Source organism: Micromonospora sp. NPDC093244, assembly GCF_040683695.1.
Lineage (GTDB): Bacteria > Actinomycetota > Actinomycetes > Mycobacteriales > Micromonosporaceae > Micromonospora.
This window is the reverse complement of the sequence record NZ_JBFBEO010000002.1, coordinates 791,519-848,571: the sequence shown is the minus strand read 5'-3', so window position 1 is coordinate 848,571 and position 57,053 is coordinate 791,519. Positions and strand designations below refer to the sequence as shown.

At 72.3% G+C, this 57,053-nt stretch carries 49 protein-coding genes (1 of these 49 cut by a window edge); 24 read left to right on the top strand and 25 right to left on the bottom strand.

What is annotated here, in order from left to right; genetic code table 11:
• Positions 1–100: 100 nt before the first annotated feature.
• The 4 genes from AB0N27_RS14000 (at position 101) to AB0N27_RS13985 (ending at position 5,623) form a co-directional block, all read left to right on the top strand.
• Positions 101–1,168, top strand: a complete 1,068-nt coding sequence (locus tag AB0N27_RS14000; RefSeq protein ID WP_364370700.1) for a BMP family ABC transporter substrate-binding protein — start codon at positions 101–103, stop codon at positions 1,166–1,168.
• 190 nt (positions 1,169–1,358) lie between these two features.
• Positions 1,359–2,966 (top strand): ABC transporter ATP-binding protein, encoded by a 1,608-nt coding sequence (locus AB0N27_RS13995; RefSeq protein WP_364370697.1) that lies wholly within the window; start codon positions 1,359–1,361, stop codon positions 2,964–2,966.
• The gene (locus AB0N27_RS13990) at positions 2,963–4,339 is read left to right on the top strand and encodes an ABC transporter permease (protein WP_364368280.1); all 1,377 of its coding nucleotides are present in this window, start codon (positions 2,963–2,965) and stop codon (positions 4,337–4,339) included. Before AB0N27_RS13995 ends, AB0N27_RS13990 begins: the two co-directional genes overlap by 4 nt.
• Before the next feature lie 3 nt (positions 4,340–4,342).
• Complete coding sequence (locus tag AB0N27_RS13985) at positions 4,343–5,623, top strand: ABC transporter permease (protein WP_364368277.1); 1,281 nt, start codon at positions 4,343–4,345, stop codon at positions 5,621–5,623.
• A gap of 100 nt (positions 5,624–5,723) precedes the next feature.
• Here the strand turns inward: AB0N27_RS13985 and gap are convergent, their stop codons facing one another.
• Both gap and AB0N27_RS13975 read right to left on the bottom strand, forming a co-directional pair.
• Positions 5,724–6,734 (bottom strand): type I glyceraldehyde-3-phosphate dehydrogenase, encoded by a 1,011-nt coding sequence (gene gap, locus AB0N27_RS13980; protein ID WP_364368274.1) that lies wholly within the window; start codon positions 6,732–6,734, stop codon positions 5,724–5,726.
• A 4-nt stretch (positions 6,735–6,738) separates the two neighbouring features.
• Complete coding sequence (locus AB0N27_RS13975; protein ID WP_364368271.1) at positions 6,739–7,332, bottom strand: TetR family transcriptional regulator; 594 nt, start codon at positions 7,330–7,332, stop codon at positions 6,739–6,741.
• Between the two features lie 89 nt (positions 7,333–7,421).
• On the opposite strand from AB0N27_RS13975, the gene AB0N27_RS13970 reads away from it, so the two are divergent.
• From AB0N27_RS13970 to AB0N27_RS13960, 3 genes are all read left to right on the top strand, one after another.
• A complete protein-coding gene (locus AB0N27_RS13970) occupies positions 7,422–8,132 on the top strand; it encodes a cytidine deaminase (protein WP_364368267.1) in 711 nt (236 codons plus the stop codon).
• 136 nt (positions 8,133–8,268) lie between these two features.
• Positions 8,269–9,549, top strand: coding sequence for a thymidine phosphorylase (locus tag AB0N27_RS13965; RefSeq protein WP_364370694.1), 1,281 nt, complete (start codon positions 8,269–8,271; stop codon positions 9,547–9,549).
• A gap of 111 nt (positions 9,550–9,660) precedes the next feature.
• Positions 9,661–10,341 (top strand): DUF4272 domain-containing protein, encoded by a 681-nt coding sequence (locus tag AB0N27_RS13960; RefSeq protein WP_357989575.1) that lies wholly within the window; start codon positions 9,661–9,663, stop codon positions 10,339–10,341.
• Positions 10,342–10,343: 2 nt separating this feature from the next.
• On the opposite strand, the gene AB0N27_RS13955 is transcribed toward AB0N27_RS13960, so the two are convergent.
• Both AB0N27_RS13955 and AB0N27_RS13950 read right to left on the bottom strand, forming a co-directional pair.
• Positions 10,344–11,198, bottom strand: a complete 855-nt coding sequence (locus tag AB0N27_RS13955; RefSeq protein WP_364368263.1) for a putative RNA methyltransferase — start codon at positions 11,196–11,198, stop codon at positions 10,344–10,346.
• A 1-nt stretch (position 11,199) separates the two neighbouring features.
• Positions 11,200–11,691: a MarR family transcriptional regulator gene (locus tag AB0N27_RS13950; protein WP_364368260.1), complete on the bottom strand. Its 492-nt coding sequence runs from the start codon at positions 11,689–11,691 to the stop codon at positions 11,200–11,202.
• 59 nt (positions 11,692–11,750) lie between these two features.
• Between AB0N27_RS13950 and AB0N27_RS13945 the strand changes: the two genes are divergently transcribed.
• Positions 11,751–12,167, top strand: coding sequence for a PPOX class F420-dependent oxidoreductase (locus AB0N27_RS13945; RefSeq protein WP_364368257.1), 417 nt, complete (start codon positions 11,751–11,753; stop codon positions 12,165–12,167).
• A 45-nt stretch (positions 12,168–12,212) separates the two neighbouring features.
• Positions 12,213–13,286 carry an adenosine deaminase gene (locus AB0N27_RS13940; protein WP_364368254.1) on the top strand — a complete coding sequence of 358 codons (1,074 nt, stop codon included), beginning with the start codon at positions 12,213–12,215 and terminating at the stop codon, positions 13,284–13,286.
• 4 nt (positions 13,287–13,290) lie between these two features.
• On the opposite strand, the gene AB0N27_RS13935 is transcribed toward AB0N27_RS13940, so the two are convergent.
• Entirely contained in the window at positions 13,291–13,626 is a 336-nt protein-coding gene (locus AB0N27_RS13935; protein ID WP_364368251.1) for a hypothetical protein, read from the bottom strand.
• Positions 13,627–14,086: 460 nt separating this feature from the next.
• Here AB0N27_RS13935 and AB0N27_RS13930 point away from each other — a divergent pair, with 460 nt between their 5' ends.
• The 4 genes from AB0N27_RS13930 (at position 14,087) to AB0N27_RS13915 (ending at position 19,230) form a co-directional block, all read left to right on the top strand.
• Positions 14,087–17,761 (top strand): nitrate- and nitrite sensing domain-containing protein, encoded by a 3,675-nt coding sequence (locus AB0N27_RS13930; protein WP_364368248.1) that lies wholly within the window; start codon positions 14,087–14,089, stop codon positions 17,759–17,761.
• Entirely contained in the window at positions 17,758–18,162 is a 405-nt protein-coding gene (locus AB0N27_RS13925; protein WP_007455462.1) for a roadblock/LC7 domain-containing protein, read from the top strand. The genes AB0N27_RS13930 and AB0N27_RS13925 overlap by 4 nt, the downstream gene beginning before the upstream one ends.
• A gap of 98 nt (positions 18,163–18,260) precedes the next feature.
• Positions 18,261–18,635: a DUF742 domain-containing protein gene (locus AB0N27_RS13920; protein ID WP_354817333.1), complete on the top strand. Its 375-nt coding sequence runs from the start codon at positions 18,261–18,263 to the stop codon at positions 18,633–18,635.
• A 1-nt stretch (position 18,636) separates the two neighbouring features.
• Positions 18,637–19,230 carry an ATP/GTP-binding protein gene (locus tag AB0N27_RS13915; RefSeq protein ID WP_007455465.1) on the top strand — a complete coding sequence of 198 codons (594 nt, stop codon included), beginning with the start codon at positions 18,637–18,639 and terminating at the stop codon, positions 19,228–19,230.
• 187 nt (positions 19,231–19,417) lie between these two features.
• Here AB0N27_RS13915 and AB0N27_RS13910 read toward each other — a convergent pair whose 3' ends face one another.
• Together AB0N27_RS13910 and AB0N27_RS13905 are read right to left on the bottom strand one after the other, a co-directional pair.
• On the bottom strand, positions 19,418–21,826 hold the full coding sequence (locus AB0N27_RS13910) for a transposase (protein ID WP_364370691.1): 2,409 nt from the start codon (positions 21,824–21,826) through the stop codon (positions 19,418–19,420).
• A 39-nt stretch (positions 21,827–21,865) separates the two neighbouring features.
• On the bottom strand, positions 21,866–22,825 hold the full coding sequence (locus tag AB0N27_RS13905) for a DNA primase (protein ID WP_364368245.1): 960 nt from the start codon (positions 22,823–22,825) through the stop codon (positions 21,866–21,868).
• A gap of 157 nt (positions 22,826–22,982) precedes the next feature.
• Between AB0N27_RS13905 and AB0N27_RS13900 the strand changes: the two genes are divergently transcribed.
• Positions 22,983–23,324 (top strand): helix-turn-helix transcriptional regulator, encoded by a 342-nt coding sequence (locus AB0N27_RS13900; RefSeq protein WP_364368243.1) that lies wholly within the window; start codon positions 22,983–22,985, stop codon positions 23,322–23,324.
• Between the two features lie 23 nt (positions 23,325–23,347).
• Here the strand turns inward: AB0N27_RS13900 and AB0N27_RS13895 are convergent, their stop codons facing one another.
• The 10 genes from AB0N27_RS13895 to deoC all read right to left on the bottom strand — a co-directional run bounded on the left by AB0N27_RS13895 (position 23,348) and on the right by deoC (position 35,028).
• Positions 23,348–24,022: a permease prefix domain 1-containing protein gene (locus AB0N27_RS13895; RefSeq protein ID WP_364368240.1), complete on the bottom strand. Its 675-nt coding sequence runs from the start codon at positions 24,020–24,022 to the stop codon at positions 23,348–23,350.
• A gap of 67 nt (positions 24,023–24,089) precedes the next feature.
• Positions 24,090–25,868: a thiol reductant ABC exporter subunit CydC gene (gene cydC, locus AB0N27_RS13890; RefSeq protein ID WP_364370688.1), complete on the bottom strand. Its 1,779-nt coding sequence runs from the start codon at positions 25,866–25,868 to the stop codon at positions 24,090–24,092.
• A 38-nt stretch (positions 25,869–25,906) separates the two neighbouring features.
• Entirely contained in the window at positions 25,907–27,583 is a 1,677-nt protein-coding gene (cydD, locus tag AB0N27_RS13885; protein ID WP_364368237.1) for a thiol reductant ABC exporter subunit CydD, read from the bottom strand.
• A complete protein-coding gene (locus AB0N27_RS13880; RefSeq protein ID WP_364368234.1) occupies positions 27,580–28,587 on the bottom strand; it encodes a cytochrome d ubiquinol oxidase subunit II in 1,008 nt (335 codons plus the stop codon). The genes cydD and AB0N27_RS13880 overlap by 4 nt, the downstream gene beginning before the upstream one ends.
• 11 nt (positions 28,588–28,598) lie before the next feature.
• Entirely contained in the window at positions 28,599–29,849 is a 1,251-nt protein-coding gene (locus AB0N27_RS13875; RefSeq protein ID WP_364368231.1) for a cytochrome ubiquinol oxidase subunit I, read from the bottom strand.
• Between the two features lie 163 nt (positions 29,850–30,012).
• Entirely contained in the window at positions 30,013–30,918 is a 906-nt protein-coding gene (locus AB0N27_RS13870) for a M56 family metallopeptidase (protein WP_364368228.1), read from the bottom strand.
• Positions 30,919–30,926: 8 nt separating this feature from the next.
• The gene (locus AB0N27_RS13865; RefSeq protein WP_364368226.1) at positions 30,927–31,385 is read right to left on the bottom strand and encodes a BlaI/MecI/CopY family transcriptional regulator; all 459 of its coding nucleotides are present in this window, start codon (positions 31,383–31,385) and stop codon (positions 30,927–30,929) included.
• Between the two features lie 429 nt (positions 31,386–31,814).
• The gene (locus AB0N27_RS13860; RefSeq protein WP_364368223.1) at positions 31,815–32,639 is read right to left on the bottom strand and encodes an aldehyde dehydrogenase family protein; all 825 of its coding nucleotides are present in this window, start codon (positions 32,637–32,639) and stop codon (positions 31,815–31,817) included.
• Positions 32,632–34,062: an aldehyde dehydrogenase family protein gene (locus AB0N27_RS13855; RefSeq protein ID WP_364368220.1), complete on the bottom strand. Its 1,431-nt coding sequence runs from the start codon at positions 34,060–34,062 to the stop codon at positions 32,632–32,634. The genes AB0N27_RS13860 and AB0N27_RS13855 overlap by 8 nt, the downstream gene beginning before the upstream one ends.
• A gap of 6 nt (positions 34,063–34,068) precedes the next feature.
• On the bottom strand, positions 34,069–35,028 hold the full coding sequence (deoC, locus tag AB0N27_RS13850) for a deoxyribose-phosphate aldolase (protein ID WP_364368217.1): 960 nt from the start codon (positions 35,026–35,028) through the stop codon (positions 34,069–34,071).
• Positions 35,029–35,155: 127 nt separating this feature from the next.
• On the opposite strand from deoC, the gene upp reads away from it, so the two are divergent.
• Complete coding sequence (upp, locus tag AB0N27_RS13845) at positions 35,156–35,788, top strand: uracil phosphoribosyltransferase (RefSeq protein ID WP_139585043.1); 633 nt, start codon at positions 35,156–35,158, stop codon at positions 35,786–35,788.
• Positions 35,789–35,862: 74 nt separating this feature from the next.
• A complete protein-coding gene (locus tag AB0N27_RS13840; RefSeq protein ID WP_364368213.1) occupies positions 35,863–36,540 on the top strand; it encodes a GPP34 family phosphoprotein in 678 nt (225 codons plus the stop codon).
• A 36-nt stretch (positions 36,541–36,576) separates the two neighbouring features.
• On the opposite strand, the gene AB0N27_RS13835 is transcribed toward AB0N27_RS13840, so the two are convergent.
• Both AB0N27_RS13835 and AB0N27_RS13830 read right to left on the bottom strand, forming a co-directional pair.
• The gene (locus tag AB0N27_RS13835) at positions 36,577–38,244 is read right to left on the bottom strand and encodes a phospho-sugar mutase (RefSeq protein WP_364368210.1); all 1,668 of its coding nucleotides are present in this window, start codon (positions 38,242–38,244) and stop codon (positions 36,577–36,579) included.
• A 48-nt stretch (positions 38,245–38,292) separates the two neighbouring features.
• Positions 38,293–40,347, bottom strand: coding sequence for a serine/threonine-protein kinase (locus AB0N27_RS13830; protein ID WP_364368207.1), 2,055 nt, complete (start codon positions 40,345–40,347; stop codon positions 38,293–38,295).
• Positions 40,348–40,552: 205 nt separating this feature from the next.
• On the opposite strand from AB0N27_RS13830, the gene AB0N27_RS13825 reads away from it, so the two are divergent.
• Positions 40,553–42,136, top strand: a complete 1,584-nt coding sequence (locus AB0N27_RS13825) for a methylmalonyl-CoA mutase family protein (RefSeq protein WP_364368204.1) — start codon at positions 40,553–40,555, stop codon at positions 42,134–42,136.
• Positions 42,137–42,666: 530 nt separating this feature from the next.
• On the top strand, positions 42,667–43,926 hold the full coding sequence (locus tag AB0N27_RS13820) for an amidohydrolase (protein ID WP_364368201.1): 1,260 nt from the start codon (positions 42,667–42,669) through the stop codon (positions 43,924–43,926).
• Here the strand turns inward: AB0N27_RS13820 and AB0N27_RS13815 are convergent.
• Entirely contained in the window at positions 43,883–44,845 is a 963-nt protein-coding gene (locus AB0N27_RS13815; RefSeq protein WP_364370685.1) for a DUF4349 domain-containing protein, read from the bottom strand. The two genes, AB0N27_RS13820 and AB0N27_RS13815, sit on opposite strands and share 44 nt — an antisense overlap.
• A 93-nt stretch (positions 44,846–44,938) precedes the next feature.
• Here AB0N27_RS13815 and AB0N27_RS13810 point away from each other — a divergent pair, with 93 nt between their 5' ends.
• From AB0N27_RS13810 to AB0N27_RS13795, 4 genes are all read left to right on the top strand, one after another.
• Positions 44,939–45,568: an MBL fold metallo-hydrolase gene (locus tag AB0N27_RS13810; protein WP_364368198.1), complete on the top strand. Its 630-nt coding sequence runs from the start codon at positions 44,939–44,941 to the stop codon at positions 45,566–45,568.
• A gap of 3 nt (positions 45,569–45,571) precedes the next feature.
• Entirely contained in the window at positions 45,572–46,516 is a 945-nt protein-coding gene (locus AB0N27_RS13805) for a hypothetical protein (protein WP_364368196.1), read from the top strand.
• A gap of 74 nt (positions 46,517–46,590) precedes the next feature.
• Complete coding sequence (locus AB0N27_RS13800) at positions 46,591–47,325, top strand: hypothetical protein (protein WP_364368193.1); 735 nt, start codon at positions 46,591–46,593, stop codon at positions 47,323–47,325.
• A gap of 65 nt (positions 47,326–47,390) precedes the next feature.
• The gene (locus AB0N27_RS13795) at positions 47,391–48,350 is read left to right on the top strand and encodes a GNAT family N-acetyltransferase (protein WP_364368190.1); all 960 of its coding nucleotides are present in this window, start codon (positions 47,391–47,393) and stop codon (positions 48,348–48,350) included.
• A 72-nt stretch (positions 48,351–48,422) separates the two neighbouring features.
• Here the strand turns inward: AB0N27_RS13795 and AB0N27_RS13790 are convergent, their stop codons facing one another.
• Positions 48,423–48,878, bottom strand: coding sequence for a gamma-glutamylcyclotransferase (locus AB0N27_RS13790; RefSeq protein ID WP_364368187.1), 456 nt, complete (start codon positions 48,876–48,878; stop codon positions 48,423–48,425).
• A 106-nt stretch (positions 48,879–48,984) separates the two neighbouring features.
• Between AB0N27_RS13790 and AB0N27_RS13785 the strand changes: the two genes are divergently transcribed.
• Positions 48,985–50,388 (top strand): NAD(P)H-quinone dehydrogenase, encoded by a 1,404-nt coding sequence (locus AB0N27_RS13785; RefSeq protein WP_364368184.1) that lies wholly within the window; start codon positions 48,985–48,987, stop codon positions 50,386–50,388.
• Here the strand turns inward: AB0N27_RS13785 and AB0N27_RS13780 are convergent.
• The gene (locus tag AB0N27_RS13780; RefSeq protein ID WP_364368181.1) at positions 50,345–51,055 is read right to left on the bottom strand and encodes a DUF998 domain-containing protein; all 711 of its coding nucleotides are present in this window, start codon (positions 51,053–51,055) and stop codon (positions 50,345–50,347) included. The two genes, AB0N27_RS13785 and AB0N27_RS13780, sit on opposite strands and share 44 nt — an antisense overlap.
• 179 nt (positions 51,056–51,234) lie before the next feature.
• The gene (locus tag AB0N27_RS13775) at positions 51,235–51,858 is read right to left on the bottom strand and encodes a DedA family protein (protein ID WP_364368178.1); all 624 of its coding nucleotides are present in this window, start codon (positions 51,856–51,858) and stop codon (positions 51,235–51,237) included.
• A 516-nt stretch (positions 51,859–52,374) separates the two neighbouring features.
• On the opposite strand from AB0N27_RS13775, the gene thrS reads away from it, so the two are divergent.
• A complete protein-coding gene (gene thrS / locus AB0N27_RS13770; protein ID WP_364368175.1) occupies positions 52,375–53,592 on the top strand; it encodes a threonine--tRNA ligase in 1,218 nt (405 codons plus the stop codon).
• 4 nt (positions 53,593–53,596) lie between these two features.
• Here thrS and AB0N27_RS13765 read toward each other — a convergent pair whose 3' ends face one another.
• The gene (locus AB0N27_RS13765) at positions 53,597–55,642 is read right to left on the bottom strand and encodes an ABC transporter ATP-binding protein (RefSeq protein WP_364368172.1); all 2,046 of its coding nucleotides are present in this window, start codon (positions 55,640–55,642) and stop codon (positions 53,597–53,599) included.
• Positions 55,639–57,053, bottom strand: partial view of an ABC transporter ATP-binding protein gene (locus AB0N27_RS13760; RefSeq protein WP_364368169.1) — the 3' portion only. Its footprint extends 319 nt past the window's final position; 1,415 of the gene's 1,734 nt are visible here — the last part of the coding sequence; its start codon lies beyond the right edge, outside the window; its stop codon occupies positions 55,639–55,641. The genes AB0N27_RS13765 and AB0N27_RS13760 overlap by 4 nt, the downstream gene beginning before the upstream one ends.

Sequence of the window (57,053 nt, the reverse complement as noted above, 5' to 3'; positions counted from 1 at the left end):
TGGGACAGCCGGCGGCACACCCGCAGGTCGGCTGATGGGCTGCCACCGCACTAGGCGCGGTGTGCAATGGGAAGGAGACGTCTTGCGCTCGGTGCGTGGGATGCGGATCGCCTCGATCTTCGCGGCGGGTGGGCTTCTGCTCACGGCCGCCGCTTGTGGCGAGGCCCCCGATGATGACAACAACGCCGGCAGTGGCGCCAAGAAGTTCAGCGCCTGCATGGTGACCGACGTCGGCGGCATCGACGACAAGTCGTTCAACACCTCGGCCTGGAAGGGTCTGCAGGAGGCCAAGGCCGCCAACGACAACATCGACATCAAGTACGTCGCGTCGAAGGCCGAGGCCGACTACGAGCCGAACCTGACGCAGTACGTCAACCAGAAGTGCGACTTCATCCTGGCCGTCGGTGGCCTGATGGGCGACGCCACCTCGAAGATCGCCAAGGCGCACCCGAACCAGCAGTTCGGCATCGTCGACGCGAACCCGGGTGACGCGAACGTCTACCCGATGCAGTTCGACACCGCCCAGGCCGCGTTCCAGGCCGGCTACCTCGCCGCCGGGATGAGCAAGACCGGCAAGGTGGGCACCTACGGCGGCCTGCCGATCCCGCCCGTGACCATCTTCATGGACGGCTTCGTCGACGGCGTGGCGCACTACAACAAGACCAAGGGCAAGAACGTCCAGGCGCTGGGTTGGAACAAGGAGACCCAGAAGGGCTCCTTCACCAACGACTTCGCCAAGCAGGACGAGGGCAAGAAGGTCTCCGACGCGCTGGTCGCCCAGGGCGCGGACATCGTCATGCCGGTCGCCGGCGGCTCCGGCCTCGGCACCACCGCCGCGGCCAAGGCCTCGGGCGGCAAGTACAGCACCATCTGGGTGGACGTCGACGGCTGCGAGAGCACCCCGGACTGCTCGGCGATCGTCACCACGGTCGTCAAGAACATCCCGGAGGCCGTCAAGGAGGCCGTGGTGAAGGCCGCCGGTGGCGAGAAGCTGGAGGCCAAGCCGGGCTTCGTGGGCACCCTTGCCAACACCGGCGTCTCGATCGCCCCGTACCACGACTTCGACAGCAAGGTTCCGGCCGAGCTGAAGGCCGAGGTCGACAAGATCAAGGCGGACATCGCCGCCGGCACCATCACCGTCACCTCGAAGGCTCAGCCGACCAAGTGACGCCCGGCCGATCCGTCCGGTGAGATCATCGGACGGTCGGCGGGAAACAGGCAGGACCGACCGGCCGCTCTGGCCCTGCGGGGTGACCCGTGGGGTCGGGGCGGCCGATCGCGCACAACGGTGGCCGGGCCGGTCGGGCCGGGTTGACGGCAGCTACGCTGCACCATCGCTCGCACTCCAGGAGGTTGCGCTGAGACTCGAACTGCGCGGCATCACCAAACGGTTCGGTGATCTGGTCGCCAACGACCACATCGATCTGACGGTGGAGCCTGGAGAGATCCATGCCCTGCTCGGCGAGAACGGCGCGGGCAAGTCGACACTGATGAACGTGCTCTACGGGCTCTACCAGCCCGACGAGGGCGAGATCCTCATCGACGGCGCGCCGCTGAAGCTGAAGGGCCCCTCCGACGCGATCGCGGCCGGGATCGGCATGGTGCACCAGCACTTCATGCTGGTGCCCGTGTTCACCGTGGCCGAGAACATCATGCTCGGCGCCGAGCAGGTCAAGGGCGGCATCGCCGGCTTCCTGGACCGGCGACGCGCCAGGCGCGAGGTCACCGAGGTGTCCGAGCGCTACAACCTGCGGGTCGACCCGGACGCGGTGATCGAGGACCTGCCGGTCGGCATCCAGCAGCGCGTGGAGATCGTCAAGGCGCTGACGCGGGACGTCGACCTGCTCATCCTGGACGAGCCGACAGCGGTGCTCACCCCACAGGAGACCGAGGAACTGCTGACCGTCATGCGGTCGCTCAAGGCGGCGGGCAAGTCGATCGTCTTCATCACCCACAAGCTCGGCGAGGTCAAGGCCATCGCCGACCGGATCACGGTGATCCGGCGCGGGAAGACAGTCGGCACCGCCTCGCCGGAGGCCAGCCGGGACGAGCTGGCCGCGCTGATGGTCGGCCGCAACGTCCGGCTCACCGTGGACAAGTCCCCGGCCACGCCTGGTGAGCCGGTGCTGGAGGTCGAGGGGCTCGTCGTCGACGACGACAGGCAGATCCGCGCCGTCGACGGGGTTGACCTGACCGTCCGCGCCGGCGAGGTGCTCGGCGTGGCGGGCGTACAGGGCAACGGTCAGACCGAGCTGATCGAGGCGATCATGGGCCTGCGCCCGGTGCTGGCCGGCACGGTCAGCCTGGCCGGCGACCGCATCGACGGCTGGAAGACGAAGAAGGTGCTCCGCGCGGGCGTCGGCTACGTGCCCGAGGACCGCAGCGTCGACGGCCTGGTCAAGGAGTTCAGCGTCGCGGAGAACCTCGTGCTGGACATCTACGACCGCCCGCCGTTCGGCAGCGGGCTCGCGCTCAAGCCTGACGCGATCGCCTCGTCGGCCAAGGAGCGGATCGAGCAGTTCGACGTCCGTACCTCATCGGCGGAGGCGCCGGTGGGCACCCTCTCCGGCGGCAACCAGCAGAAGGTGATCGTGGCCCGGGAGTTGTCCCGGCCGCTGAAGCTCTTCATCGCCGCCCAGCCGACCCGCGGCGTCGACGTCGGATCCATCGAGTTCATCCACAGCCGGATCATCCACGAGCGGGACGTCGGAACCGCCGTCATGGTGGTCTCCAGCGAGCTGGACGAGGTGATCGGGTTGGCCGACCGGATCGCGGTGATGTACCGCGGCCGGATCATCGGCATCGTCGGCCCGGACACCCCGCGTGAGGAGATCGGCCTGTTGATGGCCGGCATCAGCCCGGACGCCGCCCACGAGCGCGGCACGGACGCCGAGCCGACCGACGGCGCGGCCACCGACGGGAGCCCGGCGAGCGACGCGGGCTCCGCGAACGAGGACGAGGCATGAGCGACCCCACCCCGCAGTCCGGCTCGCCGGACAAGGAACCGGCGAGCGAGGCGCAGGCCGCGCAGAACGCGCTCGGCAACACCGAACAGGCCGAGTCGGCGACCGAGCCGACCCGCCCGGCGTCGTCGAAGCCCGACCCGGAGGCGGAACCGAAGCCGTCCCTGGGCCGGTTGTTCCTGGACAACCTCTGGGCCGCCAACACGTTCACTGTGACCCTGCTGTCGTTGGTGCTGGCGATCGTGGTCGGCGCGGTGCTGATGATCGTTTCCGATCCGGACGTGCTGCACACGTACACCTACATCACCGCCCGCCCGAGCGACGCGCTCAACGCGAGCTGGACGCTTGTCAGCGAGGCGTACGCGAACCTGTTCAAGGGTTCGGTCTTCGATCCGGAGGCGTTCTCCGGCTGGTTGAACGGCAGCAACGGCTGGCAGGCCGTGCTGGCGCCGATCTCCGAGACGCTCACCTACACCGCGCCGCTGGTCTTCACCGGTCTGGCTGTCGCGCTGGCCTTCCGTGGCGGCCTGTTCAACATCGGCGCGCAGGGCCAGGCGACGATCGGCGTGATCCTGGCGGCGCTCGCCGGTTTCCTGCTGCCCCTGCCGCCCGGCCTGCACCTGCTGGTGGCAGTGCTCGCCGGTGCCCTCGGTGGTGCGCTCTGGGGGTTCATCCCGGGCATCCTCAAGGCGCGCGCCGGCGCCCACGAGGTGATCAACACGATCATGCTCAACTACGTCGCCACGTACTTCCTGACCTGGCTGATCGTCCAGAAGGGCGTGCAGGACCCGAACCGTACCGACGCGATCAGCAAGGCGGTGGACAGCTCCGCCCAACTGCCCCGGCTGCTCGGCGACAACCTGCGGGTGCACGCCGGCATCCTGCTCGCCGTCGTGGCCACGTGGGCGGTCGCCTGGCTGCTCAACCGCTCGACGCTCGGCTTCGAACTGCGCGCGGTGGGCGCCAACCCGGACGCCGCCCGCACCGCGGGCATCAGCGTCACCAAGACGTACGTCCTGATCATGGTGTTCTCCGGGATCCTGGCCGGCCTGGGCGGCTCGAACATGGTGCTCGGTTCCACCGCGAGCGCCCTGACGCCGCTCGTCGTCGCGCAGATCGGCTTCGACGGCATCCTCGTGGCGCTGCTCGGCCGGGTGAAGCCGTGGGGTGTGCTGCTGGCCGCGCTGCTGTTCGGCGCGCTCCAGGCCGGTGGCAACCGGATGCAGTCGTACTCGGGGATCTCCCTGGAGTTGGTGACAGTGCTCCAGGCGCTGATCGTCATCTTCATCGCCGCGCCGGCCCTGGTGAAGGCGATCTTCCAGCTCCGGGCCGCACGGGCCGCCCGGTTGCAGACGAGCCTGGCGAAGGGCTGGTAACTCATGTCCACCATGGCTGTCCCCGACGTCGCGGTCGCCCCGGTCGACGAGGGCTTCTGGACCCGTAGCCGCAAGGTCGGCCTCACGTTGCTGGCGCTCGGTCTGCTGGCGGCGGTGCTCTTCGGAGCCCTCGCCACCGACCAGCAGGCCCGGTTCACGCTCAGCGACGACGCCGCAGGTGCCGCGCTGGAGATCAACGGCACCATCGGGGCGATCCTGTTCGGGATCATCGCGATCGCCGCCGGCGCGGCGCTGCTCGCCGGAGTGCCGAAGCGGTGGTTCCTGCCCGTGCTCGCCGTCGGGCTGGTCGGCTTCGTACTCTCGTTCCTCTGCTGGCAGGTCTCCGCGGCTCCGGCCGGGCAGAACTTCATGCCGCTTGTCAACATCATCCGGGGCACCTTCATCCTGGCCCTGCCGTTGATCTTCGGTGCGCTCGCCGGGGTGCTCTGCGAGCGCTCCGGTGTGGTCAACGTGGCGATCGAGGGCCAGCTGCTGATGGGCGCGTTCAGTGGCGCGCTGTTCGGCAGCCTCTCCGGAAACGTGTGGGTGGGCCTGGTCGCCGCCGCGATCGGCGGCGCGTTCATCTCGCTGCTCCTTGCCGTCTTCGCCATCCGCTACCTGGTCGACCAGGTCGTCATGGGCATCGTGCTGAACCTGCTGGCGGTCGGCGTCACAGGCTTCCTCTACGAGCGGCTGATGCAGACCGACGCGGACAAGTACAACAGCGCGCCCCGCTTCAGCAACTGGGAGATCCCGCTGCTCAAGGACATCCCGGTGCTCGGGCCGGCGCTGTTCCGCGGCAACATCTTCCTCTACCTCGGCCTGCTGCTGGTCCTGGTGATCCACATCGGGCTGTTCCGCACCCGGTGGGGGCTGCGTACCCGCTCCGTCGGCGAACACCCGACCGCCGCCGACACCCTCGGCGTCAAGGTGCTGCGGGTGCGCTACCGCAACGTGCTGCTGGCGGGCGTGGTCGCCGGCATCGGCGGCGCGTCGTACACGCTGGCGCTCTACTCGTTCACCAAGAACATGATCGGCGGCAAGGGGTTCATCGCGCTGGCCGCGCTGATCTTCGGTCGGTGGAACCCGACCGGGGCGCTGCTCGCCGCGCTCTTCTTCGGCTTCGCCGACCAGCTCGCCACCTACCTGGGCGCCATCAACAGCTCGATCCCCAGCCAGTTCCTGGCCATGCTGCCCTACCTGGCGACGATCCTGGCGGTCGCCGGGCTGGTCGGCCGGGTGCGGGCACCGGCCGCCGACGGCAAGCCGTACATCAAGGGCTGACGCCCGTGCCCGGCGGGGACACCCCCGCCGGGCACGATGACAGCGCTCGTCCGCCGAGCGCTGCCGACACTTCCCGGGTACGCCGTGGTCGACCTCGGCGTCAGGCCGCCGTGGTCGCTCCGATTCGCTCGGAGAACTCGACGAGGCGGTTGGAGAACCCCCACTCGTTGTCGTACCAGCCGAACACCTTGACCTGGTTGCCGACGGCCTCGGTCAGCGGCGCGTCGAAGATCGACGAGTAGGGGTTGCCGACGATGTCCGCCGAGACCAGCGGCGCCTCGGAGTACTGCAGGTAGTGCCGCAGCCGCTGGGAGGCGGCGGCCTCGCGGAACGCCGCGTTGACGTCCTCGACGTCGGCGCTGCGGCGGAGGACCACGGTGAGGTCGGTGATCGAGCCCGTCGCGACCGGGACGCGTAGTGCGGCACCGGTGAGACGCCCGTCGAGCTCCGGAATGACCTTACCGATCGCCTTCGCCGCGCCCGACGACGTCGGGATGGTCGAGACGGCTGCCGCGCGGGCGCGGCGCAGGTCGGAGTGTGGCGCGTCGTGGAGCCGCTGGTCGCCCGTGTAGGCGTGGATCGTCGTCATCAGTCCCGACTCGATGCCGAACGAGTCGTTGAGCACCTTCGCCAGTGGCGCCAGCGAGTTCGTGGTGCAGGAGCCGTTGGAGAAGACGTCGTGGCTGTCCGGGTCGAGGCTGTCGTCGTTCACTCCGAGAACGAACGTGGGGACGTCCCCCTTGGCCGGCGCCGAGATGACGACCTTCCTCGCGCCGCCCTTGAGGTGGGCCGCCGCCGCGCCGCCGTCCGTGAAGTGGCCAGTGGACTCGATCACGACGTCGGCGCCGACGTCACCCCAGGGGATGGTGGCCGGGTCGGACTGCGCGAAGACCCTCATGCGCGTGCCCCCAACGGCGATCGCGTCGCCGTCGAAGGCGACTCCGTCCAGATGGCCGGAGACCGAGTCCCACTCGAGCAGGGTGGCCAGCGTGCGGGCATCGGTGAGGTCGTTGACCGCGACCACCTCGATGTCCGCGTTGTTCGCCAGGGCCGCGCGCAGGTAGGTGCGCCCGATCCGCCCGAACCCGTTGATGCCGATGCGTACCGTCATGGCTTCAGTTCCTCCTGTTGTCTTCCTGGGCGAGCCCGGCTGGTGCCGCCGCCCGGAGGAGGCCGAGAGCGCCGGCTCGGGCGTCGTCGAACGGGCCCGGGTCCTGCTGGGCGATCGCGAGCACGTAGCCGCCCTGCAGGACGGCCATCAGGGTGTTGGCGAGCTGCTCGGGGTCGAGGTGGTCCCGTAGTTGGCCGGCGGCGACGGCCTCGCGAAGCACAGTGACCCACCTGCCGCGGACCTGGGCGAACGCGCGCGCCACCGGGGCAAGCAGCACCGGATCCTCGCGCACCTGCGGGTCCTGGGTCATCCGGCCGACCTTGCAGCCCTTGAGGGCGTCGCGGGGCCGCATCAGGTACGCCTCGATCCGGGCCATCGGGTCGCCGGGACCGTCGAGTTCGGAGGCGGCCGGCAGCAGGTCGGCGACGTTGCGCTCCAGGGCGGCGAGCGCGAGGTCCCGTTTGGTCGGGAAGTGGTGGTACATGCTGCCCTGACCCACGCCGGACCGTTCGCGAACGTCACGCGGGCTGGTGTCGGCGTAGCCGCGCTCCCACATGAGCTCGCTCATCGTGTCGACCAGTAGTTGTCGCGAGTCCATCACCTCACTGTACATACCAGTAGGTACAGAGCGCCCGTCGACCCGGCCCTGCCCGCTCCTGACCTGGGCTGCTTGGGCAGAATGACGGCATGACCGACATTGACTGGGCGCGGTTGCGCGCTGCTGCCACCGAGGCGATGCGGCACGCGTACGCGCCGTACTCGACGTTCCCGGTCGGCGCCGCCGCGTTGGTCGACGACGGCCGTGTGGTGGTCGGCTGCAACGTCGAGAACGCCGCGTACGGGGTGACGCTGTGCGCGGAGTGCGGTGTCGTCTCCAGCCTGCACGCCACCGGCGGCGGCCGGCTCGTCGCGCTCTCCTGCGTCGACGCCACAGGTGAGCCGCTGATGCCGTGCGGCAGGTGCCGGCAACTGCTGTGGGAGCACGGCGGGCCGGAGTGCCTGATCGAGGCCAGGCCCCGCCCACTGCGGATGGACGAGCTGCTGCCACACGCCTTCGGTGTCGAGGACCTGGAGTCGGTGACGGGCGAGACGCCGGTGCCTGTGGTTCCCGAGCGGCTGGCCGCCTGGCGCGGACGGGGCACCGTCTTCGTGCACCCGGACATGTCCGCGGGCCAGCAGGTCTGGACGGCGTACTGGGAGCGGTCGGCCGGAGACGACGCCGGCGCCGAGACAGGTGTGCTGGAGGAGGCGCCGAGCTGGGACGACACGGCCGAGGCGATCGCCTGGGGCCTGGCCCGCTCGCCCCGGGTGGTCGTGGTCGACGAGACCGGCACGATCTTCTGGGCCGGTGAGGGGGAGCCGCCTTTGGAGATCCCGGTTCGGTGGTCTGGTGGCTGAGCTTGGGGGATTGGGCCGACCGTGCCCGGCTCCGGGAGGTCAGGCTTGATCCCTCCGCCGGGCACGGTCGCCCCAATCCCCTCGGTGCTTGCGGTCGGTCCGTGGGTCGGGATTTCCAAAGACTAGGAAAGATCTTCTGATGAGTTTTGCTGCTGTTGACGTCATTCGGGTCAAGCGGGACGGGGGCGTGCTGTCGGACGCCCAGATCGACTGGGTGGTCGACGCGTACACCCGGGGGGTTGTCGCCGACGAGCAGATGTCCGCGCTGGCCATGGCGATCCTGTTGAACGGCATGACCGGGCCGGAAATCGCCAGGTGGACCGCCGCGATGATCGCCAGCGGTGAGCGGCTGGACCTGTCGGCGGTACGCCGGCCCACTGTCGACAAGCACTCCACGGGCGGCGTCGGCGACAAGATCACTCTGCCGCTCACCCCGTTGGTGGCCGCGTGCGGCGCTGCCGTTCCCCAGCTCAGCGGGCGCGGCCTCGGGCACACCGGCGGCACGCTCGACAAGCTGGAGTCCATCCCGGGCTGGCGGGCCACGGTGAGCAACGAGGAGTTCATCGCCCAGCTCGACGAGGTCGGCGCGGTGATCTGCGCGGCCGGCGCCGGGCTCGCCCCCGCCGACCGCAAGCTGTACGCGCTTCGCGACGTGACAGGCACCGTGGAGGCGATCCCGCTGATCGCCAGCTCGATCATGAGCAAGAAGATCGCCGAGGGCACCGGCGCGCTGGTCCTTGACGTCAAGGTCGGCTCCGGTGCCTTCATGAAGTCCGTCGACCAGGCACGTGAACTGGCCCGGACGATGGTGGAGTTGGGCGGCGCGCACGGCGTACGGACCGTCGCCCTGCTCACCGACATGTCCACCCCGCTGGGCCTGGCGATCGGCAACGCCGTCGAGGTGACCGAGTCGGTGGAGGTGCTGGCCGGCGGTGGCCCGGCGGACGTGGTGGAGCTGACGCTGGCCCTGGCCCGGGAGATGCTCACCGCCGCAGGCCTCCCGGACGCCGACCCGGAGGCGGCGCTACGCGACGGCCGGGCGATGGACTCGTGGCGGGCGATGATCCGGGCGCAGGACGGCGACCCGGACGCCCCGATGCCCACCGCCGCCGAGGTCGAGGTGGTCCGCGCCGAGCAGGACGGGTACGTCGCGTCCGTCGACGCGTACGCCATGGGGGTTGCGGCGTGGCGGCTCGGCGCGGGCCGGGCCCGCAAGGAGGATCCGGTGAGCGTGCCGGCCGGTGTGGTGCTGCACAGGCGCCCGGGTGACGCCGTACGGGCCGGTGACCCGCTGTACGAGTTGCGCGCGGACGACGCCACGCGGATCCCGGCGGCGCTGACCGAGGCGGCGCGCGCGGTGCGGATCGCGTCGACCGCGCCTACCGTGACGCCACTTGTCATCGAGCGGATCGGCTGACCGGAGGCGGGTCGGGGTGGGCGTGGTGCCGGTCACCTGGGAGCGCTATTGTCGCAGGCCAAGGGGGGATAACCGGCTCTGCGCCGGCGTGATCAGACAGGAAGTTGCCCCGTGACCGTACCTGCCCCCGACCCGCGTGAGGTGCGTGAGGCGAGCCTGGACGAGCTGTCCCGGCTCGGCCTGCCGCTGCCGCCGGCCCAGTTTCCACTCGTGTGGGAGCCGGGCGATGCGATCGAGTTGCGTCCGACGCCGGAGATCGAGGCGCGGATCGCCGTCCTGCACCTGATCTTGGCCCGCTGTTTCGGGATGCCACCGCAGGCGGCGATGAGCTGGCTGCTCGGTTCGCATCTGGTCGACATGGTCACGCCGCCGGAGTGGCAGTTCGTCATGGGCGGCAAGGGTGACCACCGCTCGTTCGTGCTGCACCACGACGCGCTCTTCGCGCTGGCCTGGGTGCTCGGGTTGAGCAAGCAGCTGGACCCGACCCTGGCCGTGGACGAGCGGCTGGTGGAGCGGTTGCCGCACATCGCCGAGGGGGAGACCTTTCCGCGTTGGCAGGCACGCATCCTCACCGCGCCGCAGCATCCGGCGGACGCGGCTGCGCTGCTGGACCTGCACTACTGTCTGGACTGGGCCTACCTGGAGACCGAGCGCGCTGGCCGGCGGGCGCCGGGGCTGGTCGACGCGAACGCGATAGGCCAGCGGCGGTGGGCGTTGGAGTGGGCGGTGATCCTGCGCGGGCCGTACCACGACGAACCGCCCGGCTGGGAAGAGGTCGACCTCTCCACCTGAGGTCAGCGGGGCCGGTGGGCGTCGAGCCGGACGGCCACTGTGACCCGGACCGGCTCGGGCAGCGCGGCCATCCGGGCGGCGAGGGCGTGCGGGTCGGTGTGCCAGGCACTCGGACCCATCCCCACCAGGGTGGCCACCTCGGTGCGGGTGAGCGTCAGCTCGGCGCGGTGCACTGTCGAGCTGGCCGGGGTGAAGTGACCGCCCAGGTTGGCGGCCACCCGGTCGGCCTTGTCCGGGTCGACGCGGAGCAGGTCGAGGGCGTCCACGAGTTCGCCGAGGTGGTCGGCGGCGGGGGTGATCACCAGCAGCGTGCCGGCCGGGTCGAGCACCCGGTGGAACTCCGGCCCGTTGCGGGGGGCGAAGACGTTCAGCAGCACGGCCGTCGAGCCGTCGGCCAGGGGCAGCCGCTGCCAGGTGTCGGCGAGGGCCGCGGCGGCCCGTGGATGCGCCCGGGCGGCGCGGCGCAGCGCCGGCTTGGAGACGTCCAGGGCCAGACCCACGGCGTCGGGCAGCGCCGCCAGCACCGCGCCGAGGTACCTGCCGGTGCCGGCGCCGGCATCCACCACCAGGGGGTACGCCCCGAGGCCCGGCACGGCCTGTGCCGCGGCGTCGGCGAGGGCGCCGGAGATCAGGTCGTAGTGCCCGGCGGCGAGGAAGTCCGATCGGGCGGCCACCATCTCGGCGGTGTCCCCGACGTGCGGGGCGCGACCGGCGAGCAGGTTGACGTACCCCTGTCGGGCGATGTCGAAGCTGTGCCGGCGCGGGCAGCGCAGCGCGCGGGCGGTGCCGGCGGTCGCCTCGGCCAGCGGCTCCCCACAGACCGGGCAGCGCAGCCGGTCGAGGATGTGCGGGTCCACGTCAGGCCTCCGTGCCGCGTCGGGGGCGTGGCGCGCGGTTCTGCGCGAGGTGGTCGACGACCCGATGGGTGAACGCGCCGAGCGCCTCGACCTCGGCCGGGGTGAGCAGGTCGAGGAAGTGCTGACGGACTGCGGTGACGTGGCCGGCGGCGGCGGCCTCGATGGCGTCCCGACCGGCCGGGGTGAGTACGACGATCGCGCCGCGCGCGTCGTCCGGGCACTCCTCCCGGGTCACCAGACCGCGCTGCTGCATCCGGGTCAGGTGGTGCGAGAGCCGGCTGCGCGACCACAGCATCCGGTCCGCCAGTTCGCTGAGGCGCAGCCGGCCCTGCGGCGTCTCGGACAGGTCGGAGAGCACGTCGTAGTCCGGCTCGGACAGGCCGGCGTCCTGGGTCAGCTCCCGGGCCAGCTCCAGGTCGAGCAGGCGGCGCATCCGGCGGTAGCCACGCCAGGCGCGGTCCTCCCGTTCGTCGAGCCACCTGGTCCCCTCCATGCCGCTCAGCCTAGCGTCTTGGTTGACATGTCATCCAATCGCCTCCTACGGTCGATGACATGTCAACGAATCCGCTGTGGGACCTCTTCGGCGCCCGGGGGCGCGGAGTGCTCGTCACCCTGCGCCGCGACGGCCGACCCCAACTGTCCAACCTCGACTACCTGGCCGAACCGGGACTGATCCGCTGCTCCACCACCGACGACCGGGCGAAGGTCCGCAACCTGCGCCGCGACCCGCGGGCCAGCTTCCACGTCACCACCGCCGACGGCGGCGCGTACGCGGTCGCCGAGGGGACCGTGACGTTCACCGAGCCGGCCACGGCCACCGGCGACGCCGCGGTCGACGAACTGGTCGAGGTCTACCGGGGGATCCGCGGTGAACACCCGGACTGGGCGGACTACCGCGCCGCAATGGTCGCCGACGGGCGGGTCGTCCTGCGGCTCGCCGTCGACCGGGTCTACGGCAGGCCCGGATGAGCGGGCTGGCGTGGCCGGCCCCGGCGGGCTGACTAGGGTCGGAGCATGGTCGCAACTATCCGGTACGAGGACATCGTCAAGGTCCCGAAGGCGCTGCTGCACGACCACCTCGACGGCGGACTGCGGCCCGCGACGATCGTCGAGCTGGCGGCGGAGGTCGGCCACGAGCTGCCCACCACCGACCCGGACGCGCTCGGACGCTGGTTCGTCGAGGCGGCCGACTCCGGCTCGCTGGAGCGCTACCTCGAGACGTTCGCGCACACGGTGGCGGTCATGCAGACCGCCCCGGCGCTGCGCCGGGTGGCCCGCGAGTGCGCGCTCGACCTGGCCGCCGACGGGGTGGTCTACGCAGAGGTGCGCTTCGCCCCCGAACAACACCTGGAGAAGGACCTGAGCCTCGACGAGGTGGTCGAGGCCGTCCTCGCCGGGTTCGCCGAGGGCACCGCCCAGGCCGTCGAGGCGGGTCTGACCATCCGGGTGGGCACCCTGCTCACCGCGATGCGGCACGCCGCCCGCTCCCAGGAGATCGCCGAGCTGGCGGTACGGCACCGCGACGCAGGGGTGGTCGGCTTCGACATCGCCGGTGCCGAGGCGGGCTTCCCGCCCACCCGGCACCTGGACGCCTTCGAATACCTGCAACGGGAGAACTTCCACTTCACCATCCACGCGGGCGAGGCGTTCGGCCTGCCGTCGATCTGGCAGGCGATCCAGTGGTGCGGCGCGGACCGGCTCGGCCACGGCGTACGCATCGTCGACGACATCGCGCCCGACGGCACGCTGGGCCGGCTGGCCGCGTACGTGCGGGACAAGCGCATTCCGCTGGAGCTGTGCCCGTCGTCGAACGTGCAGACCGGCGCGGTGGACTCGATCGCCGACCACCCGATCGGCCTGCTGCGGGACCTGCGGTTCCGGGCCACCGTCAACACCGACAACCGGCTGATGAGCGGCACCTCGATGTCACGCGAGATGTCGCTGCTGGTGGAGACCTTCGGCTACGGCTGGCGGGAGTTGCAGTGGTTCACCATCAACGCGATGAAGAGCGCCTTCATCCCGTTCGACGAACGGCTGCGGATCATCGACGAGGTGATCAAGCCGGCGTACGCCAAGCTGCTGGCCTGACTCCTCAGCCGTGCGGGTGGCCGGCGAGCAGGCCGGCCACCCGGCGCAGCACCTCCCGCGCGCGGGCCGCCTCGGCGCCGAGCCCGGTCTGCCGGCGCAGCACGGCGGGCTCGGCCCGCAGCAACGCCACCCCGCGCCGCACCAGCACCCGGGGAGCCTTGCGCTGTTCGGCGAGATCGCGGGCCAGCCGGCGGACGAATGTCGCTCCGCGCGGACGGCGCAGCGCGTACGCACCGGCGAGCAGCCCACGGCGGCGGCACTCCTCGACGATCTCGGCGGCGAAGATCCCCTCCGCTACGAAAATTGGCGATCCGGCGACATCAAATGGCCGGGTGGCCACCCTTCGATCTGCGCCGATCGCATAAACCGGCACATCGGCCCGTCCGTGGCGTGCCAGTTGGGCAATGGTTTCGACGGCGGTCAGGGAGTCCCAGGAGTCGGGCGATTCCCAATCGACCTGGCCGTTTCGGTGCGGCAACGTAGGGTCATCGCCGTCTTTGTAGAAGTCGTCCAGGCAGAGCACCGGCAAGCCGGTTTGCTGCGCTATGTACGACTTTCCGGAGCCAGAAGGGCCGGCGAGCAGGACAACGCGGTGCGGATGTTTCATTACCTTCAGTTACTCCGGCCAGACGGACTGCTATCAAATCGTATCAACATCTCATCACACCTTCGGCGGGTGACAACCTGGGCTTTCTTCTTGCCGGGCGTCGTGATGGAATCTCGGGGGTCCGACCCGCCGGGTCGGTCGCTGAGCGTTGCCCGGGGCAACGCGTTCAAGCTGTAATCGCGAGGGCGGTGACGTGAGCAAACGGCCAAAGACGGCGGGCTCCTTCCTGTCGCGGCTGCGCCGGCCGGCCAGCCGGCTCCGGGACATGCCGATCTGGTCAAAGCTCGGTCTCATCATGATCGTGCCGACCATCGCCACGGTCGTCGTGGGCACCAGTGGTCTCGTCGACCACCTGGAAACCCTCGGCAACGCCAACCGAGCGGGCGACCTGGCCAACCTGTCGAGCTACTCGGGCGACCTGGTCGACACACTGCAGGACGAGCGGACAGCCGCCGTGCTGCTGCTCCAGGCAGCCGGGACCCAGCCGAAGGCCCAGTACCAGGAGGCCTACAACCGGGTGAACTCCCGGGTGGACCAGAGGACCGGCCCCTACCGGCAGCAGCGCGCCGAGGTCGAGGACCTGCCGAGCAGCCTGGAGAGCCAGCTCGACGGGATCGACCAGTCGCTGAAGGACCTGCCGGGCGTCCGCAGCCAGGTGTTCAGCGGCAAGCTCAAGCTCACCGAGACGATCCAGGCGTACGAGGGCCTGATCAGCGACCTGCTCGCCATCCGTGACTCGGCCACGCAGCTCGCCGGTGACAACGACCTGAGCGACCGGATGCGCGCCGCCGCGGCGGTCGCCCGGGAGAAGGAGTTCCTCTCCGCACGCCGGGTCGTCGTCCACCGCGCGCTCGGCCAGCAGCGGATGACCCCTGTGCTGCGCACCGACTACATCGCCAGCGGCACCGGTCAGCAGCAGGCACTGCAGAGCTTCAAGGCCGTCGCCAGCCCGGACGAGGCGAAGTTCCACGACCAGACGGTCGCCGGCGGTGACCGCCGGGAGGCACAGAACTACACCGGCTGGATCGACGGCAACGTCACGGGCGACATGCGCGGCGCGCCGTTCGGCCCGGACCAGTGGGAATCCGCCATGACGGCGAACGCGAAGCTGATCCGCTCCGTCGAGACGAAGCTCGACAAGGACGTGGTCGCCGAGGCCGACAGCCTGCGCTCCGACGTCCAGCGTCAGGTCTTCCTGGAGACCGGCCTGCTGCTCAGCATGCTGCTGCTGGCCATCCTCTTCGCCTACCTGGTCGCCCGCTCGATGGCCCGTTCGCTGCGTGAGCTGCGCCAGGGCGCCCTGTCCGTCGCCCAGTACGGCCTGCCGCAGGCGGTGGCCCGGCTGCGCGACCCGCAGGTCGTCGGGCAACTCTCCCCGGTGCAGCTGGCCAACCAGATCGCCGAGCCGCTGCCCGTCCGCAGCAAGGACGAGTTCGGCCAGGTGACCGAGGCGTTCAACGCCGTCCACCTGGAGGCGGTCCGCACCGCCGCCGAGCAGGCGGCGCTGCGCGCCTCCGTCGCGACCATGTTCGTCAACCTGGCCCGCCGTTCCCAGATCCTGGTCGACCGCCTCATCGGGCACCTCGACCGGCTGGAGCGCGGCGAGGAGGACCCGGACCGCCTGGCCGAGCTGTTCCAGCTCGACCACCTGGCCACCCGGATGCGCCGCAACGACGAAAACCTGCTGGTGCTCGCCGGCGCCGACTCCACCCGCGTGCAGCGCGAGCCGGCAGCCCTCATCGACGTGCTGCGCGCCGCGCAGTCCGAGGTCGAGCACTACACCCGGATCGAGTTCGGGGTCATCGACCGTGACATCGAGGTCGCCGCGCACGCGGTGAACGACCTCGTGCACCTCGTCGCCGAGCTGTTCGACAACGCCACCGCGTTCTCGCCGCCGGACTCGCAGGTGATGGTCGAGGCCCGCCGGGTCGGCGACCGCGCCTCGCTCTACGTCGAGGACCGCGGCATCGGGATCAGCCGCGAGCAGCTGCAGGACCTCAACGAGCGACTGGCGACTCCACCGCAGGTGGACGTGGCAGTCTCCCGGATGATGGGCCTGGTCGTGGTCGCCCGACTGGCGTCCCGGCACGGCGTCCGGGTCGAGCTGCGTCCCGGCTCCGACCGGGGCACTGTCGCCGACGTCACCCTGCCCACCTCGGTGCTGGTGCCCCGCGCGCTCTCCGGCCGGGTGCAGCAGCCCTCGGCCCTGCCCGCGGTCGGCGGCGGTGCCCAGCAGGGTGGGCCCGCGCCCGCCTACGGCGCCCAGCAGGGTGGGCCCGCGCCCGCCTACGGCGCCCAGCAGGGTGGGCCCGTGCCCACCTTCGGTGCGCTGCCCGCGCTGGGCAACGGACCCCGCCCCAGCGAGTCGTCCGGCAACCAGGTCACCCTCGGCGGTCGGCCGTTCGACCCGGCGCCGCGCAACGGCACCGGCACGCCCGCCAACTCCGGTGGGTACCGCTCGATGCCCGCCTGGTCCGACCTGACCGGCGCGGCCGGTACGAACGGTGTCAACGGCGGCGACGGGTTCACGCCCCGGCCGGCCAACGGCCAGCCGATCGACCCGCTGCCGCAGCGCCGGGCCGGCGACGACTCCTCGACCACCGGCCAGCAGCAGTCCATCCCGCGCCAGCTGCCCAGCAGCCCGGAGGCACACCCGTACTCAACGCCGCCGGTCTCCGCGCAGCCGTACTCCGGCGCGCCGGTCTCCGCCTCGCCGGCATCCGGTCAGCCGTACTCCGGTCAGCCCTACTCGGGTGCGCCGTACGGTGGCCCGCCGGTGTCCGCCGCCCCAGCCTCCGGTCAGCCGTACGCCGGTCCGCCGGTGTCGGCGTCCCCGGTGTCGGCCTCGCCGGCGTCCGGTCAGCCGTACTCGGCGCCGCCGGCCTCCTCCGGCCAGTCGTTCAGCGGTTTCGTGCCCCGCTCCGCCCCGCCCGCCCAGGCGCCCAGCGCTCCGGCACCTCCGGCCTGGCCGCCGGTGCCGGGTGGCGAGCGCGAGGCGGCGACCCCGCCGGTGCCCGAGCGGCTCGCCGCCGCCCTGGACATGACGACGGAGTTGCCGCGGGTGCCCCGCCCCGGCGACCAGCCGGCCGCCGCGGCCCAGCCGCCGGCCCCCGCTCAGACCCCCGCCCCGGCCCCCGCTCCGGCTCCGGCCGCACAGAGCCGGCCGGCGCCGCAGCAGCCGCAGGCCCAGAACCGGCAGCGGTACGCGGACGAGACGATGGAGCTGCCGATCTTCCGGGAGCTCGAGTCGGCCTGGTTCCGCACCCGCCGTCCGGGTCCGGAGGAGGCGGCGGCAGCCGCCAAGCCGGCGACGAACGGCGGCGGCGCCGCGACGCAACAGTTCGCCACGGTCGAGGCGAACGGACCGGCAGTCCACAAGACACCACCCGGGACGACAGGTAACACGCCGATGGCAGACACTCCGACGGCCGGAGGAGCGCCGCGGGACAACGGGTCGACAGCGAACGGGGGCGCACGCCCCAGCCTCGCCGAGAGCCTGCCGAACCGCCGGCCCCAACAGCAGCAGCAGACCAACGGCTGGCAGACCGCCGCCGACGACGGTTGGCGTGCCGCCTCGGCAGCGGCAAGCGCGGCGCCGGTGGCCGAGACCACGACTACCGGTCTGCCGAAGCGCAAGCCGATGGCGCAGCTCGTGCCGGGCGCGGTGGAGAAGCCCACCACCTCGGTCCAGCGGCGCTCCCCGGAGGCGGTCCGTGGCCTGCTCTCCGCCTACCACCGGGGCGTGCAGCGAGGGCGTAGCACCTCGGACAACCCGACCAGCCCGGAGGCGACTCCGGGAGGGCAGCAATCCTCGCAGTCTGGCTCAGGCCCAGCGGCCGGGAGCGGGCAGAAGGAGCAAGAAGGATGACAACTACGCAGGATCTTGGTTGGCTGCTTGCCAACTTCGCCGACCGGGTACCCGGTGTCGCACACGCGGTCGCCGTCTCGGCGGACGGCCTGCTCCTCGCGTCGTCACGGGACCTGCCACGGGACCGGGCCGACCAGCTGGCCGCCATCGCGTCCGGCCTGGTCAGCCTCACCCAGGGAGCAGCCCGCTGCTTCGAGGGAGGCGCTGTGCTGCAGACCGTCGTGGAGATGGACAATGGCTTCCTGTTCCTGATGTCCATCTCGGACGGCTCGTCCTTCGCCGTGCTGGCCGCTCGCAGCTCCGACGTGGGCCAGGTCGGCTACGAGATGGCGCTGCTGGTCGACCGGGTGGGCGACGCGCTGACCCCGCAGCCGCGTGCGGCCGCGGGGATGCTGGGCTGACGCTCGGCCGATCGTGAGGTCGGCGCAACTGCAAGGACGACAACGACGAGTTCCACCGGTGGGAGCCGGTGCCGGGTGCGAAGGAGGTGAGCGGCGACATGGCCGATCGTGACGAACCGACCGGAGCGTTGGTCCGTCCATACGCCGTGACCCGTGGTCGCACCCGCCCCCGGCTGGACATCGCGCTGGAGGCGCTCGTCGAGACGACGGTGCGCGGTCGCGCCGCTGCCAATGGCAACGGTGGTGGTCGCGAACACCAGTACATCGCCGCGCTGTGTGACGGACGCGTGCAATCGCTCGCCGAGATCGCGGCGCGGATGCAGCTCCCGCTCGGTGTGGCCCGGGTGCTCATCGCCGACATGGCGACGGACGGCCTGGTCGCGGTCCACGAGCCGACCATCCTGGACGACTCCGACGACGCGGTGGGCACTGAACTGCTGGAGAGGGTGCTGAGTGGACTTCGCAGGCTCTGACATGTCGCACCGCCCGCCGAACCCGAGCGGCCGCGTGACGTCGGCGAAGATCGTTATCGCCGGTGGATTCGGCGTCGGTAAGACGACGCTGGTCGGCTCGGTCTCGGAGATCACGCCGCTGACCACCGAGGCCATCATGACCTCGGCCGGTGTGGGCGTCGACGACACCCGGCAGGTGCCGGGCAAGACGACGACCACGGTGGCCATGGACTTCGGCCGGATCTCGATCGACCGTGACCTGATCCTGTACCTGTTCGGTACGCCGGGTCAGACCCGGTTCTGGTTCATGTGGGACGAACTGGTCCGGGGTGCCATCGGCGCTGTCGTGCTGGTGGACACCCGCCGGCTGGCGGACTGCTTCGCGGCGATCGACTTCTTCGAGCACCGGCGGCTGCCGTACCTGGTGGCCATCAACTGCTTCGACGGGATGCAGTACCACGACCCGCAGGACGTCCGGGACGCCTTGGCGATCTCCAGCGACGTGCCGGTGGTGGCCTGCGACGCCCGTAACCGGGAGTCGACGAAGCACGTGCTGATCTCGCTTGTCGAGTACGTGCTCACCATGCGCCGTACGCGCGCCGTCGCCCCGGCCTGACCGGGACGGTTTCACGCCCGGTGGTGGCTCCGGCCGCCACCGGGCGCCACAGCCTGCCCAGCGCCGGCCGTCACGTCGACGGCTGGCGCAGACGTGTGCGTGGTCCTGCTCGCGGCTCACCCGCTACACGAAATCGCGCCCCCAGTCGGCTGACTGAGGGCGCGATCGGCGCTTGAGGACTGTGGGGTCAGGACTGGTAGCCGGCGGAGCGGTACTCGTACTCCCGATCGTCGTCGCGGTCACCGTGGTCGCGGCTGAAGTCCCAGCCGCCGGCGGCCTCGCGACCCGGCCGGCCGCCCACCGCGAACCCGCCGATTTCCTGCCCGCGGCGCCAGCCACGGAAGTAGCCTGTGGTGTTCTCCGCGAGGCTCGCCGCGTCACGCACTATCCGCAGTGGACGCTCCTCGCGCAGCGGGGAACCGGGGACCAGGTTGGCCTGTGGCACCCGCTTCGGCAGCCCCGCCGTCGTCTCGGCGCCCACCGCCGGTCGGGCCGCCTGCTCGGCTGCCTGCCATCCGGTGTCGGCGGTGGTCGACCAGTCCAGGTCGGTTTCCTCGGTCTGGCCGACGAACCAGGCCGACTTCGCCTGCGCGAAAATCAACAGGTCGCCGTCGCCCTCGTCGGCCACCGGTGGCGGCCGGTGCTCGACAGGCGGCGACGGCCGGTGCTCGACCACCCGCTCGGCGCGCGGCGCGGGACGGCCGCCGCGAGCTGCCTGCTCCCGGTCGACAAGCCGCAGCGGCGGCGTGTCCAGGTGCGCGTCGGCGGGCTGGTTGAGCCCTTCGCGCAGCGCCCGGTCGGCCAGCGGCGGCGGCTCCACCAGTCGCAGCATGGGCGGCTCCTGGGGCAGGTCGTCAGCGAGCCAGGGCGGGGTGACCCGGCCGTCGGCCCGACCCGGGTCGGTCGGGGCGTCGACGCCCCGACCCCCGCCGTACGGGTAGGCGACCGGGTTGTTCGCCGAGCTGTCGCTCGGGTCCTCCGGGTTGTTGACCAGCGGCCAGTTGGCCCGGGACCCCGGCGGCGGAGACTCCTGGCCGGGCCGGGGCGCCGGCACGGGAATGCTGAGGTCGGTGACGCTGAACCCGCCGGTCGGCGGCTCGTCCACCGGGCGCTGCTGGTGGCTCGGCCGGGGTTCGCCGTTGGTCTTCGGGCGGGGCGGGATGACTGTGCGTTGCCGCTCGGCCCGCGCGTGGTTGATCGCGGCGGTGGTCAGCGTCGGGCGGAACGGTTCGCCCGCCTCGGCCGGCGGCACCGCGCCGCGCTGCGTCGGGGCGATCGGGGTGATCCCGGGTGGCGGGGGCGGCGGCGAGGAGACCGGCCGGTTGGTCGGACCGTCGATCCGACTCGGCTCGCCGCGCACCGGCAGTGGGGACACCGGCGGGCCGGCGACGGCGGCCGGAGCCACCGGCGCGGGTGCGACAGGGGGAGGGGTGACGGGAGCCGGGGCGACAGGCGGTGGCCCGAGCGGGCGGGGCGTGGCCAGTGGCGCGCTGCCCGGGGCGGGCTCGGGACGGCTCCGCCGGCCCACGCTGGGGGCCTGCTCGGCGGCGGCCGGCGTCGGCCGGACCGCCCGCAGGCCAGCGCTGGTGTTGTTCAGGCCGGCGCCGGTGCTGCCCAGGCCGGACAGCTCGCCGACCGATTCGCCACGGCGGGCGGCGGCGCGTCGACCGGGGGCCGGCGCGGGCGCGCTCACGCGGGCGCCGAGAGCGCTCACCAGCGCCTCGCAGCCGGCGTCGCAGGCCCGGACCGAGGCGACCGCCTGGCGGACCGTCTCGGCCACCGCAGAGGTGAGCGCCCGGTTCACCGCCGCCCGGCGGGGCGTCTCGGAGATGGCGACCCGCAGTGCGGTCACCGCGTCGTTGATCTCGTCGGCGTCGGCCACCCCGTCCGCGGCGAGGTGCGCGGCGATGGCGTCCGCCGCGACGGACACCTCACGACCGCGGGCCACTGTGCCGCCGAGCATGCCCGGCTCGGGAAGCGCGTCAAGCACCGCCAGGGAGACCGGCTCGGCCGGATCCGGGTACGCGCGCAGCGCCGCCGGGTACAGCTCGCGCAGGACCTCGCGCAGCGCCACGGCGGCGGAGTGCCGACCGCTGGCAAGCGCGGCGTGCGCGGCGAGCACCTGCTTGTAGCCGGCCAGGTCCCGGGGTGCGGGCAGCGTGACAGCGGAGAGCGCGCCCGCCTGCAACGCCCGGGCCAGGCCCACGGCGCGTCGTTCGGCAGGCGGTGACTGCATCTCCTCGAGCGAGTCGTCGTCGGCGAACCGCTCGGCGAAGTCGTCCACCGAGTCGTCGTCGGCGATCGCCAGGGGTCGACCCGCCGCGCTCAACAGCGAGGTGACCGTGTGGTCGTCGCTGTCGGCGGCGATGGCCGCACCGCTCGGCCCGCCCGACCGCTCCACGAGCAGCGCGACGAGCTGGGCGTAGCCAGCGGCGTCGTCGCTGATCTCGCAGACATGCAGCAGACGGCCTGCGTCATCGACCACAGCGGACGTCAGCGTCGAACCGGCCGAGGCCGGCCGGTCAGCCGAATCCGCCGAGGCCAGACCGCAGTACACGCGCACGAGCGCCACGGCGTCGTCCTCCTCCCGGGACAGGTCTTTCCTCTGCCAGCAACTGATGCTCCCCGGAACGGGTCAGTCGCGCCAGTCCACCACCGCAGAGATCTTGCCGACAATGGTCCGCCAGCCCAAACTTGCGGTCTGTGCCCCGATCTTCTTCAGCCGCCGACGGCCCATGAAGCCGCCGATCCCGCCGCTGACCGTCGCCCGCAGCGCCTCGTCCAGGTTGTCGAGGCTGGAGCCGGCGGAGAGCATGTCGAGTACCGCAGGCAGCCGCAACGCGTACGACAGGTCACGCGCGATCTCGCCGGCCTCGATCAGCAGGGTCGAATCCCAGGCGTCGTGACCGCCGCGCAGGTTCTCCACGACGAGGTCCAGCTCGTACGTGTCCTCGTCGAGCGGCGCGATATCTGCCGGCTCCACCCGTTCGGACAATTCATTCCAGCTGTCCAGTTGAGACAGATCGTTCGGCGCGCCGGACCGGATGAAGCTGACAAGCGACTCGGGCGTCTTGAACAGCAGCAGCTTGCCCCGGTGGCTGAGGAAGACTGGCACCTCCTCGTCGTCCGCCTCGTCCGTGGCGTCCTCGTCCTCGGCCTCGTCGGTCTCGCTGTCGCCTGTCGCGTCGGCGTCCCGGCGGCGCCGCGACGGCTCGTCCTCGTCGCTCTCGGCGAACTCCTCGGCGAACTCCTCGTCGAGGATGACTACCGTCTCGTCGTCCTCCTCGATCACCTGACGGCGGGCGAGGAACGGGTCGTCCTGGTCGCGCTCGGTGACGTCGGTGGGGGTCAGCTCCCCCGCCGGCCGGTACGCGCGCAGCGTGAAGCCGGTGCCGGCGGGCAGGGCGATCTCCACCGGGTCGATCCGCACCTCGTCCCAGAGCGACCGGTCGGCCGACGTCGACGCGCGGCCGGTGTCCTCGGTGTCATCTGGCTCGGCCACGCCGGTGGTGTCGTCGAGCTCGGGCTCGTCGGCGTCGGGCCGTTGGGGCGACTGGCGGGCCACGCTGACCTCCGTGTGCTTCGGGTTGCCCACCCGCCGGTGTCTCGGACCGGCGAGTGACTCTGGGCACATACCCTAGTCGGCTGCTCGGGAAGACCGGAGCCCGCACCCCGATGGCGTCTCCCCGTACCGCCCGGGCCTGCGGATCGCCGGTGGCGCACCGGCCGCCTAACAAGTAGCGTAGCTACACATGAAGGCCCAGGCGCTGCACGGCCACCTCGACGCCCTGCTGCTCGCCGTCCTCGAACAGGGCGCGCTGCACGGGTACGCCATCATCGAGGCCCTGCGGGCGCGCAGTGACGGCAGCCTCGACCTGCCCACCGGCACCATCTATCCGGCGCTGCGGCGGCTGGAGCGGGCCGGGCACGTGGCGAGCACGTGGAGCACCGTCAACGGGCGGGAGCGGCGGACGTACCAGCTCACCGACACCGGCCGGCGGGCGCTGGCCGGGGAGCGCGCCGGCTGGCGCGAGTTCCAGTCGACGGTCGGCCGCTTCCTCGACCCCGGCACCGCGTCCGGCGCCCCGGTCTGAGTCCCGGTGCGGCCGCGCACGTCTCAGCGCGCGGTGGCCAGCACCCAGCCGCGTGCCGCGCGCGCCAGCGAGAAGTAGGCGGCCCCGGCCAGCACCACGCCGATGATCATCGGAGGCCAGCTCAACGCCGCGTCCCAGAGGCCGAGCGACCAGGCGAAGAGCGCCCCGCCGGCGAGCGCCCCGAGAACCAGCACACCGGTCAGGCCGGCACCCACCGCGCGCTGCGCGGCGGCCAGGCCCGGTCGTGCCGTACGGGCGCTCGCCGCGACCACCAGCAGGCCGGCCACGGAGAGCAGCAGCGCGCCCACCCAGATCCAGTTGACCGTGGCGGAGAGCAGCAGGTAGACGGCCGGCGGGCGGGGACCGTCGCTCCAGCTCGCCCCGCGCCAGGTCAGGTCGCCGGCGGCCACCCCCACCCCGGCGATCGCCAACATCCGCAGGGCGAACCCGCGCAGGGCGGCCGTCGCCAGCTCGGCCTGCCAGGACGGCAGCAGCTGCGCCAGCGAGCCGAACTCGGCCACCGCCAGGCGCTGCGCCTCGATGGGCGGCACCCCGCTGTCCCGGTACGCCTCGACGGCGTCCAGCAATCCGTGCCGGGCCTCGGTGAGCAGGTCGGACCTCAGGCGCGCCGGGCCCTGCAACCTGGCGGCCAGTTTGCGCAGGTGCTCGTCGACCAACACGTCCTCACAGCGCGGCATGGCACCACCCTGCCACGACTTCGAGGCGCCGACGTCCGGGGGAACCCTGGTCCGTCCCCGAGCCGGCTCAGGGGGCGAGCGCCAGGTACCCGCGTTCGGCAGCCTCCTGGAGCAGCCACTGGTCCCGGTACCAGCCGGGGGTGGCGACCAGGTCGACGTGCCGGCCGCGCTGGATCACCCGGCCGCCGTCGAGGACGACGATCTCGTCCAGTTCGGCCAGGCCGCTGAGCCGGTGGCTGATCAACAGCACCGAGTGCCCGGCGGGGGTGGCGGCCAGGGCGGAGGCGAGCACCGCGTCCGCCGCGGCCGGGTCCAGTCCCTCGGTGGGCTCATCGAGCACCAGCACGGGTGGCGCGGCGAGCAGCGCCCGGGCGAGCGCGAGCCGTTGCCGCTGACCACCGGAGAGCTGGCCGCCCTCCTCGCCGACCAGGGTGTCCCAACCCGCCGGCTGGGCGCGTACCCAGTCCAGCAGGCCTGCGGCAGCGGTGGCGGCGGCCAGCTCGTCGTCGCCCGCGTCCGCGCGCCCGAGCAGGAGGTTCTCCCGCACTGTCGCGTGGAAGACGTACGCCTCGGCGAGCAGACCGCCGACCGCGCGGGGCAGCTCCTGCTCGGTGTACGCCGACAGGTCGCGGCCGCCCAGCTCGATCCGCCCGGACGAGGGCCGGACCGCGCCGGTCAGCACGGCGGCCAGGGTGCTCTTGCCGGCGCCGCTCGGGCCGACCACCGCGATCCGTCGACCGGCGGGCAGGTCCAGGTCGATGCCGTCCAGGGCGGGTGCGGCACCGGCCCGGTACCGCACGGCCAGCTCGACGAAGCGCAGGTCGTACGGGCCGGCGGGGTGAGCGCTGCCCTCGGCGGTCGGGGGAGTGGGCGTGTCCTCGTCGAGCAGGGCGGCCACCCGGGTCAGTCCGGGGCGCAGCTGGGTCCACTGTCGGGCCGCCGCGACCAGGGCCAGCGCCACCTCGACGGCGGCCAGCGAGCCGACGGCGAGCACACCGACCAGCACGCCCGGTACGTCGGCGGCCAGCGCGGCAACCACCACCGCGCCAGCGGTCAGCCCCGCGACGAGCACCCCTGCCGCGTCCACCGCGAACCCGGTCGCGGCCAGTCGGCGTTCCAGCCGGGCCAGCCGGTCGGCCCGCCGCCCGGCGGCGCGCAGGGCGGCGTCGGTGGCGCCGAACGCGGCCAGGTCGGCGGCGCCGTGGGTGAGGTCGACCGCGTCGGTGGCGAGCGCGCCGCGCAGCGGGGCCACCTCTGCCGCGCTGCGTCTGGTGACAACTGTGGCCAGTGCGGGCAGCGCCACCCCGGCGACGAGCAGCCCGACGGCGAGCGCCGCGCCGGCCAGCGGCGAGATCAGCGTCGCGCCTCCCACGGCCAGCACACCGACAAGCGCCGCCGCCGAGCCGGGCACCAGCACCCGCAGCAGCAGGTCCTGGACGGCTTCGACGTCGGAGACCAGCCGGCTCAGCACGTCCCCCGAGCGGTGCCCGGCGGTGCGGTGGGCGGCGAGGGTGGCGAAGACCCGGGCCCGTACGTCGGTGATCATGCGGAGCACCGCGTCGTGTCCGGCGAGCCGTTCGGTGTAGCGGAAGACGCCCCGGCTGATGGCGAGGGCCCGGACCGCGACGATCGCCACGGTGAGCCGGTCCAGGGGCGGCTGGCCGGCGGCGCTCATCAGCAGCCAGGTCGCGGTGGCCATCAGGGCGAGCCCGGCGAACTCGGTGGCGGCGGCGAGCAGCCCCGCGCCGACGAGCCGGCCCAGGTACGGTCGGGCCAGTCGCAGCACCGCCCGTTCGGCGGCCGTCCGCCCGGCCGGTGGCGAGCCGATGTCCGGCGTGGGGTCCATCGGGTCCGGCCCGGGGGTAGGTGGCCCGGGTGCCGCGGTCATCGGGCCACCTTTCCGGTCGGCGCCGGTGTCAGCTCGGTGAGCCGACCGTCCTCGATCCGCAGGATCCGGTCGGCGTCGGCCAGCAGCGCCGGCCGGTGCGCGACGAGCAGCGCCGTCCGTCCGGCGACCAGCCGGCGGGTGGCGTCGAGCACCACCGTCTCGGAGGCGGTGTCCAGGCGGGCAGTGGGCTCGTCGAGCAGCACCACCGGGGCGTCGCGCAGGAACGCGCGGGCCAGGGCCACCCGTTGCCGTTGCCCGCTGGACAGCCCGTGGCCGCGTTCGCCGAGCAGCGTGTCCAGGCCGTCCGGCAGGGCGGCCACCACGTCGTCGAGGGCGGCGTCGCGTACCGCGGCGGTGAGCGCCTCGGTCGGGGTGTCAGGTGCGCCGAGGCGGATGTTGTCGGCCAGCGAAGCGGCGAAGAGGTGGGCGCGCTGCGGCACCCAGGCGAGCTGCCGACGCCAGGCGTCCGGGTCGGCGGCGGCGAGGTCCACGCCGTCCACGGTGATCCGGCCGCTGGTCGGGGTCACGAAGCCGAGCAGCAGGCCGAGCAGCGTGCTCTTGCCGGCGCCGCTCGGGCCGATGATCGCGATCCGTTCACCGGGCCTGATGGTCAGGGCCACGTCGCGCAGCGCTGTGGTCCGCTCGTACGCCACGGTCACCGACTCGAACCGGATCTCGCCCCGCCCGTCGGGGGTGGCCGCGCCCTCGGCCGCCCGGGGCGGGGTGGGCGTCGCCGAGACGGTGAGCGCCTCGTCCAGAGCGGCCAACCCCTCCATGCTGGCGTGGAAGCGGCTGCCGGCGGCCCGCAGCGGCAGGTACGCCTCCGGGGTGAGCAGCAGCACCAGCAGCGCCGTCTGGAGGGCCAGGCCGCCGCCGAGCAGCCGGATGCCGACAGGCACCGCGACCAGCGCCACCGACAGCGTGGCGACCAGCTCCAGCACCAGCGCGGACAGGAACGCGATCCGCAGGGTCTTCATGGTGGCGACCCGGTGCCCGTCGGCCATCCGGCGGACGACCTCGGTCTGCGCCCGGGCGCGGCCGAACGCGCGCAGCGTGGGCAGCCCGGCGACCATGTCCAGGAAGTGCCCACCCAGCAGGGAGAGCCGGCGCCACTGCCGTTCGGTGGCGGCCTGCGCCTGCCAGCCGAGCAGCGCGCCGAAGACCGGGATCAGCGGCAGCGTCAACGCGATGATCAGCGCCGAACTCCAGTCGGCGAGGACGATCCGGGCCAGCACGGCGAGCGGAACCGTCACGCTGAGCACCAGCTGCGGCAGGTACCCGGTGAAGTACGCGTCAAGCGCGTCCATTCCACGCCCGGCCAGGGTGGCGAGCTGACCGGCCCGCTGCCCGGCCACCCAGCCCGGGCCGTGCCGGCCGACCGCGCCGAGCAGGTCGGCGCGCAACGTGGCCTTGACCGTGGCGGCGACCCGCGCCGACACCGTGCCCTGCGCCCAGACCAGCGCCGACCGGGCGGCGACAGTGGCCAGGAAGCCGGCCAGCGCCGGCCGGTCCAGCCGCCCGTCGAAGGCGGTGGCCAGCACCGCCGACAGCGCGGTGGCCTGCGCCACGATCAGCCCGGCGGCGAGCACACCCAGCAGCGCGAGCACGGCGAGGTCGCGCCGGGCCGCGGGGACCCGGCGCAGGAGACGCGGGTCGAAGGGACGGCGGTTCACCAGTACACCGGTGCCCTGCCGTCGGTCCGTCCCCGGAAAACCCACAAGCACATTGCCTGGAAGCCTAGTAGGGCCGGCAGCAGCGGCAGCGCCACCCAGGCGAGCAGCCGTAGCGTCGGCGTGCTCGCGGCCGCGTCGGCCACCGTCAGCGAGGCGGCCGGGTCGGTCGTCGACACCAGCACGTAGGGCCACAGGGCCGCGCCGACCAGCGCCACAGGCATCGCCAGGGCCATGCCCGTCGCCGCCAGAGCCCACCCCGGCCGCCGTCGGCCGAGCGCCGCGCGGGCCGCCAGCAGCGCCGCCACCAGCAGCACCGGCAGGAGTACGGCCACCGCCGGCCGTTGGACGCTGTCGCGTACCCGAACGGAGAGCAGGCCTACGACGGTGGCCACGGCGACCGCGGTGAGCGCCACCGGCACCAGCCGGCGGGCGGTGCGGCCGACCACCGCGGCGTCGGCGGCCGGCAGTCGCAGCGTGAGGAATGTCGCACCGTGCACCGCGACAAGCGCGACCATGGTCAGCCCGGCGGCGGCCGTGAACGGGGTGGCCAGGTGCGCCACACCGGTCACGTGCCCGTCGGCCTGGCGGGGAACACCCTGCAGCAGCGCGGCGAGCAGGGCGCCCCAGCCCAGCGCGGCGAGCACGCTCCCGATCACCACGACCCGGTCCCAGCGCGCCCGGACCCGCTCGTCGGCCGGCCGGCTGCGCAACTGCACACCGACGGTGACCAGGACGACCCCGACCAGCGCTCCGGCGACCGCCGGATAGCAGCCGGACAGCAGCTCGCCCTCCAGCATCGGGAACGCGCCGAAGAGGATCCCCACCGCCGCCACCAGCCAGACCTCGTTGCCGAGGAAGAACGGGCCGAGTGCGGTGAGGGCAGCCCGCCGCCCGGCCGGGCCACCACCCCTGGCGAGCAGCAGCCCGACGCCGTAGTCGAAGCCGGCGAGTACCAGGTAGCCGGCGAAGAAGAGGCCGAGCAGGGCGTACCAGGCGAGGTCCACTGGTGGTCTCCTCAGGCGAGGGCGGGTTCGGGATGGGCCGGCTCGGTGGGCGGCGCCGGGGGACGGCCGAGCGCCGGGTCGTCCGCGCCGCGCGCCGCGTGCCTGGCGAGCAGCACCCAGTTGGTGACCGCGAGGGTGCCGAGCAGCAGGCTGAAGCCGATCAGCGAGGCGAGCATCACAGGTGCGCCGACCGGGGAGACGGCCTGTTCGGTGGGGAGCAGCCCGTACGCCACCCAGGGCTGACGGCCTACCTCACGGGCGATCCAGCCGAGGATCACCGCGACGAACGGAAGCGGCAGGGCGAGCAGGATCAGCCAGAGCGGGAAGCGCAGCCGGATGACCCAGTCCTGGAAGAGCAGCGGGAGCAGGAACCAGACGCAGCCGAGGGTGAGACCGATGAGGATCATGAAGCCCAGCCCGACGTTCGCCAGCACCGGCGGGGTGTAGTCGCCGGGGCCGAACCGGGTGGTCCACTCGGCGACCAGCTCCTGCGCCTCCGGACCCTGGCCGAACTTGGTGGGCTGCACCTGGCCGACGGGGCCGAACTGGGCGAAGCCGAAGCCCTGCACCAGCGTGATCGCCAGCGCCGCGGTGACCAGGCCGATCCGCAGTGAGGTGCGGAAGAGCACGAAGTCGGGCGTACGGCGGATCAGGTGCCAGGCGCTGACGGCCGCCATCAGCATCCCCCCGACAAGCAGCGCGGCCGACACCACGTGCCCGAACGCCATGCCGAGACTGGGGTTGGTGAGCAGCGCGCCGAAGTCGGTGAGGTGGGCGATCCCGTCGCGGACCTCGTACCCGACCGGGTGTTGCAGCCAGGAGTTGGCCACCATGATCCAGAACGCCGAGGCGTACGCGGTGAGCGCCACGCCCCAGAGCAGCGCGAGGTGGACGCCCCTGCGGAGCCGGTGCCACCCGAAGATCCACATCCCGAGGAACGTGGACTCCAGGAAGAACGCCACGAGCGTCTCGATGGCCAGTGGCGCACCAAAGACGTTGCCGACGTAGCGCGAAAGGCCGCTCCAGTTCAGCCCGAACTGGAACTCCATCACGATGCCTGTGGCGATGCCGAGCACGTAGTTGATGACGTAGAGCTGCCCCCAGTACCGGGTGAGCCGCTCCCACCTGGGGTTGCCGGTGAGCACCCAGGCGGTCTGCATCCCGACCAGCAGGGTCACCAGCCCGAGCGTGACCACGACGAACAGGAAGTGGATCGAGGTCGTGGTGGCGAACTGCAGGCGGGCGAGGAGCAGGGTGTCCATGGCCGGCCCTCCGTAGGTTGGCTCACTTGTCATAGCCACCCTACACGTAGCTTGGCTACATGTTTAGCTACTACACATTGTCGTAGGGAACGTCTGCTGCGACGCGTAGTACGTGAGGGAGCGCGTGCTCGTCCCCGGACCGGGGCGCGGCGGGCGGGTCAGCTCAGGACAGGAACAGCGTGACCGGGAGGGCGACAAGTGTGGTGGCGACCGCGAGGGCTACGGCACCGACCACCCGGGGCGGCCGGTCGATGACCAGCAGGCGCTGCACCCGTACGTCCAGATCGCGGTCGCCCACGCCCAGCGCGCCGGCCGGGGTGATCCGGTGACCGGCGGCGGCGAACCGGCGCAGCGCGCCCGCGAGGGGCGCCTCGGCGTGCAGCTCGCGCGCCTTGTCGTCGGCGCGCATCTCGACCAGCAGGGCGACCCGCTCGTGCGCGTCGCGGACCCAGCCGAACCACGGCAACGCCCGGCAGAGCGCGGTGAACGGCAGCAGCACCAGGTCGTGCCGCTCGTGGGCGTGCGCCCGCTCGTGGCTGAGCACCGCGGCCAGCTCCGCCCGGTCCAGCAGGCTCAAGGTGCCGGCACTCACCACCACCTGCGGCTTCACGCCCGGCAGGCAGTACGCGGCGGCGCTCGGATGATCCAGCACGAGCGCGCCGGGTGCGGCCGGGTCGTCCCGGGCGACGAGGGTGAGCAGGTCCCGGTGGCGACGCTGGGCGCGGACCGTGCCGTGGATGCTGCGCACTGTCGTGGCGAGCAGTACCGCGCCGATGCCAAAGCCGACCCCGACACCCGCCAGGTGGAAGGCGGTCTCCCCGACGGGCAGGGTGCCGTGCGCGAGATCGGAGGCCAGGGCGAGCAGCGCGCTTCCGGTCGGCAGGTCGTACGCGGTCAACCCGAGCGCCATCGGCAGGCCCATCGCGGACAGGCCCAGCGCCAGGCCGACCGCCTGCCAGCAGACGATCGCCACCCGGGGGCTGCGCCACGTCCAGGTCGAGCGGGCCAGCACCTGAGCGGTCAGATAGCAGGCCAGCATGGTGGCGGCGAAATGCACGGCGTACGCCATGGCGCGCCCTACCGCTCCGCTGCCTCGTCGGCCGTCCGCCGGCCCGCCGGCCCGTCCACGCGGTCGGTCAGCTCGGCCCCGCCGGAGGTGCCCGTCGCGGTGAGCCCGGCCTCGCTGCCCAGCGCCGCGCGCAGCACCTCGGCCTCGGTGCCGGTGACCGAGCGGGCGAAACGCACGAGCGCGGCGTCCCGGCTGCCGCCCAGGTCGAGGGCGTCGAGCATGAGCTGGGCGATGTGCGCCTCACGGCTGGCCGCCGGCCGGTACCGCCAGGCCCGGCCCTCGCGTTCCCGCTGCACCATGCCCTTGCCGGCGAGCCGGTCCAGGACGGTCATCACGGTCGTGTAAGCCAGCTCGCGGCCGTCGAGCGCGTCGGCCACCTCGCGCACGGTCACGCCGTCCGACGTGCCCGGGACCACGTCCCACAACACGTCCATCACCGCACGCTCAAGATCGCCCAACCGAGTCACAAGCCAATCCTACCCCCGGTAGTAGACCCTTACCTCCCGCGCCCACCCCCAACCCCGGGGCTGATCATGAGGCTGACCGGCCGAGCGAGATCGAACACCCGCCAACCCATGACCACCGACCAAGACCGACGGGCCGGCCGAAGATCCGCGCAACTTCAGCGATGTTGCTGCCTCCCGGGCGATGGAGGCAGCAACATCCCTGTTCCTGTGCAGATCTTGGGCTGCCGGCGGCGGCGGGGCAGGGCAGGGCAGGGCGGGAGGAGGGGAGGGGAGGGGCGGCAACCCAACCCGAGGCAGAACCCGTGAGCTGACCCACCCGACGAACCCGCCCCACGTCAGGTTTTCCGGGGAGCCCTGCCCACGCAGGGATCAAGCCTGACCGCCCGGAGTGGGCAGGGCTCCCCGGAAAACCAAGAGGCCGGGAGCGAATCACACCCCCTTGGGGTGCCAGACCGTCTTCGTCTCCAGCAGGGACGTCATCCGGGCCAGACCCGGGTCGGCGGACCAGTCGTGCTCGGTCGGCGCCGGCCGGAGCACCCGCTTGAGGTTCTCGGCGGCCTTGACCTCAAGCTCGGTGGCCAGCTCGGTGTCGGTCACCCCGGTCAGGTCGATCGCGTTGACGTCCATGTGCGCGGCAAGCGTCGGCGCGGTCTCGGTGATCGCGCCGGTGAGGATGTTGACCACCCCGCCGGGCAGGTCGGACGTGGCGAGCACCTCGGCAAGCGTCACCGCCGCCAGGGGCTCGGACGGCGACGCCGCGACGACCACCGTGTTGCCTGTGACGATCGCCGGGGCGATCACGCTGACCAGGCCGAGCAGCGCCGGACGCTCCGGGGCGACAACGGCGACCACCCCGGTCGGCTCCGGCGCGGAGATGTTGAAGTACGGGCCGGCGACCGGGTTGGCGCCGCCGTACACCTGGGCGAGCTTGTCGGCCCAGCCGGCGTACCAGACCCAGCGGTCCACTGCCGCGTCCACCTCGTCGCCGGGGATGCCCAGGGCCACGAACTGCTCGCGGCGGCCCTCAAGCATCTCGGCGGCCCGGTAGAGGATCTGACCCCTGTTGTACGCGGTCGCGCCGGCCCAACCCTTCACGGCGGCGCGGGCGGCGACCACCGCGTCCCGGGCGTCCTTGCGGGAGGCCAGTGACACATTCGAGGACTGCACGAGATACGACCGTCCCGACTCGCTGCGCGGGAACTTCCCGCCGATGAAGAGCTTGTACGTCTTGCGTACCGCGACCCGCTCAGACATTGAGGTAGCCCTCCAGCCCGTGCCGGCCGCCCTCGCGACCGTAGCCCGACTCCTTGTAGCCACCGAATGGCGAGGTGGGGTCGAACTTGTTGAACGTGTTGGCCCAGACGACTCCGGCGCGCAGCCGGTCGGCCATCCACAGGATCCGGGAGCCCTTGTCGGTCCAGATCCCCGCCGACAGCCCGTACGGCGTGTTGTTGGCCTTCTCGACGGCCTCGGCCGGGGTGCGGAAGGTGAGCACCGACAGCACCGGGCCGAAGATCTCCTCGCGGGCGATCCGGTGCGCCTGGGTGACCCCGGTGAAGATGGTCGGCGCGAACCAGAAGCCACGCTCGGGCAGGTCGCACGGCGGCGACCAGCGCTCGGCGCCCTCGGCCGAGCCGGCGTCGGACAGCTCGCGGATCCGCTCCAGTTGGGCGGCCGAGTTGATCGCCCCGACGTCGGTGTTCTTGTCCAGCGGGTCGCCGACGCGCAGCAGGGCCATCCGCCGCTTCAGCGACTCCAGCACCCGGTCGGCGACGTTCTCCTGGACCAGCAGGCGGGACCCGGCGCAGCAGACGTGCCCCTGGTTGAAGAAGATGCCGTTGACGATGCCCTCGACGGCCTGGTCGATTGGCGCGTCGTCGAAGACGATGTTGGCGGCCTTGCCGCCCAGTTCCAGGGTGAGCTTCTTGCGGGTGCCGGCGACGGACCGGGCGATGGCCCGGCCGACCTCGGTCGAGCCGGTGAACGCGACCTTGTCCACGCCGGGGTGCTCGACAAGCGCGCGACCGGTGTCGCCGGCGCCGGTGACGATGTTGACCACACCGGCCGGCAGCTCGGCCTGCTGGCAGATCTCGGCGAAGAGCAGCGCGGTCAGCGGGGTGGTCTCGGCGGGCTTGAGCACCACCGTGTTGCCCGCCGCGAGCGCCGGGGCGATCTTCCAGGCCAGCATGAGCAGCGGGAAGTTCCACGGGATGACCTGCGCGGCCACGCCGATCGGCTGCGGGTTCGGCCCGAATCCGGCGTACGGGAGCTTGTCGGCCCAACCGGCGTAGTAGAAGAAGTGCGCGGCGACCAGCGGCAGGTCGACGTCCCGCGACTCCCGGATCGGCTTGCCGTTGTCGAGGGACTCCAGGACGGCCAGTTCACGGGAGCGCTCCTGGATGAGGCGCGCGATCCGGAACAGGTACTTCGCCCGGTCGCGGCCCGGCATCGGACCCCAGACCTTGTCGTACGCCTTACGGGCGGCGCGTACCGCACGCTCCACGTCCTCGGCGCCGGCCTCGGCGATCTCGGCCAGCACCTCCTCCGAGGCGGGGTTGATCGACTTGAAGCTGCCACCGTCGGTCGGGTCGACGAACGTACCGTCGATGAACAGCCCGTACGAGGGTTTGAGGTCCACCACCGAGCGGGACTCGGGGGCGGGGGCGTATTCGAACATCGGCTATCAGTCCAGGGTGAAGTAGTCGGGACCGGCGTAGGTGCCGGTCGTCAGCTTGGTGCGCTGCATCAGCAGGTCGTTGAGCAGGCTGGACGCGCCGAAGCGGAACCAGTCCGGGTCGAGCCAGTCCGCGCCGACGGTCTCGTTGACCATCACCAGGTACTTGATCGCGTCCTTGGTGGTCTTGATGCCGCCGGCCGGCTTCACGCCGACCTGCCGCCCGGTGGCGGCGCGGAAGTCGCGGACCGCCTCCAGCATCACCAGGGTCACCGGCAGCGTGGCCGCGACGGGGACCTTGCCGGTGGAGGTCTTGATGAAGTCGCCGCCGGCCAGCATGGCCAGCCACGAGGCGCGGCGCACGTTGTCGTAGGTGGCCAGCTCGCCGGTCTCCAGGATCACCTTGAGGTGGGCGTCCCCGGAGGCCTCCTTGGTGGCCACGATCTCGTCGTAGACCTCCTTGTACCGCCCGGCCAGGAACGCACCCCGGTTGATCACCATGTCGATCTCGTCGGCGCCGGCCGCGACGGCGGCCCGGGTGTCGGCGAGCTTGATCTCCAGCGGCGCCTGACCGGACGGGAACGCCGTCGCCACGCTCGCCAGGTGCACACCGCTTCCGCGCAGCACCTCGGCGACGTGGGGGACCATCGCCGGGTAGACGCAGACCGCGCCGACGTGCGGGCACGACGGGTCGGCCGGGTCGGGGCGCAGCGCCTTCGCGGCAAGCGCGCGCACCTTGCCGGGGGTGTCGGCGCCCTCCAGGGTCGTCAGGTCGACCATGCGGATCGCCAGGTCGATCGCCTGCGCCTTGGCGGTGGTCTTGATGGAGCGGGTGCCGAGCTGTGCCGCCCGCTGCTCCGCGCCGACCTGGTCCACGCCGGGCAGGCCGTGCAGGAAGGTCCGCAGAGCGGTCTCGGATCGTCCCAGCTCGGAGAGCTCCGACCGGGCCGACGTCGTTGTCGCCGTCATGCCACGAAGTCTACGCACGAAACAGCTGAGTGATCTTGGTCACGCCGGGCCGCTCCGACGTGAGCGGCGTCGCTGCACCGAGCGCAGCCGCACCGCGGCGCCGACCGGACCGGTAGGTTGAGCGATCGTGGACGTACACGTCATTGACCACCCGCTGGCCCAGGCCCGGCTGACCGCCATGCGGGACGCGCGCACCGATTCGTCGACGTTTCGGGCGTCGCTGCACGAACTGACCACCATGCTGGTGTACGAGGCGGCGCGTTCCTTCCCCGTCGAGCGGTACCCGGTGCAGACGCCAGTCACCGGCACCGAGGGCACCCGGCTGGCGAACCCGCCGCTGCTGGTCCCGGTGCTGCGGGCCGGGCTGGGCATGGCGGACGCCGCGCTGGGCCTGCTGCCGGAGTCCTCGATGGGCTTCGTCGGTCTGGCCCGCGACGAGGAGACGTACGAGCCGCGCGCGTACATGGAGTCGCTGCCCCGCGACCTGGCCGGTCTGCCGGTGCTGGTGCTCGACCCGATGCTTGCCACAGGCGGCTCGCTGGAGCACTGCTGCCGGCTGCTCGCCGACCGGGGCTGCACCGACATCACTGTGCTCTGCGTCCTCGCCGCGCCTGTCGGCATCGAGCGCCTGGAACGCTCCGGTCTGCCGTTGCGCCTGGTCACGGCCTCGATCGACGAGGGGCTGAACGACCGCAAGTTCATCGTCCCGGGCCTCGGCGACGCCGGCGACCGCCAGTTCGGCGGCATGCCCCGGTTCTGACGCGTTACCCCGGTCGGTGCCGGGTCCGGCGGGTTCGCGCGCGGTGTGGCGCGGACCCGCTAGCGTCTCCGGCCATGACTGGTGTTGCGCTCGCCGAGGAGTTGCTGCTCCTCGCCTACGACGACACGACCGGCAAGGCGACCATGCCGCGGATCAGCCTGGACCTCGGCATGGCCGCGGCGGTGCTGGTCGAGCTGGCCCTGGCCGGTCGGATCGCGTACGCCGACGGCTCCCTGACCGTGGTCGACCCGACGCCCACCGGCGAGCCGGTCGCCGACGAGGTGCTGGGCCGGATCGCCGCCGACACACCGCACACGCCGGCGTCCTGGGTGCAGCGTCTACGACACGGCCTGCGCGACAGGATCCTCGGTGACCTGTGCACCCAGGGTGTCGTCAGGGATGTCGACGAGACCGAGCTGGGCTTCATCCACGTGCACCGCTACCCCGTGGTGGACAGGTCAGTCGAGGCGGACACCCGCCAGCGGCTCACCGAGGCGCTGACCGGCGCGGCGGCCCCGGACGAGCGGACCGCCGCGCTCGCCACCCTGGTCGTGGTGCTGCGGATGGAGACCGCGCTGGGGATGAACGGCGAGACCGCAGCCGACGCCCGCCGCCGGCTGGAGGAGATCGCCACCGGCGCCGGGTTCTCCGGCGAGGTGAGCGCCGACGACTCGGTGGTACGCCCGTCGGTGGGCCTGGTGGTCGCGGCCCTGGGCCGCGCCGTCGACCAGGCCCTCGGCCCGCGCCGCTGACTGTCGCGCGGACGGCCCGGACGTGGCGCGCGGGATTCAGATGCCCAGGGCGGCGCTGACCTCGGCGCGCAGCGCGGTGACGGCCGACGCCGCGCGGCCGCGGGCCGTCGCGACGTCACCGTCCACGACGGGTTCCACCACCTCCAGGTACGCCTTGAGCTTCGGCTCGGTCCCGGACGGGCGGATCACCACCCGGGCCGCGGCGGTGCGCAGGATCACCACGTCCGACTCGGGCAGCAGATCCTTGGCGCTGTCCACCGGCTGCCCGAGCAGCGTCCTCGGGGTGGCCGCCCGGATCCGGGCCATCGCGTCGGCGATCAGCCGCAGGTCGTCCACCCGGACCGAGAGCTGGTCGGTGTGGTGCACGCCGAACTCCGCAGCGAGCTCGTCCAGCCGGTCGGTGAGGGTACGACCCTGCGCCTTGAGGCCGGCGGCGAGTTCCGCCACGGTCAGCGCGGCCGTGATGCCGTCCTTGTCCCGTACGTGGTGCGGGGCGACGCAGTAGCCCAGCGCCTCCTCGTAGCCGAAGACCAGTGGCGCACTCCCGCCGCCGGCCCGGACGATCCACTTGAAGCCGGTGAGCGTCTCGTCGTACGGCAGGCCCCGGGCGGCGCACATGGCCCGCAGCAGGGACGACGAGACGATAGTCGTCGCGTACAGCCCGGTCACCCCGCGCCGCATCAGGTGGTCGGCGAGCAGGACACCGACCTCGTCGCCGCGCAGCATCCGCCAGCCGTCGCGGTCGTCACGGACCACCACGGCGCAGCGGTCCGCGTCCGGGTCGTTGGCGATGGCGAGATCCGCGCCTGTCGAGTCGGCCAGGGCGATCAGCCGGTCCACCGCTCCCGGCTCCTCAGGGTTGGGGAACGACACGGTGGGGAACTCCGGGTCCGGCTCGGCCTGGTCGGGCACCACACCGGGCACCGGGAAACCGGCGCGGGCGAACGCGGCGGTGAGCACCGCCGCGCCCACCCCGTGCAGCGGGGTGTACGCCACGCTCAGGTCCCGCGACCCGTCCGGGTCGATCACCGCTGTCGCCCGTTCGACGTACGACGCGACCAGGTCGTCGCCGAGCACCTGGCCGGGCGCGCCCAGCGGCACCTCGGTCAGCGGGCCGACCGCCCGGATGGCCGCCTCGATGCCGGCGTCTGCGGGAGGCACGATCTGCGCTCCCGCGCCCAGCTCGCCGCCCAGCTCGGCACCCAGGTAGACCTTGTAGCCGTTGTCCTGCGGAGGGTTGTGGCTGGCCGTCACCATCACGCCGGCGACCGCGCCGAGCTGGCGCACCGCGTACGCCAGGACGGGGGTGGGCAGCGGGCGCGGCAGCAGCAGCGCGGGACGCCCGGCCCCGGTGGCCACCTGGGCGGTGCGCTCGGCGAACTGCCGGGAGCCGTGCCGGGCGTCGTACCCGATCACCAGGGGGCCGGTGCCGCCCTGCGCGGCGAGCCAGTCGACCAGGCCGGCGGCGGCCCGGGTGACCACTGCCAGGTTCATCCCGTTCGGGCCGGCGCGCAACGGCCCACGCAGGCCCGCGGTGCCGAAGGTGAGCGGCCCGGCGAACCGGTCGGCCAGGTCGGGGGCGCTCGACGGCAGCGCGTCGAGCACCGCCGTCAGCTCGTCCCGGCTGGCCGGGTCCGGGTCGTCGGCCAGCCAGCGCCGGGCTTGCTCACGAATGTCGTCGATGTCAGTGGTGTCCGCCGCCATGCCCCTTGATAGCACGGCGGCGGATCACCGCTGTCGGTTCCCTCCGGCTCAGCCGTCCCCGGTGAGCTGGAACGTGCGCACCATCTCGTCGAAGATGGGCTTGCTCTCGGCGAACTTGGCGTCGGTGGCGGTCAGGTAGAACGAATACGCCTTGCCGCCCTGCGCCACACCCCGCCAGACGCCATGCCGCATGGTGTCGCCCTCGCCACATGTGTACTCGAATTCGGCTGCCGGTTTGGCGGCCAGCTCCGTCTCCGTGGCGCTGATCTGGGCGTACGGCTTGACGCAGGAGGTGCTCTTGGTCTTGAGGCCGTTCTCGGCCGTCTCCGCCCACCGGGCGGAGCTGCTGGACCACTTCTCGGTGATGATGCGCACCTTGCGGCCGCTGTCCTCCGGGTCGATGTAGTCGGTGTAGGAACCGCCGGTGGCCTTCTTCCAGCCCTTCGGCACCATGACCTGGATGCCGCGGGCGGCGTGCTCCTGCATCTCGACGCCCGGTCCCGCGGCGGCGGACGGCGAGGGCTGCGCCTGCGGGGGAGGCGGGGCCGGATCGTCGCCGCCGGAGAGTGCCACCACGGTGATCAGCAACACGACGGCCAGCCCGCCGGCCGCGGCCAGCTGGATCTTGCGTGGCCAGCCCTTGACCGTGCTGACCAGTTGACCGCCGGTGGCCCGGACCTTGTCGAGGGCGCCGCCGCTGGACGTGGCGGGCGTCGTCCAGGGCTGGCCGGTGCCCGGCACCGACCACTGGTTGCCGCCGTAGGTGCCCCCGACGCGCTGGGTGGCCTCCGGCGCGCCGCCGTACCCGACCTGCTGGGTGGCGTCGGACTGGTTGCCGTAGGTGACCCGCTGGGTGGCGTCCGGGTGCGCCCCGGCGTCCACCCGCTGGGTGGCGTCGGCGTTGCCGCCGTAGGTGCGCCCGACGGCGGGCCGCCCGGGGGCGGGCATCGCGCCGGTCGGGGTGTGCAGCGGACCGGCCAGCGCGTCGGCGCTGGTCTCGTCGAGCCCGGCGGCGCCTGCGGGAGCGGCAGGCGGCGGGCGTTCGCCGCGACGCAGCGCCGCCAGCCGGTCGGTCAGGGACTCTTCGGGGGCCAGCATCGCCCGGCCGCCGATCTGGTTGTCCGGCTTGGGCTCCGGCTGCGCCGGCGGGTGTACGGGTGCGGGGCGCTGCTGCACCGGCACCACGGCGTACGGGTCGGTGACCGAGTGCACTGCGGTGGCGGTGCTGCCCAACGGGCCGGCGAGCAGCTCGCGGAGCATGGCCCGGGAGGTGTGCACGTCCAGGCGGCGGGCCGGGTCCTTCTCCAGCAGACCCATCAGCACCCGGGTCAGCGGGCCGCTGCGCTGCGGCGGGGCCGGCGGGTCCTCGACCACCGCGTGCATGGTCTCGATCGGGTCGCCCTTGTCGAACGGCGGCCGGCCCTCGACCGCCGTGTAGAGCGTCACACCTAGCGAGAACAGGTCGCTCGGTGGGCCGAACTCCTGGCCCATGGCCCGCTCGGGTGAGATGAAGTGCGGCGAGCCGAGCACCATGCCGGGGGTGGTGAGCTGCACGTCGGTCGGCATCCGGGCCACACCGAAGTCGGTGAGCACGCAGCGGCCGTCGGTGCAGATCAGCACGTTCGCCGGCTTGACGTCGCGGTGCAGCACGCCGATCGCGTGCGCGACCTCCAGCGCCCCGAGCAGCGCGATGCCGATCTTGGCGACGGCGCGGGGAGCGACCGGACCGTCCTCGATCACCATGTCGGCGAGGCTGCGCGCGTCCAGCAGCTCCATCACGATCCACGGGCGACCGGCCTCGGTGACCACGTCGTACACCTGCACCACTGCCGGGTGCTGGATCGCGGCGGCGGCACGGGCCTCGCGCAGGGTGCGTTCGTACATGGCGTCGCGGTCGCTGGGGGCCAGCCCCGGGGGCAGGACGACCTCCTTCACCGCCACGTCACGGCGCAGCAACGTGTCTGTGGCGCGCCAGACCGTACCCATGCCGCCGTTGCCCACCGAGGACCGCAGCGAGTACCGGTCACCGATGGTGGTGCCGGGTGCTGCGCGGCCGTTGGCGGGACTGACTGGTCCGCCGCTCCACGTCGGGATCTGAGTCACAGAAAAGCCACCGGGGGAAATCGAGGGGGCTGGGACACAACCCCCCTATCTTGCTGGGTCCGACGCCCGATATGAAAGCCGACGCGACGGGCGTTTATCGAAGTCGACAGAACGTGCCCTGTCGTTCACCTCCTGTCGACCGGTCGGGACGCAGTGTGCGGTATCCCTCACCCGACGACATGCCCGGGCGACCTACCATCCGGGGATGAGCGAACGGCGGTCAAGCGAGTCCGGTTTTCCGATCAAGGGCGTCTACACGGGTGCCGACCTTCCGGAGGACCTGGACTCCCGGCTGGGCGGTCCCGGCGAATTCCCGTACACCCGGGGCGTCTACCCCACCATGTACACCTCCCGCCCGTGGACCATGCGCCAGTACGCCGGTTTCGGCACCGCCACCGAGTCCAACGCGCGGTACCACCAGCTGTTGCGGGCCGGCACCATGGGTCTCTCGGTCGCGTTCGACCTGCCGACCCAGATGGGCTACGACTCCGACGAGCCGATCGCGCACGGCGAGGTCGGCAAGGTCGGCGTGGCCATCGACTCCATTGAGGACATGCGGCTGCTCTTCGCCGACATCCCGCTGGACAAGGTGTCCACCTCGATGACCATCAACGCGCCCGGCTCGGTGCTGTTGCTGCTCTACCAGCTCGTGGCCGAGGAGAACGGGGTGCCCGGCGCGGCGCTCAACGGGACCATCCAGAACGACATCCTCAAGGAGTACATCGCCCGGGGGACGTACATCTTCCCGCCGAAGCCGTCGCTGCGCCTGGTGGCCGACACGTTCGCGTACTGCCGCAAGGAGGTGCCGAAGTGGAACACCATCTCCATCTCCGGCTACCACATGGCCGAGGCCGGCGCGACGCCCGCGCAGGAGATCGCGTTCACCCTGGCCAACGGCGTGGAGTACGTGCGGGCGGCGCTCGCCGCCGGGCTCGCCGTTGACGACTTCGCGCCCCGGCTGTCGTTCTTCTTCGTGGCCCGCACCACGCTGCTGGAGGAGGTGGCGAAGTTCCGCGCCGCCAGGCGGATCTGGGCCCGACTGATGCGTGACGACTTCGGCGCCAAGGATCCGAAGTCGATGATGCTGCGGTTCCACACCCAGACCGCAGGCGTGCAGCTCACCGCGCAGCAGCCCGAGGTCAACCTGGTCCGGGTGGCGGTGCAGGGGTTGGGCGCGGTGCTCGGCGGCACCCAGTCGCTGCACACCAACAGTTTCGACGAGGCCATCGCGCTGCCCACCGAGAAGGCCGCCCGGCTCGCGCTGCGGACCCAGCAGGTGCTGGCGTACGAGACGGACCTGACCGCCACGGTGGACCCGTTCGCCGGCTCGTACGTGGTGGAGGCGATGACGGCCGAGATCGAGGCCGCCGCCGTGGAGCTGATGGAACGGGTGGCGGACCACGGGTCGGCGGTGGACGCCATCGAGGCCGGGTTCCAGAAGCGGGAGATCGAGCAGTCCGCGTACCGGATCGCCCAGGAGATCGACTCGGGTGAGCGGGTGGTGGTGGGGCTCAACCGGTTCACGGTGGACGAGGAGGAGCCGTACGAGCCGCTGCGGGTCGACCCGGCGATCGAGGCGGCGCAGGCCGAGCGGCTGGCGCGGTTGCGCGCCGAGCGGGACGCCGACGCGGTGGCGCGGGCGCTCGCCGACCTGCGGGCCGCCGCCGACGGTACGGAGAACGTGCTGTACCCGATGAAGGAGGCGTTGCGGGCCCGCGCCACGGTGGGTGAGGTCTGCGGGACGCTGCGCGAGGCGTGGGGGCTGTACCGACCGACCGATCGGTTCTGATCGCCCTTCTGTCGTTTTCCCAGGTCAAGGGGTGTTTCCGGGCTTCGGCGGAGCTACCGTGGAGGGCGGAACCCCTGGGCGGCGTGGCCCTCGCGGGGGCGTTTGCGGTGTGCCCACCGCGGTTTGCGGGTACCTCGACCGGGTCGTCGGGACGCACACCCTGTGCGGTGACGGTGGTCCCGTGCGTGTGAGCGTCTTTCCGGCTCGTTGCGGAGCGTGGTCGGCTAATTGTCGGAGTGTCAGTTCATCAACCCGACTAATGCGACAATTCGCAACAGGGGCCGGTGACCGGCACCGAGATTCGTGACCGCCGGGATCGGTTACGCGTTGTAGGAGGTGAGGGGCAGATGACGGCCTTCGACCGCGATCTACCTGCTGTCCCGCACCTCTCCGAGCGTTCTCAGCAGGGCATACGTGACGCTGCGCGGTCCGATCATTACCGGAACGAGGTTGCGCAGCGTCACCGCCGGAGGTCTAGGCTGTCTGCTGTTCCCGATGATCCATCCATTTCTAGTGATCGAGAATTCGACGTGACGAGTGCGTTGACGCTGCCCACCGGCAGCCAGCTGGCGTCGTCCTGGCCGGAGCCGCCGCCCGGGTCCCAGCCGCTGCCCAGCGACCTGGACCACCTCCTGGCGCTCCGGGTACCCGGGCTGATCGCCACGCGCCGTCACATCCACTCGCACCCCGAGCTGTCCGGCACGGAGTTCGAGACGGCCGCCCTGATCGCACGGGAGCTGTCCCTGGCCGGCCTGCAACCTCGGCTGCTGCCCAAGGGCAACGGCGTGATCTGCGACATCAACGGCCGCCCCGACGGCCCGGTCGTGGCGCTGCGCGCCGACATCGACGCGTTGCCGCTGGACGACTCCAAGGACGTGCCCTACCGGTCCACCGTGGAGGGCGTCTGCCACGCCTGCGGCCACGACGTGCACACCACGATCATGCTCGGCGTCGGCATGCTGCTGGCCCAGCTCGCCGACCTCGGTGAGCTGGACGGCCGCGTTCGGCTGATCTTCCAGCCGGCCGAGGAGATCCTGCCCTGCGGTTCGCTGGAGGTCATCGAGGCCGGTGGCCTGGACGACGTGGTGCAGATCTTCGCCCTGCACTGCGACCCGAACCTGCCGGTCGGCCAGGTCGGCCTGCGGGTCGGCCCGATCACCGCGGCCGCCGACAACGTCACAGTCCGGCTCTCCGGCCCCGGCGGGCACACCGCCCGTCCGCACCTGACCGTCGACCTGGTCGACGCGCTCGGTCGGCTGATCACCGAGGTGCCCGCCCTGGTCAGCCGCCGGGTGCCGGCCAACAGCGGCCTGCTGCTGGTCTTCGGCCACGCCTCGGCCGGCACCCGCTACAACGTCATCCCGTCCGAGGCCAGCGCGTCCGGCACCCTGCGGGTGATGGACCGCGACACCTGGGAGCAGGCCCCGAAGATCGTCGCTCAGGTGGTCCGGGACGTCATCGCCCCGACCGGCGCGAATGTCGACCTGGAGTACCTGCGCGGCCGGCCACCTGTGTGCAACGACTCCCGGGCCATCCAGGTGCTGACCGCCGCCACCGGCGCCGCCCTCGGCCCGGAGGGAATCGCCGAGACGCCGCAGAGCATGGGCGGCGAGGACTTCTCCTGGTATCTGGAGTACGTCCCCGGCGCACTCGCCCGCCTCGGTGTGGGCCGCTCCGGCCCCAACGTCGACCTGCACCGCGCGTCGTTCGACGTGGACGAGGGGGCCATCCCGGCAGGCGTACGCGTCATGGTGCAGACCGCGCTGCGGGCACTTGCGGCGGCGCGCTGACCGGAGCGACAAGGGCGGGTGACTTCCGCCGTCGCAGCACCACCAGCAGCACCGCAAGCGGTACGCCGAGCGCCACCAGCCACGGCAGCAGCGCGCCCAGCACCGTGAGCAGGACGGTCATCGAGACGACGAAGGCCTTCCAGCCGCCCCGGAGCCCGACCAGGAAGCCGGTCTCGGCCTTCTCCTCGGTGGCCTTCGCAGCCGGCCCGGCCAGCGACACGGTGACCGTGGAGAGGGCGGTCAGGTCGGCGAGGCGTCGCTTCTTGGCCTCCAGCGAGGCCAGGTCGGCCTCCCGGCGACCCAACTCGTTCTCCAACGACACCAGGTCGGCGATCGAGGTGGCGCGGGCCAGCAACCGGCGGGCGCTGTCCACCCGGGCACGCTGACTGGTGATCCGGGCGTCCAGGTCGACGGTCTCCTCGGTGACGTCCTGGGTGCTGATCTCCCGGCTCTGCTGCCGGCCGAGCTTCGCGATCTCGTCCACCACGCCTGTGAACCTCGCCGCCGGCACCCGCAGCTCCAACTCCGCCACCGCGTCGGCGTCGGCGCTGCGTCGTTGGTCACCGCCGACGAAGCCGCCGGCCCGGGTGGCCACGGCGGTGACCTCGCGGGCGGCCGCGTCCACATTGTCGACCTGCACCCGCATCGCTCCGGTGTAGATGATCGCCCGCTGGTCGACCCGCAGGTCCGGTGCGCCGGCTCCGGCGGCCCCCGGCGCTTCCGCTGCGGCGTCCCGGCCCGCCTCGCCGCCGACGACAGGCGCCTTGGCCGCCGAACCCGCGCTGTCCCGTGCCCCGCTGTCGTCGCCGCCGGCGCCGCAGCCCGTCACGGCCAAAGCCGCCACCAGTGTCGTCGCCGCCAGCAGTGCGCCGCGGCGTCGTCCCTCCCGTTTGTCCATCCCCGCTCCCATCGTTGTCAGCCGGTGTGGCGATACCTCGGACGTGGCGCGCGCGGCGGCTGGTTCCGGCAGACTGCGCTGAGGACGTCACGATTCGATAATCGAGGAGTCACGATGCGGCTCACCAAGTACGCGCATTCCTGCCTCCGGGTGGAACACGACGGGGGAGTGCTGGTCGTCGATCCGGGGGTGTTCAGCGATCCGGCGGCGTTGGACGGGGCCGACGCGGTGCTGATCACCCACGAGCATCCCGACCACCTCGACCTGGCGGCGGTGCGCCTGGAACTCGACAGGCGGCCGTTCCCGATCCACGGTCCGGCCGCGATCGCCGGCACCCTCGGCGACGCGGCAGAGGCGCTGCGCCCGGTCACGACCGGCGAGTCGTTCACCGCCGCCGGCATCGCCATCCGGGCGTACGGCGGGAAGCACGCGGTGATCCACCCGGACATCCCGGTGATCGACAACCTCGGCTACCTGATCAACGACGTGGTCTACCACCCCGGTGACGCCCTCGTGGTGCCGGAGGAGACACCTGTCGACACGCTCTTCGCGCCGATCCACGCCCCCTGGTCGAAGTTCTCCGAGGTCCTCGACTTCATCCGGGCGGTCGCACCCCGACGCGCGTACGCCCTGCACGACGGGCTGCTCAACGACAACGGGCTGGGTGTGCTCAACCGGCAGTACGCGGCGCTGTCCGGCACCGAGTACCAGCGGCTGGAGCCCGGTAGCCGGGTGGACGTCTGAGCGATGCCCGGCCCCTCCCCGGAGCTGGTACGACAGCTCTACCGCATTCCGCCGGACCGGTTCGTGGCCGCCCGGGACGCGGCCGTGGCCGAGGCCCGGCGGGCCGGCGACCCGAAGTCCGCCCGGGAACTGGCCCGGCTGCGTCGTCCCACGGTGGCCGCCTGGCTGGTGAACCTGCTCGCGATCCGCCGCCCCGAGCTGGTCGCCGACCTGGTGCAGCTCGCGGACGCGCTACGGTCCGCCCAGCGGGACCTGCGCGGGCCCCGGCTGCGGGAGTTGTCCGCCCAGCGTCGGGCCGTGGTCGGCGCCCTGGTCGCCGAGGTCCGCAAGCTCGCCGCTGCGGAGCCCGACGCACCGCCCGTCGGCAAGCTGCCGCTGGCGGAGGTGGAGACAACTCTCAACGCGGCGCTGTCCGACGCCGAGGTCGCCGAACAGGTCCGGGCGGGGCGCCTGCTCAAGTCGGCCACGTACGCCGGCTTCGGCGAGGTGCCCCGACCTCAGCTGCGGCTGGTCACCGGCACCGAGGAGAAGCCGGAGCCGCGCCAGCCGGCAACCAGGCGCGTCCGCACCGAGGCGGCTCCCGACCGGGCCGCCGAGCGCGCCGCGCGGGCCGCCCGCGCCGAACGGGACCGGCAGCGCCGGGCATTGGACCGGGAACTCGCCAAGGCCCGTGCCGATCAGCAGCGGGCCGAGGCCGAGTTGACCGAGGCGAGCGGGCAGGAGCGGGACGGCGCCGAGGCGCTGGACACGATCGAGGCCGAGCTGGCCGAGTTGGAGCGCCGGCGGGCGGTCGCCGAGCAGGACCTCAGCCGGGCCAAACTCGCCAGGCGCGCGGCCGAGCGGGCGGTCACGGCGGCCCGGCGGCGCGCCGGCGAGGTCGAGGCGGCGGTGGAGGCGTTGGCGGCCGAAGAGGGGACTGCGGACTCCGCCGGTGGCGCGGCAGACTGACGATCGATGGACGACGACGAGCGGGCCTGCGGTCCGGCGGTTCCGGGCCGGAGCGGGCCGGGGTGGGCGCTCGGATGACACCGGAACAGGTCGCCGCAGCCAGCAAACCCGTCGTGCTCGACCTGGGCGACGCGTTCAGCCGCAGCCCGACCACGCTGCGGCGGGCCCGGCTGCTCGGCATCTCCGGCTGGGCGTTCTACATCAGCGGCCGGGCCGGCGCGCTCGGCGACGTACGTGCCGAGACGGCCGCCGCCGCCCTCGGCTTCGTCGCGCCGGACGCGGTCGCCGACGGCTGGGACGCCGCCGCCCGGACCGTCCGGCCGATCGAGGTGGCCGCCGCGAGCTTCGCCGAGTGCTGCCAGTGGGGCACGCGGCAGCTCGGTCCGCTGCCCGGGACCGAACGCCTGTCCGCGCTCGTCGAGCGGGCGGTGGGAGCGGCGGACGCCAGCGGCATGCCGCTCTTCGCCGCCTGGCGGGCCATGCCGCTGCCGGAGAACACCCCCGGCGCCCGCACCGCCGCGGGGCTGCGCCTGCTCCGCGAACACTTCACCGGCGCGTACCTGCTGGCCGTGCGTGCCGCCGGGATGACCCCGCTGGAGGCGGTGCTGGCCGGGCCGGAGGGGGAGGCCGGCGCGGTGGCCTGCGGCTGGTCCCCTCCGTACCCGCCGATCGGGCCCCTGGTGCGTCGGCGGCTGTGGGCGGAGGCGGTGACCAACCGGTTGGCCGCGCCAGCGTTCGCGGCGCTCGGCCCGGCCGACGGCGCCGAGCTTGTGGAACTGCTGCACCGGACGCGGGCCGACCTCGGCTGAGCCGGGCGCCGGTGACGAAGAAAATGGGCGGCGCCGGAGCCGATCGGCTGCCAGGATGACCTGCCGTGACCCTCCCCGCAGGTTGGACCGCGCGCCGACCCACACTCGACGACGTTCCGGCGATCCTCGCGGTGGTGCACGCCGCCGACACCTTCGCCATCGGGCATCCCGACTTCGACGCCGACGATGTGACGGCGTCACTCACGGCACCCTTCTTCGACCCGACACGCGACTCCTGGCTGGCGGTCGACCCGGACGGCACCGTGGTCGGCTGGGCGACCGTGGACAACCCGACAGGGGTCGGCCGGGAGTTCGTGGAGGTCTACGTCGACCCGGTACGCGCCGCGACGGTCCGGGCGCCGCTGCTGGCCCGACAACTGGACCGGGTCGCCGAGCGCGCCGCCGAGCGGGGGCTGCCCTCGCTCACCGTCCGCTGCACGGTCTCCGCGCCGGAACGCGACTGGGAGCGGGACCTGCGGGCGGCCGGTTTCACCCGCGCCAAGCGGTACGTCCGGATGAGCCGGCCCCTGGCCGACCTGCCCGACGAGCCGGCGGCCCCGCCCGGCGTGCGGGTGCGGCCGGTACGCCCCGACGACGAAGCCGACCTGCGGGAGTTCCACCGCATCCACGAGTCGGCCTTCGCCGACACCCCGGATCACGAGCCGCTGCCCTACGACCGCTGGCGGGCCCGGATCGGCGACCTGACCGCCTGGGACGAGTGGTTGGTCGCCGAGGTGGACGGGGTGCCCGCCGGGGCGTTGCAGTCCTCGGACCAGGCGCTCGACCAACAGGAGGGCTGGGTGAAGAAGCTGTCGGTGCTGTCCGCGTACCGTCGGCGGGGTGTGGGTGCGGCGTTGCTGCGCCGCGCCTTCGCCCGCTACGCCGCGAAGGGCCGACGCTCGGCCGGCCTGGGCGTCGACCTGACCAACCCGACCGCGCCCCTGTCGCTCTACGAGTCGGTGGGCCTGCGGGAGACCCTGTGGACCGACATGTACGAGCGTGTCGTCCCGGCCGCCGGTGTGTGATTGACGACGCCCGCGGCACCCGGCGGACGCGCCGGTCGCTGACGGTTGCAGACTGGGGGCGTGGGATACGCGCTACGCGGACGCGGTGCCGGTGGGGCGGGACCGCAGCTCGTTGACGTAGTCGTCCGGCGCGCCCGCCTTCTCGGCGGCGTTCGCGATCTCGGAGAGATACCACGACGTGGGCAGGCCACCCTCGTACCCGTCGAACACGTAGATCCACGCGGTCACGTCGCCGTCGAGGGTGGAGACCCGCACGTGCAGCTTGCGGTACGTGCCGGCGGTCGCCCCCTCCAGCTCGTCGAGCTGGGCCGCGTCGTACGGGTGGATGTCATAGATCGCCACGAACACCCGGTCGCCGGGGGACTCGACGACCGTGGTCACCGCGCCCTCCCAGCCGATCACGTCCTCGCCGGCGAAGGTCAGCCGCCACCCCTCGAGCCAGCCGGTGCCCACCATCGGCGAGTGCGGGCAGTAGGCGCGCATCCGGGCGGGATCAAGGTTTGAGCCGTAGGCGGCGTGATGACGCACGGCGATGACGATAGCCCGGCGGACGGGTGGGGGAGAATACGACTGTGCGTGTCGGGTGCGTTCGGGAGAAGAAAGTCACTGTGAGCATCAACGAAGGGCGAACGCTGTGAGCCGGATCGTGATCATCGGCGGAGGGCCGGCCGGGTACGAGGCGGCCCTCGTCGCCGCCCAGCTGGACGCCGATGTCACCGTCGTGGAGGCAGACGGTGCGGGCGGGGCGTGCGTGCTCTCCGACTGCGTACCGTCGAAGACCTTCATCGCCAGCTCGGGGGTGGTCACCGGCTACCGGGACACCGAGGAGTTCGGTGTGCACTCGGACGGTCTGGAGGCGGTGACCGTCGACGCGCGGGCGGTGCACGAGCGGGTCAAGCGGCTGGCGCTCGCGCAGTCCGCCGACATCCACGCCAAGCTGCTCAAGGCCGGGGTCACCTTCGTGGCCGGCACGGCCCGGCTCGGTGAGGACGCTCTCGGGCACACCCACCTGGTCGTCGTCACCCCCGCCGACGGCTCCGAGGAGTACTCGATCGCCGCGTCCTCGGTGCTGGTGGCCACCGGCTCGACGCCCCGGCAGCTGCCCACCGCCGTGCCGGACGGCGAACGCATCCTGACCTGGCGTCAGGTGTACGACCTGCCCGAGCTGCCCGAGCACCTGATCGTCGTCGGATCCGGTGTGACAGGTGCGGAGTTCGCGAGCGCGTACCTCGCCATGGGTGTCGAGGTCACCCTGGTCTCCAGCCGCGATCGGGTGATGCCGCACGAGGACGCCGACGCGGCGTCCGCCATCGAGCGGGTGTTCCGTAACCGGGGCATGGAGATCCTCAACAACTCCCGGGCGGACGCGGTGCGCCGTACCGCCGACGGTGTCGAGGTGGAGCTGTCCGACGGCCGCAAGGTCACCGGCTCGCACGCCCTGATCGCGGTCGGCTCGATCCCGAACACGGCAAACCTGGGCCTTGCCGAGTACGGCGTGGAGCTGGGCCGGGGCGGCTACGTCACTGTCGACCGGGTCTCCCGGACCAACGTGCCAGGCATCTACGCCGCCGGTGACTGCACAGGGGTTCTGCTGCTGGCCAGCGTCGCCGCCATGCAGGGCCGGATCGCGATGTGGCACGCGCTCGGCGAGGCGGTCCGCCCGCTGCGGCTGCGGACCGTCGCGGCGAACGTCTTCACCGACCCGGAGCTGGCCACCGTGGGTGTCTCGCAGGACGAGGTGGACGCCGGGAAGGTGCCGGCCCGGCAGGTGATGCTGCCGTTGTCCGGTAACGCCCGGGCCAAGATGGACGACCTCTCCGACGGCTTCGTGAAGTTGTTCTGCCGGCCGGCGAGCGGTCAGGTGATCGGCGGCGTGGTGGTCGCGCCGAAGGCCAGCGAGCTGATCCTGCCGATCACGATGGCCGTGGAGAACAACCTGACCGTCAACGAGCTGGCGCAGACCATCACCATCTACCCGAGCCTGTCCGGTTCGATCACCGAGGCCGCCCGCCAGCTGATGCTCCACGAGTTGGAGTGACGGCGGCGGGCGCTCGTCCCAGAAGCACTCCAGGTGGCCGGGGTGGGAGCCCAGACGGCGATGCCACGGGTCGGTGTCCGGAGCGGGCGAGGACGAGTGCCACCGCGGTGAGCACACCGACCTCGGTGAGGATGAGCAGACGCTCGGCCAGTCCGATCAACATGCGCTCACCGGGGTAGGCCGACCAGACCATGGCCGCGGCCAGGACGAGACTGGCCACCGCCAACCCGCGTAGCCACCGGGCGGCCGGTGTCAGCTGGTCCCGGCGGGCCAGCAGCCAGCCGCCGACCGGCAGCGACAGGAAGGCGACAACCGAGGCGTACCGGTGGAGGTAGGCGGCGGTGGTCATGGCGGTGCCCGGCTCGTTCGTCGGCACCACGGCGGCCAGCACCAACCCCGCCACCCACGCACCGAGCAGCAGTTCGGCCGCCCGGTCGGGCGGCGGTCCGGTACGGCGCAGCCCGTACATCAACGTCACTGTGGCGAGTGCCAGCACCACCATCGCCACGTCGATGACACCGCCCCGGTCGGAGACGGCGAAGTCGCTGATGGTCAGCGCCCACGGGTTGAGGTCGTCGTTGACTTCCAGGTGACCGATCACGGTGAGCAGCGCCGCCACGACGATCCCGCCGAGCGCCAGCAGGCCGGTGTTCCGGATAACAGGCATGCCCCAGCCTGTCGCCGCAGGAACCCCAGCCGAATCCGGGACGCCCACCGAGTTCCACCCCAGGAACAACCCCTAAAGGCCCGAATCCCAGGTCGATCTTGCACTTTCGGTCGTGCTTATGTGCGCCTTACCCGAATTGTCGGGGCAGAAAGTGCAAGATCGCGCGGGGAGGGAGGGGGTTAGTCCAGGGGGAGCTGGGGGGCGGGGGTGGTGGTGCGGGCGTGGCGGGCGCTGATCAGGGTCATCGCCCATCCGGCAGCGGCGAAGCCGGCAGCCGCGGCGGTGGCGATGATGGCCAGCCGCCACGCCGACTCGGTGAGCGCGGTGCCGCCGAGGTGCCCGACAAGCGCGCCGTACGTGGCCCAGCCCAGCGCGGCGACCGCCTCGTACAGCACGAACAGCCGGGACGGGTAGCGGCTGCGGCCGGCCGAGAAGCAGGCCGCCATCCGGCCGCCGGGCACGAACCGGCACAGCAGGATCACCATCGGCCCGGGTTGTCGGAGCCCCTGGGTGACCCGGTTGGCCATCCGGCGGGCCCGGCTCGGCTCCGCGTGCCGGGGCGCCCTGCGGTCGGGAGCGCCTCGACCGAGCAGGTAGCAGGCCAGGTCGCCGGCGAACACGCCGAGCGCGCCGACGGCGATGGTGACCGGCAGGCTGAGCCCGCCGTAGACGGTGAGCGCACCACTGGTGATCATGACGATCTGGGTGGGGATCACCGGGACGAAGGCGTCCGCGATCAGCAGAGCGAGCAGCACCAGGTACGCCCACGCCGGCGATGCGACGTCAGTGAGTAGTTCGGGCACGCCTGCCACCTCGCCGGATGCGGCCGATTGGGTGTCTCGAGCCTGACGGCGTGTCCGGCGTCACCGTGGACAGCCCTGGCCCGGCGTGACCGTCGACACGGCCAGGCCACCCCTGTTCAACGAGGCGAACGGACCTCGAGTGACGGTTCCGGGGTCGTCCCAGCCCCGTCGGAGCGGTCGGCGGATCAGCGCCCGTCGGCGTACCGTTGTCGGCGCGGCTCCGCCCGTCGGGTCCCCCGTTCCTGACGATTTCGAGCCGCCAGGGCCGCCGGCGGGTCCCGCGCCGGCGGCCCACCCCCTGCGCGCCGCCGCTAATCCGGGTGCGTCTGCGAGTGCCAGGCGGGTAGCGTCGCCGTATGCGCAGTGCGGTAGTGGTGACCACGACGCCGGGTGTCCCCGGCGCGCCGCTCTGACGTAACCACAGTCGACAAGGCCCCGGGGCGATCCGCCCCCGAGGGCCGTGCGGCGTTCGGTGTCCAGGTCGCCTCCGGGTCGTACCCGATCCAGGAGCCCGACATGATCGACCACCGTAGGCTCGGCCGTGAGCTGGACCTCTTCGTCTCCGATCCGCTGGCCGGCGCCGGCCTGCCGATCTGGCTGCCCGCCGGCGCCGCCGCCCGGCACGCCGTGGAGGAGTACGTCCGGGAGTTGGAGCGCCGCTCCGGCCACCAGCACGTCTACTCGCCGCCGCTGGGCAAGCGCGAACTCTTCGAACTCTCCGGGCATCTCGGCTACTTCGCCGACGACATGTTCCCGCCGATGCGGTTGAGCGCCGACGACGAGTTCGTGCTCCGGCCGGCGCTCTGCCCGCACCACGCGCTTGTGTTCCGGGCCCGGGGCCGCTCCTACCGGGAGTTGCCGCTGCGGGTCGCGGAGCTGGGCGGGATGTACCGCTCGGAGCGTTCCGGGGTGCTCGGCGGGCTGTCCCGGGTCCGTGCCATCTCGCTCAACGACGCGCACACCTTCTGCGCGCCGGAGCAGGTGGGCGCGGAGGTCGCCGAGATCCTGGGGCTGATCCGGGCGGCGCACGCCGCGCTCGGCGTCCGTCCGGCCGGGTTCCGGCTGTCGCTGCGCGGGCCGGGCGGGAGGTACGTCGGAGACGACGCGCAGTGGGCGTACGCCGAGGATCTGCTCCGGGGGGCGCTGGCCGGGGTGGAGTACGTCGAGGCGCCCGGGGAGGCGGCCTTCTACGGCCCGAAGGTCGACATCCAGATCGTCGACGCGGCCGGTCGGGAGTCGACCATCTCCACCATCCAACTCGACTTCGACAAGCCGGAGCGGTTCGACCTGTCGTACACCGACGCGGACGGCAGCAGGCGTCGGCCGGTCATGGTGCACCGCAGCCTGGTCGGCAGCATGGAGCGCCTGTTCGCGTACCTCATCGAGGTGCACGAGGGCGCCTTCCCGGCCTGGTACGCGCCGGTCCAGCTGGCGCTGCTGCCGGTGGACGCCGGGCAGGTCGACGCGGCGGGCGAGCTGGCCCGGAAGGCCGTCGACGCCGGTCTGCGGGTCGAGGTCGACGTCGCCGGCTCGTTGGGCGCCCGGGTCCGGGACGCGGCCCGCCGCCGCGTCCCGTACCTCGGGGTGCTGGGTGCCCGGGAGGTGGCCGACGGGCACCTCGCGCTGCGCCTGCGCGGCGGCGGTGCCCTGCCCCCGATGCCGGCCGGCGCCGCGCTCGCCCTGATCGGCGGGCAGGTCGCGGCCCGATCGGCGGATCTGCTCCCCCCGGACTGACACGTCAGACCGACGCCGGTTGAGCGGCGGTGGCCGGCTCCTCGTCGACCACCGCCCCGGTGAACTGGGAACGGTAGAGCCGGTGGTACGCGCCCTGGGCGGCGAGCAACTGCTCGTGGGTGCCCTGCTCGACGATCCGGCCGTTCTCCATCATCAGGATCAGGTCGGCGTCGCGGATGGTGGAGAGCCGGTGCGCGATGACGAAGCTGGTGCGGTCCGAGCGCAGCGCCGCCATCGCCCGCTGGAGCAGCACCTCGGTGCGGGTGTCCACCGAACTGGTGGCCTCGTCGAGGATCAGCAGCGACGGTTCGGCCAGGAACGCGCGGGCGATGGTGATGAGCTGCTTCTCGCCGGCGCTGACGTTGCTGCCCTCCTCGTCGATGACCGTGTCGTAGCCGTCGGGCAGGCTGCGCACGAACCGGTCCACGAAGGTGGCCCGGGCCGCCGCCACGATCTCGTCCTCGGTGGCGTCCGGCCGGCCGTAGGCGATGTTGTCGCGGATGGTGCCGCCGAACAGCCACGTGTCCTGGAGCACCATGCCGATCCGGCCGCGCAGGTCGTCGCGGCGCATCGTGGTGATGTCCACGCCGTCGAGCGTGATCCGGCCCGCGTCCAGCTCGTAGAAGCGCATGACCAGGTTGACAAGTGTGGTCTTGCCGGCGCCGGTCGGCCCGACGATGGCCACCGTGTGACCCGGCTCGGCGACAAGCGACAGGTCGTCGATCAGCGGCTTGTCCGGCTCGTAGCGGAACGAGACGTGTTCGAACTCGACCCGGCCGTGCGGGTCGGCCACCCGGGCCGGCTCGGCCGGGTCGGGCGTCTGCTCGTCGGCGTCGAGCACCGCGAAGACCCGCTCGGCCGACGCCACCCCGGACTGGAGCAGGTTGGCCATCGAGGCGAGCTGGGTGAGCGGCTGGGTGAACTGGCGGGAGTACTGGATGAACGCCTGCACGTCGCCGAGGCTCATCGTGCCGGAGGCGACCCGCAGCCCACCCACCACGGCGATGGCCACGTAGCTGAGGTTTCCGATGAACATCATCGACGGCATGATGATCCCGGAGATGAACTGGGCGCCGAAGCTGGCCCGGAACAACTCCTCGTTCTTCGCGTGGAACGCGGCCTCCACCTCACGCTGGCGACCGAAGACCTTCACCAGCTCGTGGCCCGTGTACGCCTCCTCGATCTGGCCGTTCAGCTCGCCGGTGTGCGTCCACTGCGCGATGAACTGCTTCTGTGAGCGCTTCGCGATCCGCTGGGTGACAAGCACCGACAGCGGTACGGCGACCAGGGCCACCAGCGCCAGCAGCGGCGAGATCCAGAACATCACGCCGAGGACGCCCACCACTGTCAGCAGGGACGTGAGCAGCTGGCTGAGGGTCTGCTGGAGGCTTGTGGAGATGTTGTCGATGTCGTTTGTGACCCGGCTGAGCAGCTCACCCCGGGGCTGCCTGTCGAAGTAGGGCAGCGGGAGCCGGTTCAGCTTCTCCTCCACCTCGGCGCGCAGCCGCAGCACGGTCCGCTGGACGACCCCGTTGAGCAGCCATCCCTGCCACCAGGACAGCACGCTGGCCGCCAGGTAGAGCCCGAGCGCCAGCAGCAGGACCCGGCTCAGGGCGTCGAAGTCGATGCCCACCCCGGGCACCACGTCCATCCGGGCCAGCATGTCGGCGAAGCTGGCGTTGCCGCTGGCCCGCGCGGCGGAGACGGCCTGCTCGGTGGTAGTGCCGGCGGGCAGCTGCCGACCGATCACACCAGTGAAGATCAGGTCGGTGGCGTGACCGAGGATCTTCGGCCCGGCCACACTGAACCCGACGCTGACCAGGGCCAACGTGATGATCGCGGCCAGGTGCAGCCGGTGCGGGCGGAGCCGACCGAGCAGCCGTCTGGCGGACGGCCCGAAGTTCATCGACTTCTCGGCGGGCATGCCGGCGCCCATCCACGGTGGGCCACCGCCCTGCCGGCCCGGAGGCAGCCGCTTGGGCGTCGGGCCGTCCGGTGCCGACTTCTGCTCGGGTACGGCCGCCGTGGGCGGCGTCTCGCGCTCGGTCATGCCGGCACCTCCGTCGTCTGCTGCGAGGCCACGATCTCCGCGTACGTCGGGCAGGACTTGAGAAGCTCAGCGTGTCGTCCCACTCCGACGACCCCTCCGTCCTCGAGAACGATGATCTGGTCGGCGTCCACGATCGTGGAGACCCGCTGGGCCACGATCACCACAGCGGACTGCGCGGTGACCGGCCGCAGGGCCGCCCGCAATCGCGCGTCGGTGCCGAGGTCGAGTGCGGAGAACGAGTCGTCGAACAGGTAGATCTCCGGCTTGCGGACCAGGGCCCGGGCGATGGCGAGGCGTTGCCGCTGCCCACCGGAGACCGTGCTGCCGCCCTGGGCGATCGGCGCGTCCAGCCCGCCGGGCATCTGGGCCACGAAGTCCCGGGCCTGGGCGATCTCCAGGGCCGTCCACAGTTCCTCGTCGGTGGCGTCCGGATTGCCGTAGCGCAGGTTGCTGGCGACAGTGCCGGTGAACAGGTACGGCCGTTGCGGCACCAGCCCGATCCGACGCCACAGCTCGTCGGGGGCCAACTCGCGGACGTCCACGCCGTCGACAAGCACGGCACCGGCGGTGACGTCGACCAGGCGGGGGATGAGCGACAGCAGTGTCGTCTTGCCGGCGCCGGTGCTGCCGATGATCGCGGTGGTGGTGCCCGGGGTGGCCCGGAAGGAGATGTCCCGCAGGACCGGGTCGACCGCACCCGGGTACTGGAAGCGCACGCCGCGCAGCTCCAACTTGGCCCGGCTGGGCAGTTCGGTGACCGGCGCGGCGGCGGGGACCACCGAGGAGTCGGTGTCCAGCACCTCGGTGATCCGTTCGGCGCAGACCGCGGCCCGGGGCACCATCATCAGCATGAAGGTCGCCATCATGACGGCCATCAGGATCTGCATCAGGTACTGCAGGAACGCGGTGAGCGCGCCGACCTGGATCGCGCCGGAGTCCACCCGCTGCGCGCCGAACCAGAGCACCGCCACGCTCGAGACGTTGAGCACCAGCATGACCACCGGGAAGATCAACGCCAGGAGCCGTCCGGTACGCAGCGCGGTGGCGGTCAGGTCGGCGTTGGCGACGCCGAAGCGGTCCGTCTCGTACGGCTCACGGACGAACGCGCGGACCACCCGGATGCCGGTGATCTGCTCGCGCAGCACCCGGTTGACCGTGTCGATCCGGGTCTGCATGAGCCGGAAGCCCGGCACCATCCGGCGGATGATCGAGCCGAGCGTGATGGCAAGCACCGGCACGCTCACCAGCATCAGCCAGGACAGCCCGATGTCCTCGCGCAGCGCCATGAACACGCCGCCGACGCTCATGATCGGTGCCGCGACGAGCATGGTGCAGCTCATCAGCACGAGCATCTGCACCTGTTGCACGTCGTTGGTGTTGCGGGTGATCAGCGACGGCGCCCCGAACCGGG

What these genes read in the sequence shown, in the direction of transcription:
- AB0N27_RS13900 (WP_364368243.1), top strand. Translation starts at nt 22,983, where the DNA reads ATGAAGGCCCAGGCGCTGCACGGCCACCTCGACGCCCTGCTGCTCGCC.
- AB0N27_RS13825 (WP_364368204.1), top strand. Translation starts at nt 40,553, where the DNA reads ATGAGCGAACGGCGGTCAAGCGAGTCCGGTTTTCCGATCAAGGGCGTC.
- AB0N27_RS13945 (WP_364368257.1), top strand. Translation starts at nt 11,751, where the DNA reads ATGTCAACGAATCCGCTGTGGGACCTCTTCGGCGCCCGGGGGCGCGGA.
- AB0N27_RS13765 (WP_364368172.1), bottom strand. Translation starts at nt 55,642, where the DNA reads ATGACCGAGCGCGAGACGCCGCCCACGGCGGCCGTACCCGAGCAGAAG.
- AB0N27_RS13810 (WP_364368198.1), top strand. Translation starts at nt 44,939, where the DNA reads ATGCGGCTCACCAAGTACGCGCATTCCTGCCTCCGGGTGGAACACGAC.
- AB0N27_RS13860 (WP_364368223.1), bottom strand. Translation starts at nt 32,639, where the DNA reads ATGTCTGAGCGGGTCGCGGTACGCAAGACGTACAAGCTCTTCATCGGC.
- gap (WP_364368274.1), bottom strand. Translation starts at nt 6,734, where the DNA reads ATGACGGTACGCATCGGCATCAACGGGTTCGGGCGGATCGGGCGCACC.
- thrS (WP_364368175.1), top strand. Translation starts at nt 52,375, where the DNA reads ATGATCGACCACCGTAGGCTCGGCCGTGAGCTGGACCTCTTCGTCTCC.
- deoC (WP_364368217.1), bottom strand. Translation starts at nt 35,028, where the DNA reads ATGACGGCGACAACGACGTCGGCCCGGTCGGAGCTCTCCGAGCTGGGA.
- AB0N27_RS13975 (WP_364368271.1), bottom strand. Translation starts at nt 7,332, where the DNA reads ATGGACTCGCGACAACTACTGGTCGACACGATGAGCGAGCTCATGTGG.
- AB0N27_RS13855 (WP_364368220.1), bottom strand. Translation starts at nt 34,062, where the DNA reads ATGTTCGAATACGCCCCCGCCCCCGAGTCCCGCTCGGTGGTGGACCTC.
- AB0N27_RS13875 (WP_364368231.1), bottom strand. Translation starts at nt 29,849, where the DNA reads ATGGACACCCTGCTCCTCGCCCGCCTGCAGTTCGCCACCACGACCTCG.
- AB0N27_RS13970 (WP_364368267.1), top strand. Translation starts at nt 7,422, where the DNA reads ATGACCGACATTGACTGGGCGCGGTTGCGCGCTGCTGCCACCGAGGCG.
- AB0N27_RS13805 (WP_364368196.1), top strand. Translation starts at nt 45,572, where the DNA reads ATGCCCGGCCCCTCCCCGGAGCTGGTACGACAGCTCTACCGCATTCCG.
- AB0N27_RS14000 (WP_364370700.1), top strand. Translation starts at nt 101, where the DNA reads ATGCGGATCGCCTCGATCTTCGCGGCGGGTGGGCTTCTGCTCACGGCC.
- AB0N27_RS13920 (WP_354817333.1), top strand. Translation starts at nt 18,261, where the DNA reads ATGGCCGATCGTGACGAACCGACCGGAGCGTTGGTCCGTCCATACGCC.
- cydC (WP_364370688.1), bottom strand. Translation starts at nt 25,868, where the DNA reads ATGGACCCCACGCCGGACATCGGCTCGCCACCGGCCGGGCGGACGGCC.
- AB0N27_RS13870 (WP_364368228.1), bottom strand. Translation starts at nt 30,918, where the DNA reads ATGGCGTACGCCGTGCATTTCGCCGCCACCATGCTGGCCTGCTATCTG.
- AB0N27_RS13895 (WP_364368240.1), bottom strand. Translation starts at nt 24,022, where the DNA reads ATGCCGCGCTGTGAGGACGTGTTGGTCGACGAGCACCTGCGCAAACTG.
- AB0N27_RS13915 (WP_007455465.1), top strand. Translation starts at nt 18,637, where the DNA reads ATGTCGCACCGCCCGCCGAACCCGAGCGGCCGCGTGACGTCGGCGAAG.
- AB0N27_RS13925 (WP_007455462.1), top strand. Translation starts at nt 17,758, where the DNA reads ATGACAACTACGCAGGATCTTGGTTGGCTGCTTGCCAACTTCGCCGAC.
- AB0N27_RS13780 (WP_364368181.1), bottom strand. Translation starts at nt 51,055, where the DNA reads ATGCCTGTTATCCGGAACACCGGCCTGCTGGCGCTCGGCGGGATCGTC.
- AB0N27_RS13990 (WP_364368280.1), top strand. Translation starts at nt 2,963, where the DNA reads ATGAGCGACCCCACCCCGCAGTCCGGCTCGCCGGACAAGGAACCGGCG.
- AB0N27_RS13835 (WP_364368210.1), bottom strand. Translation starts at nt 38,244, where the DNA reads ATGGCGGCGGACACCACTGACATCGACGACATTCGTGAGCAAGCCCGG.
- AB0N27_RS13985 (WP_364368277.1), top strand. Translation starts at nt 4,343, where the DNA reads ATGTCCACCATGGCTGTCCCCGACGTCGCGGTCGCCCCGGTCGACGAG.
- AB0N27_RS13940 (WP_364368254.1), top strand. Translation starts at nt 12,213, where the DNA reads ATGGTCGCAACTATCCGGTACGAGGACATCGTCAAGGTCCCGAAGGCG.
- AB0N27_RS13950 (WP_364368260.1), bottom strand. Translation starts at nt 11,691, where the DNA reads ATGGAGGGGACCAGGTGGCTCGACGAACGGGAGGACCGCGCCTGGCGT.
- AB0N27_RS13840 (WP_364368213.1), top strand. Translation starts at nt 35,863, where the DNA reads ATGACTGGTGTTGCGCTCGCCGAGGAGTTGCTGCTCCTCGCCTACGAC.
- AB0N27_RS13800 (WP_364368193.1), top strand. Translation starts at nt 46,591, where the DNA reads ATGACACCGGAACAGGTCGCCGCAGCCAGCAAACCCGTCGTGCTCGAC.